This window comes from Actinopolyspora lacussalsi subsp. righensis (assembly GCF_900116555.1).
GTDB classification, from domain to species: Bacteria; Actinomycetota; Actinomycetes; order Mycobacteriales; family Pseudonocardiaceae; genus Actinopolyspora; species Actinopolyspora lacussalsi.
Genome location: NZ_FPAT01000004.1, coordinates 56,135 through 113,805 on the forward strand (window position 1 = coordinate 56,135; position 57,671 = coordinate 113,805).

Here is a 57,671-nt window from a genome sequence, read left to right on the forward strand (position 1 = left end):
CGTTCTCGTCGAACCGGATGTAGGAACCGTCCGGACGACGCTTTTCCTTCTTCTGGCGGACGATTACCGCCTTGACCACATCACCACGCTTGACACCGGCGGCGGGAATGGCTTCCTTGACGGTAGCCACCACCACGTCGCCGATACCCGCGTAGCGCCGACCGGAACCACCGAGCACCCTGATCGTGAGGATCTCCTTGGCCCCGGTGTTGTCGGCGACTCGCAGTCGCGACTCCTGCTGGATCACCTTTACTCCTGACCCTAAGTTTCCGCACACGCTGTGCGGAGACACTTTGGCACGCCCGATTTCCGACCCGGCATGCGCGGTCACAACAACCCGCGGGGGGCTTGCCGCCGCCCCCCGCGGATGGCGTTACTTGGCCTTTTCCTGGATCTCGACCAACCGCCAGCGCTTCGAGGCCGACAGCGGACGAGTCTCCATCAGCGACACCCGGTCGCCGATGCCCGCCTCGTTGTTCTCGTCATGCGCCTTGACCTTGGTGGTCTTGCGCATGATCTTGCCGTAGAGCGGGTGCTTCTTACGGTCCTCGAGGGCCACGACCACCGTCTTGTCCATCTTGTCCGAGACGACGTAGCCCTCACGGGTCTTGCGCTGGTTGCGCTGCTGCTCTTGCGTGACTGTTTCGCTCATGCCGCGCCCTCCTCGGCGCCCTCGGGAGACACTGAGAGGCCCAGCTCACGTTCACGCATGATCGTGTAGATCCGAGCGATGTCCCGACGAACGACGCGCAACCTTCGGTTGTTCTGCAATTGCCCGGTAGCCATCTGGAACCGAAGGTTGAACAGCTCCTCCTTCGATTCACGCAGCCGGGAGACGAGCTCCTCGTCGTTGAGTTCCCGGAGCTCGGTAGCGGTGACACCAGCCGCCATCAGAAGTCACCACCCTCGCGGGACACGATCTTGCACTTCATCGGAAGCTTGTGGACCGCGCGCCTCAGTGCCTCGTAAGCGATCTTTTCGTTCGGGTAGTTCAGCTCGAAAACCACCCGGCCCGGCTTGACGTTGGCGATCCAGTACTCCGGCGAACCCTTACCGGAACCCATGCGGGTCTCGGCCGGCTTCTTGGTCAGCGGGCGGTCCGGGAAGATGTTGATCCACACCTTGCCGCCACGCTTGACGTGCCTGGTAATCGCGATACGGGCCGACTCGATCTGCCGGTTGGTCACGTAGGCGTGTTCCAGCGCCTGGATGCCGTACTCGCCGAAGTTGATCCGGGTGCCGCCCTTGGCGAAGCCCTTACGCTTCGGCGCGTGGCTCTTGCGCCACCTGACCTTGCGTGGGACGAGCACTTGTCAGTCCTCCGTCTTCTCATCAGCGTGCGGCTCGCTGACAGCCGGAGCGTTCGCGGCGGCGGCGTCCGTCGCCGTCTGCTCCTGCTGCGGGCTCTCCGCGGAGCCACCGGACTTACCGCCCTTGGCTGCGGCACGGCCGCCCTCGGTGCCCACGTTCGTGGTGCCGGAGGCACCCGAACGACGACGGCCGCCACGCTCGGAACGGCCGCCACGGCCGCCCTCGCGACCGCCACCACCGCCGCCGCCCTCGCCGCGCGGCGGGCGCACCTCGGACTCCTGCTGCTTCTGCTTCAGGCCGCCGATGAGCTCGCCCTTGTAGATCCAGACCTTCACACCGATCCGGCCGAAGGTCGTACGAGCCTCGAAGAACCCGTAGTCCATGTCCGCACGCAGCGTGTGCAGCGGCACCTGGCCCTCACGGTAGAACTCCGAGCGGGACATCTCGGCGCCGCCGAGCCTGCCACTGCACTGCACCCGGATTCCCTTGACCTGGGAGGAGCGCATGGCCGACTGGATGCCCTTGCGCATGGCCCTGCGGAAGGACACCCGGTTCGACAGCTGCTCGGCGATCCCCTGGGCGACCAGCTGAGCGTCGGCCTCGGAGTTCTTGACCTCGAGGATGTTGAGCTGAACCTGCTTACCGGTCAGCTTCTCCAGCGAACCGCGGATGCGGTCCGCCTCGGCACCCCGCCGACCGATGACGATTCCCGGCCGTGCGGTGTGAATGTCCACCCTCACCCGCTCGCGAGTGCGCTCGATCTCCACCTTGGAGATCCCGGCGCGCTCCATCCCGCGGGAGAGATGACGGCGGATCTTGACGTCCTCCGCGACGTACTCCGCGTATTGCTTGTCGGCGTACCAGCGCGACTTCCAGTCCGTGGTGATGCCGAGCCGGAAGCCGTGCGGGTTGATTTTCTGACCCACTACCGGGCACTCCCCTTCTGGCTGCGCTTACGAGACTTGCCCTGGCCCTTCGGCTGGCGCGACTCGACCTCGACCGTGATGTGGCTGGTCCGCTTGCGGATCCGGAAGGCCCGGCCCTGAGCACGCGGGCGGAACCGCTTCAGCGTCGGTCCCTCGTCCACATACGCGCGGTGTACCCACAGCGTGCTCGGATCGAGCGCGTTGTTGTTCTCCGCGTTGGCCATCGCACTGGCGAGCACCTTCGACACCTGACCGCTGGCGGTCTGCGGCGCGAACTTGAGCACGTCCAGGGCTTCGCTGGCGCTTCGACCCCTGATGAGATCGACCACGCGCCGCGCCTTCATGGGCGACACGCGGACGAAGCGGGCCCGCGCCACTGCACGCGGATTCTCAACCGCGGCACTGTCGTCGGTACGGGCATTCATCCTGCTACCCCTTTGCCCCGGGTCGTCGAATCCGTGCGACGACCCGGCTCGTTCGTGTCACAAACCCGCTCAGCGGCGGCGAGACTTGCGGTCATCCTTGACGTGACCCTTGAAAGTGCGGGTCGGGGCGAACTCGCCGAGCTTGTGCCCGACCATGTTCTCGCTGATGAACACCGGCACGTGCTTGCGGCCGTCGTGCACCGCAATCGTGTGCCCCACCATGTCCGGGATGACCGTGGACCGGCGCGACCAGGTCTTGATCACCGTCTTCTTGTTGGACTCGTTCAGGGTGTCCACCTTCTTGAGCAGGTGGTCGTCCACGAACGGGCCCTTCTTCAGGCTACGTGGCATCGGTCGTTACCTCCCTGCTCAGCGCCGCTTCTTCTTGCCGGTGCGACGGCGCCGAACGATGAGCTTGTCACTGGGTTTGCTGCGGCGGCTACGACCCTCGGGCTTACCCTTCGGGTTGACCGGGTGACGACCACCGGAGGTGCGTCCCTCACCACCGCCGTGCGGGTGGTCGATCGGGTTCATGACGACACCGCGGACGGTCGGGCGCTTGCCCTTCCAGCGGTTACGCCCCGCCTTGCCCCAGTTGATGTTGGAGTGCTCGGAGTTACCGACCTCGCCAACAGTGGCCCGGCAGCGGACATCGACGTTGCGGATCTCGCCCGAAGGCATCCGCAACTGGGCGTAAGGCCCTTCCTTGGCCACCAGCTGAACCCTGGTGCCCGCCGAACGAGCGATCTTCGCCCCACCACCGGGACGCAGCTCGATGGCGTGGATCACCGTACCGGTGGGGATGTTGCGCATCGGCAGGTTGTTGCCCGGCTTGATGTCGGCCCGCGGCCCGCTCTCCACCATGTGGCCCTGCTGGACCTTGTTCGGGGCGATGATGTAACGCTTCTCGCCGTCCCGGTAGTGCAGCAGCGCGATGCGCGCGCTCCGGTTGGGGTCGTACTCGATGTGCGCGACCTTGGCCGGCACACCGTCCTTGTCGTTGCGGCGGAAGTCGATCACGCGGTAAGCACGCTTGTGACCGCCACCCTGGTGCCGAGTGGTGATCCGGCCGTGCCCGTTCCGGCCGCCCTTGCCGTGCAGCGGACGGACCAGCGACTTCTCCGGGTGGGATCGGGTGATCTCGGAGAAATCGGCCACGCTCGAACCGCGACGGCCCGCCGTCGTCGGCTTGTACTTGCGAATGCCCATCTCTATCGCAGTCCTCAGTCTCCTTCGGTCGGTTGCGAACGCCCGCTTCAGGCGGCCGAACCGCCGAAGATCTCAATCGGCTTGCTATCGGGGGACAGCGTCACGATCGCCCGCTTGGTGTCCTTGCGTTTGCCGAAACCGGTGCGGGTCCGCTTGCGCTTGCCCTGGCGGTTGATCGTGTTGACACTCTTGACCTGCACGCCGAAGATCTTCTCGACCGCGATCTTGATCTCGGTCTTGTTGGAGGTCGGGCGCACCAGGAACGTGTACTGGTTCTCCGAGATCAGGCCGTAGCTCTTCTCGGAGATCACCGGCGCGATGATGATGTCTCGCGGATCGGGGATCACTGGTCTGCCTCCTCAGCCTGACTCGAAGTCGCGTCGGAAGTGACCGCGGTCTTGGCCGAACGACCCGGAGACCGTTCCGCGACGAAACGCTCGAAGGCTTCCTTGCTGAACACGACGTCGTCGTTGACCAGAACGTCGTAGGTGTTCAGCTGACCGGGGTCGATGATGTGCACGTGGGGGAGGTTGCGCAGGCTCAGCCACGCGTTCTCCTCGGTGCGGTTGAGCACCACCAGCACGCGCCGGGCGTCGGTGACGTTGCGCAGCGCGGCCTTGGCCTCCTTGGTGGAGGGCTTGTCACCGGTCGTCACCTGGTTGATGACGTGCAGCTGCTCGGAACGCGCCCGGTCGGAGAGGGCACCGCGCAGGGCGGCGGCCTTCATCTTCTTGGGCGTGCGCTGCGAGTAGTCGCGCGGGGTCGGGCCGTGCACCGTGCCACCGCCGACGAACTGCGGGGCGCGGATCGAACCCTGCCGGGCGTTACCGGTCCCCTTCTGGCGGTACGGCTTCTTGCTACCGCCGGAGACCTCGCCGCGGGTCTTGACCGAGTGCGTGCCCTGCCGGGCCGCCGCGAGCTGGGCGGTCACGACCTGGTGCATCAGCGGCACGTTCGCCTGCGCGTCGAACAGCTCCGCGGGCAGATCGACCTGCCCGTCGGTCTTGCCTTCCGGGGTACGGACGTCGAGCTTCGCGGCCATCACGCACCACCCTTCGTAGAGCTCTTGACCAGCACGAGGCCACCGTTCGGGCCGGGAATGGCACCCTTGATCAGCAGCAGCCCGGACTCGTCGTCGACCCGGTGAACCTTGAGGTTCTGGGTGGTCACGCGGTTGCCGCCCATACGGCCGGGCATCTTCTTGCCCTTGAACACCCTGGCGGGGTAAGCGCAACCACCGATCGAGCCCGGCTTGCGGTGCACGGCCTGGGTACCGTGACTCATCGGCTGCCTGCCGAAGTTGTACCGCTTGATCGTGCCCGCGAAGCCCTTGCCCTTGCTGGTGCCGACCACGTCGACCTGGGCACCCGACTCGAACACGTCGGCCTGCAGTTCCTGGCCGAGTTCGTAGTCGTTGGCGTCCGAGGTGCGCAGCTCGACCAGGTGACGACGCGGCGTCACTCCGGCACGGGCGAACTGGCCACCACGTGGCTTGCTCACCTTGCGCGGATCGATGGCGCCGAACGCCAGCTGCACGGCCTGGTAGCCGTCGTTCTCGTTGGTACGGATCTGGGTCACCAGGTTGGGCCCGGCCTGCACGACCGTCACCGGGACAACCCGGTTGTTGTCGTCGAAGACCTGGGTCATCCCGAGCTTGGTGCCCAGAATCCCCTTCATCTGCCTTTCAGACATGGGTCTCGTTCTCTCCGCCGCCTGTCACTGAAACGAATGCGCGTCGACCGCTCACTGAATATTCACATCGACACTGGCCGGCAGGTCGATGCGCATGAGCGCATCCACCGTCTTGGGTGTCGGCTCGACGATGTCGATGAGTCGCTTGTGCGTCCGCATCTCGAAGTGCTCCCGCGAGTCCTTGTACTTGTGCGGGGAGCGGATGACGCAGTAGACGTTCTTCTCGGTAGGCAGCGGCACCGGCCCGACGACCGAAGCGCCGGTGCGCGTCACGGTCTCGACGATCTTGCGCGCGGACGCGTCGATCGCCTCGTGGTCGTAGGCCTTGAGCCGGATGCGGATCTTCTGTCCCGCCATAGTGGCTTGCCGTTCCTCTAGTCTCGTGCCGCTAGTACCTAGCGCGGTGCGCAGACCCGGCGCCGACGTCGCGGCGACCCGGCGGCCACGTGCTGAAGCGCACGTACCTGCCCGATCTCGCGAACGCGACACCACGGTTTCGCAGCCCGCCCCTGTTCAGGTGTCTGGGTGCCCGGTACACGCGGTCGGGCGTGTCGCCCGCGCGACGCAACCGGTCCCATCGATCCACGCCGATGAGATGGATCCGCAGGGATCCGTACACCTCGGGTTGCCACCTAATCGGCCCCGGCCGGAACGTCTGTCCGGCGGCACCCGCGCAACCGGAACGCCGCCCCGCGAAGGAAATTCACGGCAACGGCGTGCCCACGTCGAAGCGGCCGAACCGATCACGAACCGTGATTCACACGGGTCAGGAAGTTCGGCCGCCTCAACAGGCAACCCGTTCAGGGTGACACACCGAGTGCGTCGCCCCTGAATCGGGGTGGGTTCCGGGTCCGGTCACCACCGGGTCCGGAACCCTGCCATTACTTGGTGACCTTGATGACGCGACCCGCGCCGACGGTACGGCCGCCCTCACGGATCGCGAAGCGCAGTCCTTCCTCCATGGCGATGGGCTGGATGAGCTGCACCGACATCTCCGTGTTGTCACCGGGCATGACCATCTCGGTGCCCTCGGGAAGGGTCACCACACCGGTCACGTCGGTGGTACGGAAGTAGAACTGCGGACGGTAGTTGTTGAAGAACGGCGTGTGCCTGCCGCCCTCGTCCTTGGACAGGATGTAGACCTGCGCCTCGAACTCGGTGTGCGGGGTGGTGGTGCCGGGCTTGATGACAACCATGCCCCGCTCGACGTCCTCACGCTTGACACCACGCAGCAGCAGACCGACGTTGTCGCCGGCCTCACCGCTGTCGAGCAGCTTGCGGAACATCTCGACACCGGTGACGGTCGTGCTGATCGGCTTCTCCTTGATGCCGACCATCTCGACGTTCTCGTTCACCTTGATGACACCGCGCTCGACACGGCCGGTGACCACGGTCCCGCGACCGGTGATGGAGAAGACGTCCTCCACCGGCATCAGGAACGGCTGGTCGGTGGCACGCTGCGGGTCCGGAACGCTGGAGTCCACCGCGTTGAGCAGCTCCATGATCTTCTGGCCCCACTCGGCGTCGCCCTCCAGGGCCTTCAGCGCCGAGACACGGACGATCGGTACGTCGTCGCCCGGGAAGTCCTGCTCGCTGAGGAGCTCACGGACCTCCATCTCGACCAGGTCCATGATCTCCTCGTCGTCGACCATGTCGGCCTTGTTCAGCGCGACGAGGATGTAGGGGACGCCGACCTGCTTCGCCAGCAGCACGTGCTCGCGGGTCTGCGGCATCGGGCCGTCGGTGGCGGCCACGACCAGGATCGCACCGTCCATCTGGGCGGCACCGGTGATCATGTTCTTCACGTAGTCCGCGTGGCCCGGAGCGTCCACGTGGGCGTAGTGCCGCGCCTCGGTCTGGTACTCGACGTGCGCGATCTGAATCGTGATCCCGCGGTCCTTCTCCTCCGGCGCCTTGTCGATGTCCTCGAAAGGCGTGTAGGGGTTCAGGTCCGGGTGGTTGTCGTGCAGGACCTTGGTGATAGCCGCGGTCAGTGTGGTTTTGCCGTGGTCAACGTGACCGATGGTCCCGATGTTGACGTGCGGCTTGTCCCTCTCGAACTTCGCCTTCGCCACTGGAATGTCCTCCTGGACTCGTCATCAATTTCCGCCCCGCCACGGGCTCGGGTCACGCGCCCTCTCGCGTGGGAGCCAGCTCCGGGCGGAATCCTGTCGGGTTGTGCCATCGGCCCGTTGTCCCGAGCGCGGAAACGGGCCGATGTCGGGCCACAGCGGAGTTACTCCCCCGTGGCCTTCGCGATGATCTCCTTGGCCACGTTCGCCGGAACCTCGCCGTAGGAGTCGAACACCATCGAGTAGTTCGCGCGACCCTGCGTCTTGGAACGCAGATCGCCCACGTACCCGAACATTTCGGACAGCGGCACCAGCGCCTTGACAACGCGGGAACCGCCACGCTCCTCCATGGCCTGAACGTGACCACGGCGGGAGTTGAGGTCGCCGATGACTTCACCCATGTATTCCTCGGGTGTCGTCGTCTCGACCGCCATCAACGGTTCGAGCAGCGCGGGACTGGCCTTGGAGCAGGCCTCCTTCATCGCCATCGAACCGGCGACCTTGAACGCCATTTCCGACGAGTCCACCTCGTGGTACTGGCCGTCCACCAAGGTCATCTTGACACCGACCATCGGATAGCCCGCCAGCACACCGACCTGCATGGCGTCCTGCGCGCCCTCGTCCACCGACGGAATGTACTCGCGGGGGATACGCCCACCGGTGATCTGGTTGTCGAACTCGTAGGTCGCGCTCTCCGAGCTCTGCTCGATCGGATCCAGGTTGACGACCACACGCGCGAACTGACCGGAACCACCGGTCTGCTTCTTGTGCGTGAACTCGTGCTTCTGGACCGACTTGCGGATCGTCTCGCGATAGGCGACCTGCGGCTTGCCGATGTTGGCCTCGACCTTGAAGTCGGTCTTCATCCGGTTGACCAGGACCTCGAGGTGGAGCTCACCCATGCCCTTGACGATGGTCTGCCCGGTCTCCTCGTCGAACTTGACCTGGAAGGTCGGGTCCTCTTCGGCGAGTTTCTGGATCGAGGTGGACAGCTTCTCCTGATCGGCCTTGGTCTTGGGCTCGATCGCGACCTCGATGACCGGGTCGGGGAAGCTCATCGACTCCAGAACGATCTGGTTCTGCGGGTCGCACAGGGTGTCACCGGTGCTGGTGTCCTTCAGCCCGACGACCGCGTAGATGTGCCCGGCCTGTCCCTCCTCGACCGGGTTCTCCTTGTTGGAGTGCATCTGGAACAGCTTGCCGATGCGCTCCTTGCGGTCCCGGATGGAGTTCATCACCTGGGCACCCTGCTCGATCTTGCCCGAGTAGACCCGGACGTAGGTGAGCTTGCCGTAGAACGGGTGCACGGCCACCTTGAACGCCAGGGCCGAGAAGGGCTCCTCGGTGCTGGCCTGCCGCTCGGCGGCGTCGCCGGAGCCCGGCAGCACGCCCTGCACCGCGGGAATGTCCAGCGGCGAGGGGAGGTACTCCACGACCGCGTCCAGCATCGGCTGCACGCCCTTGTTCTTGAAGGCGGTCCCGCACAGCACGGGGAAGGCCTCCTGGCTCAGCGTGAGCGCACGGATGCCCTGCTTGATCTGCTCGACGGTCAGTTCCTCACCGCCGAAGTAGGCCTCCATGAGCTCTTCACTGGACTCGGCGACCGACTCGAGCAGCTCGTTGCGGTACTCGTTGGCGGTCTCGACCAGATCGGCCGGGATGTCCTCGAGCTCGTACTGCGCGCCCTTGGCCACGTCACCACGCCAGGTCAGCGCCTTCATGCTGACCAGGTCGACAACACCCTCGAAGTCGGACTCGCTGCCGATGGGCAGTTGCAGCACCAGCGGCTTGGCGTTGAGTCGTTCCCGGATGGTGCCGAGGGTGAAGTAGAAGTCGGCGCCCATCTTGTCCATCTTGTTGACGAAACAGATGCGCGGGACGCCGTACTTGTCCGCCTGGCGCCACACCTGCTCGGACTGGGGCTCGACCCCCTCCTTGCCGTCGAACACGGCGACGGCGCCGTCGAGCACGCGCAGCGAACGCTCCACCTCGGCGGTGAAGTCGACGTGCCCGGGGGTGTCGATGAGGTTGATCTGATGTTCCTGCCAGAACGTCGTGGTGGCAGCCGAGGTAATCGTGATACCCCGCTTCTGCTCCTCCGACATCCAATCCATCGTCGCGGCGCCGTCGTGTACCTCACCGAGCTTGTAGTTGATCCCGGTGTAGTACAGAACCCGTTCGGTCGTGGTGGTCTTGCCCGCGTCGATGTGGGCCATGATGCCGATGTTGCGGACCTTGGTCAGGTCGGTCAGCACGTCGCGTGCCACGAGTTAGTCCCCGTTCCTACAGCAAGCCTGAAGCCGTCGAATCGGTGAGCCGAGGCGGGCAATACAGCCGTGCCCGGCCTCACCACCGGTAATGCGCGAAAGCCTTGTTGGATTCCGCCATCTTGTGCGTGTCCTCGCGCTTCTTGACACTCGCACCGAGACCGTTGCTGGCATCGAGCAGCTCGTTGGTCAGGCGCTCGGTCATCGTCTTCTCACGACGCTGCCGGGAGAAACGAACCACCCAGCGCAGGGCCAGCGTGGTGGAGCGGCCGGCGCGCACCTCGACCGGGACCTGATAGGTCGCGCCACCGACACGGCGGCTGCGTACCTCCAGCGAGGGCTTGATGTTGTCCAGTGCGCGCTTGAGCGTCACGATCGGGTCGGTGCCGGTCTTCTCGCGGCACCCCTCGAGCGCGGAGTAGACGATGCGCTCGGCGAGCGAGCGCTTGCCGTCCACCAGGACCTTGTTCACCAGCTGAGTGACCAGCGGCGAGCTGTACACGGGATCGGCGTTCAGCTGCCGCTTCGGTGCAGGACCCTTCCGGGGCATCAGCTCTTCTCCTTCTTCGCTCCGTACCGGCTGCGAGCCTGCTTACGATTCTTCACGCCCTGCGTGTCGAGCGAACCGCGAATGATCTTGTAGCGGACACCTGGGAGGTCCTTCACACGGCCACCGCGGACGAGCACGATCGAGTGCTCCTGCAGGTTGTGCCCCTCGCCGGGGATGTAGGCCGTGATCTCGACGCCGCTGGTGAGCTTGACACGAGCGACCTTGCGCAGTGACGAGTTCGGCTTCTTCGGAGTCGTGGTGTACACGCGGGTGCACACACCACGGCGCTGCGGGCTTCCCTTGAGCGCCGCGGTCGTCACCTTCGCGGCCTTGTCGTGGCGGCCCTTTCGGACCAGCTGCTGGATGGTGGGCATGGACCGGCTTTCTTCTCGAGCGTTCGCGTCTTGGTGGTACTCGTTAACAGCAGCGCTCGTTCGAGCACCGTTCGCACCCCTGGCGCCGAGCACCGCGTACGTAGGTCTCTGTGTACTTGGGCCTCTCCCGCGCCCTCACCCGCGACACGAGGTCGGGCGTGTCGCCCGTTCCTCAGCCGTTCGGCGGGGCGGCGTCCCAGCGGGCAGTGCCCCGGTGGGCCGTCAGGAGAGTTCCGCACCATCCACGGGCGCTCCCCCGCCGACCACGCGGGCGGTTCTCGCGCACGGACATGCGGAGTGACCCGAGGGGTTTCGGGTCCAAGTCATAAAGATACCTGCCCCGTTTGCAGAGGGTCAAAACGGGGGTGCGCGCCCGACTCGCCAACGTCCGCATCCGACTTTACTGCGGAAGACAAGAGATCGCGAGCACCTGGCCACCAGGCTCCCGCACTGTGGATACCCGAGCACGCCCCCGGGCCGCCCCACCCGCTGTTATCCAGTGTCCCCGCTGTTATCCAGCGTCGCGCTCCCGCGAGGAAGGCCCGACGTCGCGCGGGTCGGCTACCCGATGTCGGCTACCCGCGGCGAGAGCCGGCGGGAGGTCCGGCCGAGCGAGTGGCACTACAACCCGGCCGGAAAACCTCGATCAGGAATCGTCCAGCACATCGAGCTGCCCGGAGCTGACGCTGTTGATCCGTCGAGGAGCCGGTTTGGGATGATGCGACTGCTCGCCGCCCGCTCCCTGATCACCGCGCCCCGCTCGCGGACGCGGTTCCGCGTCGTCGGAACCGACCGCCCGCCCCTCGGACTCCGGCTGAAGCTCGGGACCGGAGTCGACGCTCCGGCCGGGCCCGCCCTCCGGAGCCGCGCCGGCCCTCCGGGGAGCAGCCACGGCGGATTCGGAGTCACCGTTGTCCGGGACCGTACCGTCGCGAGCGACCGCGGCGGGACGGCCGGGGACGTCGGGGCCGTCGGTGGCCTCGGAGTACCCGGGGCCGTCGATGTGCCCGGGGCCGTCGATGTGCCCGGCCGCGGCGGGGCGAGCGGAGACATCAGGGTGACCGACCTCGTCGGGCACGGTCGGAATCACGTGAGTTCGCCGAACATCATCCGATTCGGGGAAGGAATCGACGGTTTCCCCACCTTCCGGAGCGTTCGAGCCGAACGCGGCGGCATCGAAACCCACTTCCGGCTCGCCGGGTTCGGTCCATCCGGTGCTCCCACCGGAACCGGTTCCGGGGCTCGACGCCCGTCCGGCTTCGAACCACGAGTCCGAGGGCTCGGTCGGAACCGAGGTGTCGAAGGCGACGCCTTCATCACTTCCCGTCGCGGCGGGCGTCTCGGAACGCTCCGCGGCGAGCTCGGGCTCCTCGGAAACCCGGCGCTCCGCGTTGTCGACGTCCGGTCGATCGTGCTTCTCCGGGGAACCGAGCGCGTCGGTGTGGACCGCGCGAGCCTCCGGGGAGGCCACGGCGCCGGACTCCGGCTCCCGCGCGGCTGGCGTCGCGGGCTCGTCGAACGCCCGCTCCGTGCCGGGAAGCGGCGAACTCCCGTCGCGCCGCCCCGCTTCCGGTGCGGGAGGTTCCCCGGACGCTTCCGGCTCCGCGAGCGACCCGGGTGACTCCTCGCTCGAAGAGCGTTGCCCGGGGCGAGCCGAGCCCACCTCGCCCTCCCCGACGATCCGGGAGGGATACCTGCGACGCCACTCGCCGTCCGAGGCGGGAGAACTCGCATCGGAGTTCTCCTCCGGCCGCAGTCGAGCGTCGAAGGCCGCGACGCAGTCCATCGCCATCCGCTGCACGACCTCACGGAGTTCGAGCTCGGCCAGCCAATCCATCGGCAACGCCCCCACACCCAGCAACGCGCCGACGATGGAGCCGCAGACCGCTCCGCTCGCACTGCTGTTACCCGAGTGGCGAACCGCGACGCGCAGCGCACCACGCACGTCCTCCGACGCCAACGTCGCGCACACGGCTATGGCGAGCACCTCCGCCGCGCTCCGGCCACCGCCCAACCGCCGCGCGAGCCGTTCGGGATCCGGCGTGCCCTCGGCGGCGACATCCACCGCGGTGGCGAGCGCCGCACTGGTGTCCTCGTGACCCTGCCAGGTCTCCAGTACCTGCAGCGCCAGCCAGACCCCCTCGTCGAGCCCCTTGCCCAGTACAGCCTGCTGCACGATCACAGCGAACGCCCCCGCGGGCAGATAACCGCTCGGATGCCCGTGGGTCAGTGAGGCCAGCCGCACCCCGACCTCGAAGACCTCGACGGGCTCGGCGGACCAGAAGGCCGCCGGGGTGGCACGTACGAGCGCGCCACAACCGGTGGAGTTGTCCACGGGAGCCGTCTGCTCACCGTGCGCGGAACGCTCACCGAACGCCTCCAGCTCGCTGTACACGGCGGAACCGGGCGAACGCACGGCGAACAGCTCGGGCACCTCGACCAGCCAACCGTCCGGCTCCGGGTGATCGTCGGCCAGGCCACCGAGCGCCCACCGCCAGGAAACGCCCTGGCTGTACAACCAGCGCTGGGCCGCGAGCCGCGACTCCGGCAGCGGGTCCACGGCATCCGGTGAGTCCGAGTGCCCGGTGCAGGCACGAATCAGCCCCTCGGCGCTGAACAGCACGGTCTGTGTGGCCGCGGTCACCGATCCGGGTCTCCCGGCGTACTCCGGAAGCGCGACGGGACCCCCCGCACCGTGACGATCGGCGATTTCCTCGGCGCTCAGCGGGGTGACACCCGCCCCCAGGGCATCTCCCAACGCTCCGCCCAGCAGACACCCCAGGATTCGTTCGGTCAGTGAGTGGGGGGCCGCATCGGCGTCCTCGGTGATCGCGTGCCCTCCCCCGACATGCGGGCCACTCGGCTGCGCCTCGGTGGTGGAGGCACCACCCGACGCGTGGTGGGTGGACTCGATCGACGGGTCGTCCCGCTCCACCGGGGGCTCGGCCGAGTACTCGGCAGGCTCGGTGGAGTACTCGACAAGGTGCTCAGCGGAGTGCTCGGCAGGCCCAGTGGAGTGCTCGGCAGGGGGGTCGGGAGCGTATTCGGCGGGTTGTTCACCGGGACCGCCCCCGGCCTCCTGGCCGAGATCGTCGTCCACCTCGCCACGAGCGGCTGTTGTCGCGTCGGCGTCCCCCGTGGTCGGTTCGGGCCACGGGTGATCGGTCTCCGCTTCGGCGACGGGGGCGGATTCCCCAGGGGTCTCTCGGTCTACAGGGGTCTCTCGGTCTACAGGGACCTCTCGCTCGGCGGAAGGTCGTCGAACGCTCTCGTCCACGCCGGAACCGGCCCGAGCGGGAGCGGGCGGTGTCACGAACGACCCATCGCTGGGCTCGGAGACATCCGGGGTGCCTTCCCGGTCCGTCGCCACCTCCTCGTCCACCGATCCCGCCGTGGACTGCCGAACCGATCGTTCGGCTTCCGGTGGCCACGGCACGTCCGGGGACGAGTCGAGCACCGAGGACAGCTCCGGTGAAGCCGTCTCGGTGGGCGGAGCTCCGGTGGTCCTGCTGCCCGGTAACGGCGGCAGCTGGTCGACACCGGGCAACCGGATCCGCGGCGCGGCCGATGTTTCGGTGTCCTCCGGCGCGAGGAACGGATCCGCACGTTCGCCGCTCCCGGCACCGGATTCGTCGGGAGAGACGGTCTCGCCGTGCGAGGTGTCCGGCGCGGCGGGGTGCTCTTCCCCCGAAGGAGCGAGATACCCCCGTGCCAGCGGGTCGGTCGAGTCGGCGACTCCCTCGTCCACGCTGGGAACGGGCGTGCTCTCCGGACGGTCGATGTCGGCGATGTCTCCCACCGGCCCGGGGCCACCGTTGCCCGCGCCCGCCCCGGGGGGCTCCTGCCACGGGGACTCGGAAACCTGCTCGGAACTCGCGGTCGCCCCGGCCCCCGGGAGGTGCTCGGAGTCCGGAGGATGTTCGGGGGCAGGGGGATGTTCGGGGCTACCGCGCAACACGATCCGGTCGGTTCCCGGATCGGTTCCCCGCACGGGCGGCCGAGCCGTGGCGCTCTCCACGGTGGGGGCGCCGGCGTCGTTCTCGGCCTCGGCGTACGGCTCGGGACCCACGGGCGGTTCGGGAGGCGGCTGGTGCTCCTTCCCGATCGCGGGCAGCACCTGGGTGGGAGGGGCGGCCGCGTCCACCGTCCAGGCGGTGGAGTCCAGGCCGCGTGCCCGCTCGGCGCTGTCGTCGACGTAGCGCTGCGCCCACTTCGGAGCGGGTGGTGGCGGGGCGAACGCCTCCGCCGCGTCGGTGGACAGGGTGTTGACGATCTCGCGGATCTCCAGCTCGGCCGCCCACCGTTCGGGAATGGCCGCCGCACCGTGTATCGCCCCGGCCAGCTGGCCGGCCAGCGCCCCGGCGATGCTGCTGTCCGCGGAGTGGTTGACCGCGGCGGTGACCGCGTCCGCGAACGTGGCCGCCGAGGCCACCGAGGCGAAGGCGATCCCCAGCTCCCCCAGCCCGTTGGACGGGCAGAACTCGATGTCCAGCACACGCGGATCGACCGGTCCGCCCTGGCGAGCGGTGAACACGGCCGCGTGCAACGTCCGCAGCACACCGGCGGGCGGCACGCCCTGCTCCAGCTGCGAACGGTGAAGCTCCCAGGAGCGCACCGCGTCCCACAGCGGGATGCCGTTGATGAGCGCGCCGAGCACGTCCGAGTGCAACGCGCAGGCGGCGCGGGTCTCGTAGTGCGAGGTCAGCAGCCACGGAACCCGCGAGGCCACCGCGTTGACGGTCCGGGCCTCGCCACTCCAGACCATCACCGGAGCGGTCCACACCAGACAGTCCGCGAAGGGCTGTTCCTCGGGTGGGACGGCCGAGGGCTGCCCGGGGGTGAGCTGTTCGGCCGGTATCCGGTCGGTCAACGCCGACAGCGTGCGAAGCGCGGGACCACCGGCATTCCGGGTGGAGAAAAGCTCCGACCTGCCGAGCAACCAACCCGTGGGTTCGGGGTGACTGCGCCAGTAGCCGGACATGGCGTACGGCCAGGGCACTCCCTGGGTGTACAACCAGGCCAGGTGGTTGGCACGGATCACCGGAAGCGGATCCTGCTCCCCCGTGGCACGGGCGCGCAGCAGGGCGTCCATGGTGAACACCGTCAGTTGGGTCAGATCCGTGACACCACCGCGGTTACCGAACACGGGCAGGTTGTCCACGACACCGCGCGGGCCGAGCCACTGCCGGATGGCTGACGAACTCCAACCACGCACCCCCGCACCCAGCGCGTCACCGACCGCTCCGCCGAGCAACGCGCCGCGCAGTCGGTCCGACCAGCTCAACTGCCGGACCGCACCGGGTTGGCCGCCGGCCTGGGCGGGCCTGGACTGCCTGTCGGTCATCGGGGGACTACTCCTGCTCGGTTCGGTCTTGCCGGGCCGCGAATCCGGAAACGCTCGACGTGGCCGATAACGACGGCGTCCGGACACTCGCCGGGTGTCCGATTCCGACAGTCGCACGATCACGTCGAGCGGCTCCAGGAAGTTCACCCGTTCCCGCGTTCCACCGCGAACGACCCGATGACGAACGACCCGGACCGATCGGTTCGCGGCCGGAGGGATCCGAAGTACCGGGGAATCCGGATCACCGCCACGACCGAAAGAGTACCAACCGGGCCGGAACCCGATCCCACGATGAACCGATCAGTCCGCCCCCTCGGCCCGACTCCGCCGCGGCGGCTGCGCGCGCGAGGTTATCGCCAGCCGGTTCCAGCTGTTGATCCCCGTGGCGGCCCAGGTCAACACGGCCGCCTCCGCCTCGGAGAAAGTCTCGCGCACCCGCTGCCACACCTCGTCGTCGACGTGGCTCTCACTCACGAGGGTGACCGCCTCGGCCAGTTCCAGCGCCGCGCGCTCCCGCTCGGAGTAGAGCTCCACCTCCCGCCAGGCGGGCAGCACGTCGAGCCGTTGTTGGGAGATGCCGAGCTCGCGCGAGTCCGACAGGTGCATGTCCAGGCAGAACGCGCAGCCGTTGAGCTGCGAGGCCCGGATCTTGACCAGTTCGTAGATCTCCTTCTCCACGCCGGTTCGTTTCAACTCCTCCTGGATCGACTGCTCCAGGTTCCGCATCGCCCGGTAGACCTCCGGGGTGGCTTCGGCGAGGTTCATGCGTTGTTCGGTCATGGTGCGAATCTATGCACTCGCGGGGCGCGGATATGGTCCAGTTCGATGCGTGACGACAGGTCCAGTTCGGATCGCTCCGGGACGGGTGGCATCGACCTCCACCTGGACCCGCGGGCGAGAGTGGGCAGCGGCGAGCTGGCGGCCTCACTGCGAACCGCGATCCGCGAGGACAGGCTCCCGCCGGGAAGCAGAGTTCCCTCCACCCGGGACCTGGCCGACGACCTCGGAGTGTCCCGGGGCACCGTCACCCGCGCCTACGAACTGCTCGTGGCCGAGGGGTTGCTCCTCACCCGACAGGGGGCCTCGACCGTCGTCGCCGACACCGAGCCCCCGATCCGCAGGCACGCCAGGGAGTCACCGGTCCGGCGACCCACCGACCTCCACTGGGACCTGCGCCCGGGGAAACCGGACCTGAGCATGTTCCCCCGTTCCGACTGGCTGGCCGCCCAGCGACGCGCGCTCCGCCACGTGCCCGCGGCTGAGCTCGACTACGGCCACCCGGCCGGCCATCCGCTGCTGCGGGAGGCGTTGGCCGAATACCTGGGGAGAGTTCGGGGAGTTCGCACCTCACCGGAACGGATCGCCGTGTTCGGCGGTTACGGCGAGGCCCTACGGGTCCTCGCGGAGGTGCTGCTGCGGCGCGGGACGCCTTCGGTGGACTTCGAGGACCCGTCGCTGCCGAAGTTGCGCGATATCGCGGGCGAGGCGGGTCTGCGGGTGAACGGGGTCCCGCTGGACGAGTCAGGCTTCGATCCGCGTGGTTCGCACAGCCCCGTCCTCGTGGTGACACCGGCACACCAGTACCCGCTGGGCGTGACCATGTCCGCGGCACGACGCGCCGAACTGAGCAGGCTCGCGCGAACCGAGGACAGGCTGGTCGTCGAGGACGACTACGACGGTGAGTTCCGGTTCGACCGCGAACCGGTCGGGGCGCTGCAGCGGTGGGCACCGGAACAGGTGATCTACGCCGGAACGGCGAGCAAAACCCTGGCGCCCGGACTTCGGCTCGCCTGGCTGGCGCTGCCGGAGCGACTGGTGGAGCCGGTGCGCGAACGCAAGGCCGACGGCGACCGAACACCCCCGGTGACGGAACAACTCACCCTCGCCGAGATGCTGCGCTCCGGAAGCTACGATCAACATGTGCGGCGCTGCCGGGCCGGTTACGAGCGACGGCGACGGCGGATCGTGGCCGCGCTCACCGAATCCGAGGTGCGCCACGAGCTGTATCCCGCGGGGATAGCGGCAGGCCTGCACCTGACGCTGCGACTGGCTCCGGAAGGGCTTTCCGAACAACGGGTGCTGCGACGACTGCGTCGGCACTCCGTGGCGGTGGAAGGTCTCGCCGAACACTGGATGGACGACCGGCGGCGACAGGAGGGTCTGGTGATCGGTTACGCCGCTCCGCCGGGACACGCGTTCGGGCCGGCGCTGCGAACGTTGTTACGTGTTCTGTCGGAGAGTTGAACCGGAAGTTCGAGGGCACGACGACGGAGCCGGGGCGTTGGTCATCAGGGCCGCTTCCCGCCGTGACTACGGCAGCACCGCACGAAGCAGTATCGAACAGGCGTTCTATCCTGACCTTTTTCGCTGGTGTGACCGAGAGAGGAAACGTGAACGAACAACAAGACGTGGCCACCGAGCAGCCCACCGCCGAGCAGAGCGCTCCGGAGCGGGAACAGCCCACCACCGAGCAGAACGTCACCGCCCAGGGCGTCACTGAGCAGGGTGATACGGAGCAGGGTGATACGGAGCGGGGAACCGAGAACGCCGAGGCGAGCAACGGCAACGCGGAGCAGGGCACCCAGAAAAAGGCCAAGGGGCGCAAGCAGACCGGTGCGCGCAAGACACGTCAGGTGGAACTGACGCTGACGGTCAGTGGAACCGCCGAGGGCGAGTGGCAGGCCGATCTGACGCACGCGGGCAAGAAGATCGTGCAGGGACTCCCGATCGCCGCCTCCGCCGTTTCCAAGGCGGCCGGTGAACTGCACGACGACATCTCGGAAGCGATCGAGTCGGTGCTTTCCGAGGCCCGCCAGCAGCACGAGGCCAGGCTGGCCGAGTTGGAGGCGGAACTGCAGCGGGTGCGCAAGACGCTGGAGGACCTGGAGAGCTGACCTCCGCTGACCGGTGAAGTACTTCCGGTCGGCCTGCCGGAATCCGCACTCGGCGGAACCTCCGGTGCGGCTCTCGCTCCGGGGAGGCCCGACATCGGGTAGCGACCTACACAACGTCGGGCCTTCCTCGCGAGAGCCGCACCGGAGAACCCGCGGTCGGTACCGCTGCGAGGGTGGTTGGAGTTCGGCCTGCGGGGTCGGGGCTCGGACCACGGGCGTGGTGGGAGTCTGGCCCGCGAGGGTGGTCGGAGCTGGTCACCCCGTCGAAGAGTCCGGGCGATTACGCGGGAAATCGACGGATCGAACGACGCCGACCAGTTACGGCTACGCGGCCCGCACCGCCGCGGGTTCTCACGGGTCGTCTCGCGAGGACAGCCTCGACGTGGCGTAGTAACTACTCGATGTCGAGGATCCCGCAGCGAGACGGCCCATGAGGTTCCGCCACCGGCACCGGCACGCGAACCGCCCCCGAAGCTTCACAACAAAAAGCTCCCTGCTCGGAGGAGACGAGCAGGGAGCCTGGCGACCACGACGGTGCGCCGAACACTTCCCGGTTCGGCGCACCGTTTCGCGTCAGCGGTAGTCGCGACCGAAGTCGAAGTCGTCCAGCGGAACCGCAGCACCGGTACCCGGACCGAACACGTCCGGTGCGTAGTAGCCGTCGTCGTAGGACGGGATCGCGTAGGCCGCGGCCCGTGCCTCCTCGGTCGGCTGCACCTGGATGTTGCGGTACTTGTTGATACCGGTACCGGCCGGGATCAACTTACCGATGATGACGTTCTCCTTCAGGCCGATCAGCTTGTCGCTGGCGCCCTCGATCGCGGCGTTGGTCAGGATCCTGGTGGTCTCCTGGAAGGAGGCCGCCGACAGCCACGACTCGGTCGCCAGCGATGCCTTGGTGATACCCATCAGCACCGGACGGCCGGAAGCGGGGTCGCCGCCCTCGGAGACCACGCGGCGGTTCTCCGACTCGAACTGCGCACGCTCGACCGGCGAACCGGGCAGGAACTCGGTGGCGCCGGAGTCGATGATGATCACACGCCGCAGCATCTGCCGGACGATGACCTCCACGTGCTTGTCGTGGATGCCCACGCCCTGCGAGCGGTAGACCTCCTGCACCTCGCGGACCAGGTGCAGCTGTGCCTCCCGCGGGCCGAGCACGCGCAGGATCTCGTGCGGATCGACCGCACCCTCCATGAGCCGCTGCCCGACCTCGACGTGATCACCGTCCTCGAGCTGGCGCTCCGTGCCACCCACGTTGAGCACCGCGAGCCGCTGCCGCTTGGACAGTTTGTCGTAGGTGATGTCCTCACCGCCGTCGTCCGGGGTGAGCGTCATCTTCCAGTAGCGGTCGTTGTCCTCCAGCTTGACCCGTCCGGAGGCATCGGCGATCGGCGCCTTGCCCTTGGGCAGCCTGGCCTCGAACAGCTCCTGCACACGCGGCAGACCGGCCGTGATGTCGTCACCGCCGACACCGCCCTGGTGGAAGGTACGCATGGTCAGCTGCGTACCAGGCTCACCGATGGACTGGGCGGCCACGATGCCGACCGCCTCGCCGACGTCGACGAGCTTGCCGGTGGCCATGGACCGGCCGTAGCAGTAGGAGCAGACTCCCGAACCGGACTCGCAGGTCAGCACGCTGCGGACCCGCACGGTGCTCACACCGGCCGAGATCAGTGTCTCGATGGCGGGATCACCCAGGTCCGAGCCCCTGGTGAGCAGGATGTTGCCGTCGGAGTCGGTGACGTCCTCGGCGGTCATCCGGGCGTAGACGCTGGTCTCGACGTGCTGCTCGCGGACCAGCTTGCCGTCCGGCGTGGTCTCGCCGATCGGCATCCGGATACCGCGGTCGGTGCCGCAGTCGTTCTCGCGCACGATCACGTCCTGCGAGACGTCGACCAGACGACGGGTCAGGTAACCCGAGTCGGCGGTACGCAGCGCGGTGTCGGCCAGACCCTTACGGGCACCGTGGTTGGAGATGAAGTACTCCAGCACCGACAGGCCCTCTCGGAAGTTGGTCTTGATCGGGCGCGGGATGTACTCACCCTTGGGGTTGGAGACCAGTCCACGCATACCGGCGAGCTGCACCACCTGGGACATGTTCCCGGCGGCACCGGACTTCACGATCATGCTGATCGAGTTGTCGTCCGGGAAGTTGTTCTCCATCGCCTCGGAGACGTCGTCCTTGGCCGCGTTCCAGACCTTGACCAGCTCGGCGTTGCGCTCGACGTGGGAGAGCGCACCGCGCCGGTAGCGCTTCTCCACCTGGTCCGCCTTCTCCTCGTAGGAGTCGAGGATCTCCTTCTTGTTCGGCGGCACGATCACATCGGAGATAGCGGTGGTGACACCGGACCTGGTGGCCCAGTAGAAGCCCGCGTCCTTGAGCTTGTCCAGCGTCTGGGCGACCGAGACCATCGGGTAGCGCTCGGCGAGATCGTTGACGATCGCGCCCTGGGCCTTCTTCGGCAGCAGCCGGTTCACGAACGGGTAGTCGGCCGGCAGCAGCTCGTTGAACATCACACGGCCGAGGGTGGTTCGCAGCGTCAGCGAGCTGCCGGGTTCCCAGTCCTCGGGCGTGTCCTCCTTGGCCGGGACGATGTCGTTCATCCGGATCCTGACCATCGCCTGCAGGTCGAGCGATCCCCGGTCGTGGGCCATCAACGCCTCGTCGTACGAGGAGAAGGCGTGCCCCTCACCGGTGGCACCGTCGACCTGGCGGGTCAGGTAGTACAGCCCGGTGACCATGTCCAGTCGCGGCATGGCCAGCGGACGTCCCGAAGCGGGCGAGAGGATGTTGTTGCTGGACAGCATCAGCACCCTGGCCTCGGCCTGGGCCTCGGCGGACAGTGGCAGGTGAACCGCCATCTGGTCACCGTCGAAGTCGGCGTTGAAAGCCTCGCAGACCAAGGGGTGCAGCTGCACCGCCTTGCCCTCCACGAGCTGCGGTTCGAACGCCTGGATACCCAGCCGGTGCAGCGTGGGCGCACGGTTGAGCAGCACCGGGTGCTCGGAGATGACCTCCTCGAGCACGTCCCAGACCTGCGGGCGCTGCCGCTCGACCATCCGCTTGGCGGACTTGATGTTCTGCGCGTGGTTGAGGTCGACCAGCCGCTTCATGACGAACGGCTTGAACAGCTCGACCGCCATCTCCTTCGGCAGGCCACACTGGTGCAGCTTCAGCTGCGGACCGACGATGATCACCGAACGGCCGGAGTAGTCCACGCGCTTACCGAGCAGGTTCTGCCGGAAACGGCCCTGCTTACCCTTGAGCAGGTCGGACAGCGACTTCAGCGGCCGGTTGCCCGGACCGCTGACCGGACGGCCGCGCCTGCCGTTGTCGAACAGCGCGTCCACCGACTCCTGCAGCATCCGCTTCTCGTTGTTGATGATGATCTCGGGGGCGCCGAGGTCGATCAGACGCTTGAGGCGGTTGTTGCGGTTGATGACCCTGCGGTAGAGGTCGTTGAGGTCGGAGGTCGCGAAGCGGCCACCGTCGAGCTGCACCATGGGGCGCAGGTCCGGCGGAATCACCGGGATCGCGCCGAGCACCATGCCCTGCGGGCTGTTCTTGGTCGTCTGGAACGCGGCGACGACCTTCAGCCGCTTGAGGGCACGCAGCTTCTTCTGCCCCTTGCCGTTGCGGATGACCTCACGCAGTCCCTCCGCCTCGGCGTCGATGTCGAAGTTGGCGAGCAGGGCCTCGATCGACTCGGCGCCCATGCCGCCGGTGAAGTACTCGCCGTAGCGGTCGTAAAGCTCGCGGTACAGCGACTCGTCCGAGATCAGCTGACGAGGCTCCAGCTTGGTGAAGGTCTCCCAGATCTCGTCGAGCTTGTCGATCTCCTTCTGCGCCCGCTCGCGGAGCTGGCGCATCTCGCGCTCGCCGCTCTCCTTGACCCTGCGGCGGACATCGCTCTTGGCGCCCTCGGTCTCGAGCTCGGCGAGATCCGACTCGAGCTTCTGCGCCCGCGCCTCCAGGTCGGAGTCACGCTGGTCGGCGATGTTCTTGCGTTCGACGCCGATCTCGCTCTCCAGCGTCGGCATGTCGTTGTGCCGCATCTCGGTGTTGACCGAGGTGATCACGTACGACGCGAAGTAGATGATCTTCTCGAGATCCTTCGGAGCCAGGTCGAGCAGGTAACCGAGCCTGCTCGGCACGCCCTTGAAGTACCAGATGTGCGTGACAGCGGCGGCGAGCTCGATGTGGCCCATCCGCTCACGCCGCACCTTGGCACGAGTGACCTCGACACCGCAGCGCTCGCAGATGATGCCCTTGAACCGGACTCGCTTGTACTTGCCGCAGTAGCACTCCCAGTCCCGGGTGGGCCCGAAGATCTTCTCGCAGAACAGGCCGTCTTTTTCCGGCTTCAGGGTGCGGTAGTTGATGGTCTCGGGTTTTTTGACCTCGCCGTACGACCACTGGCGGATCTCGTCGGCGGTCGCCAGTCCGATACGGAGTTCGTCGAAGAAGTTGACGTCAAGCACGTCGGATCTTCTCCCTTTGTTGGGTGTGTGCCGGGTGGACGTGGGGCCGGTTCGCGGCGGCCACGGCGGGCTGCCGCGAACCGGCGACGAGGTCAGTTGACGACGTCGTCGACCGAGGGGGCCTCGTTCTTGGACAGGTTGATGCCGAGGTTGGCCGCCGCGCGTTCGAGGTCCTCGTCGTCACCGTCCCGCATCTCGATGGCGGCACCGTCGCTGGAGAGCACCTCGACGTTCAGGCACAGCGACTGCAACTCCTTGAGCAGCACCTTGAACGACTCCGGAATACCCGGTTCTGGGATGTTCTCACCCTTGACGACCGCTTCGTAGACCTTGACGCGACCGAGCACGTCGTCGGACTTGATCGTCAGCAGTTCCTGCAGCGTGTAGGCGGCACCGTAGGCCTGCATCGCCCAGCACTCCATCTCACCGAAGCGCTGGCCACCGAACTGGGCCTTACCGCCCAGCGGCTGCTGGGTGATCATCGAGTACGGCCCGGTCGACCGTGCGTGGATCTTGTCATCCACCAGGTGCAGCAGCTTGAGGATGTACATGTAGCCGACCGCCACGCGGTGCGGGTACGGCTCCCCGCTGCGCCCGTCGATCAGCATCGCCTTGCCGTCGCCGTCCACGACGCGCTCCCCGTCGCGGTTCGGCCTCGTCGACGACAGCAGACCGGTGATCTCCTCCTCGCGAGCACCGTCGAAGACCGGGCTGGCGGTCTTGGTACCCGGCTCGACGTCGTAGAGCTCCTCGGGGATCTTCTTCGCCCAGTCCGGATCCCCGTCGATCGACCACCCCTGCGAGGCGATCCAGCCGAGATGGGTCTCCAGGACCTGCCCGATGTTCATACGCCGCGGCACACCGTGGGTGTTGAGGATGATGTCCATCGGGGTGCCGTCCTTGGTGAACGGCATGTCCTCGATCGGCAGGATCTTGCCGATAACACCCTTGTTGCCGTGCCTACCGGCGAGCTTGTCACCGTCCTGGATCTTGCTCTTCTGGGCCACGTAGACCCGGACGAGCTCGTTGACCCCGGGCGGCAGCTCGTCGTCCTCCTCGCGGTTGAACACGCGGACGCCGATGACCTTGCCGGTCTCACCGTGCGGCACCTTCAGCGAGGTGTCCCTGACCTCCCTGGCCTTCTCCCCGAAGATCGCGCGGAGCAGCCGCTCCTCCGGGGTCAGCTCGGTCTCACCCTTGGGAGTGACCTTGCCGACGAGGATGTCGCCGCCCTGCACCTCGGCACCGATGCGGACGATGCCGCGCTCGTCGAGGTCGGAGAGCACGTCCTCGGAGACGTTCGGGATGTCCCTGGTGATCTCCTCGGAGCCCAGCTTGGTGTCGCGGGCGTCGACCTCGTGCTCCTCGATGTGGATCGAGGTGAGCACGTCGTCCTGCACCAGCCGCTGGGAGAGGATGATCGCGTCCTCGTAGTTGTGCCCCTCCCACGGCATGATGCCGACGAGCAGGTTCTTGCCCAGCGCCATCTCGCCGTCCTCGGTCGAGGGACCGTCGGCGATGACCTGCCCTGCCTCGACCCGGTCGCCCTCGTTGACGATGGGCTTCTGGTTGATGCAGGTCCCGTGGTTGGACCGGGCGAATTTCTGCAACCGGTAGGTACGCCGGTTGCCGTCGTCGTCCATGATCGTGAGGTAGTCGGCGCACAGGTCCTCGACGACACCCGCCTTCTCCGCGGTGATGACGTTGCCCGCGTCGACGGCGGCACGGAGCTCCATGCCGGTACCGACGAGCGGGGACTCGCTGCGCAGCAGCGGAACCGCCTGCCGCTGCATGTTGGCACCCATCAGGGCGCGGTTGGCGTCGTCGTGCTCCAGGAACGGCAGCATCGCCGTGGCCGCCGAGACCATCTGACGCGGCGAGACGTCCATGTACTCGATCTCGGTGGGGGCGAGCAGCTCGACCTCGCCGCCCTTGCGCCTACCGAGCACACGGTCCTCGAGGAAGTTGCCGTCGTCGTCGATCGGCGTATTGGCCTGCGCCTTGGTGTAGCGGTCCTCCTCGTCGGCGGTGAGGTAGTCCACCTGGTCGGTGACCACACCGTCGACCACCTTGCGGTAGGGCGTCTCGATGAACCCGAACGGATTGACCCGGCCGAAGGTGGCCAGCGAACCGATCAGACCGATGTTCGGCCCTTCCGGCGTCTCGATCGGGCACATCCGGCCGTAGTGCGAAGGGTGGACGTCACGAACCTCGACGCCCGCACGCTCCCTGGAGAGACCACCCGGCCCCAGTGCCGAGAGCCTGCGCTTGTGCGTCAGGCCGGCCAGGGGGTTGGTCTGGTCCATGAACTGGGAGAGCTGCGAGGTGCCGAAGAACTCCTTGATCGCGGCGACGACCGGGCGAATGTTGATCAGTGTCTGCGGTGTGATCGCCTCGACGTCCTGGGTCGTCATGCGCTCGCGGACGACGCGTTCCATCCGGGAGAGGCCGACCCGCACCTGGTTCTGGATCAGCTCGCCCACGGTGCGCAGCCTGCGGTTACCGAAGTGATCGATGTCGTCGAGCTCGACCGGGACGTCGTTGTCCTCGGAGCCCATCGAGTTCTCGCCCGCGTGCAGCCGGACCAGGTACTCGATGGTGGTGGCGATGTCGTCGTGCGTGAGCACGCCCGAGGTGAACGGCAGGTCGATGCCGAGCTTCTTGTTGACCTTGTAGCGGCCGACGCGGGCGAGGTCGTAACGCTTCTCCTTGAAGAAGAGGTTCTCCAGCAGCGTCTGCGCGCTCTCCTTCGTCGGCGGCTCGCCGGGGCGCAGTTTGCGGTAGATGTCCAGCAGGGCCTCGTCCTGGCCCGAGGTGTGGTCCTTCTCCAGGGTCGACAGCATCGTCTCGGAGAAGCCGAACCGCTCGCGGATACCCTCGGCGGTCCATCCCAGCGCCTTGAGCAGGACGGTGACCGGCTGCCTGCGCTTGCGGTCGATCCGCACACCGACGGTGTCGCGCTTGTCGACGTCGAACTCCAGCCAGGCACCCCTGCTCGGGATGATCTTCGCGCTGTAGACGTCCTTGTCGGTCGACTTGTCGACGGTCTGGTCGAAGTAAACGCCGGGCGACCGGACCAGCTGCGAGACCACGACACGCTCGGTGCCGTTGATGATGAAGGTGCCCTTGTCGCTCATCACGGGGAAGTCCCCCATGAAGACGGTCTGGCTCTTGATCTCGCCCGTCGTCTGGTTTATGAACTCCGCCGTGACGAACAGCGGAGCCGCGTAGGTCATGTCCTTGTCCTTGCACTCCTCGATGGAGGCCTTGACCTCATCGAACCGCGGGTCGGAAAAGGACAGCGACATGGAGCCCGAGAAGTCCTCGATCGGGGAGATCTCGTTGAGGACCTCTCCCAGACCACCAACGGGCATTTCCTCGCCGGCATCGACCCGGCGCTGGAACCAGGCCTCGTCACCGACGAGCCATTCGAAGGATTGGACCTGCAGATCGAGCAGGTCTGGTACTTCCAGCGGCTCACGGATCTTCTCGAATGAGACCCGCCTGGGGGCCCCAGGGATCCCCCTCGTGAAGTTGGAAGCTGCAGAGACCTTGGTCGCGCGGGAGACTGCCAAGATGCGTCCTTCCGGGACTCTGAACTGGCTGCAACCGCTTCCGGAGCGTTGGGTGTAAGTGTCCGGATAGCACGGCTGTCAAGGGTGCAATGGCGCCCGCAATCCGGAAAACCCCAGCGCAGGGGTCCATTACTGAGTCCTCAGGCCAGGGAACGGAGAATGCGGGCAGCGCAACGTAGCAGTCTAGCGCGCGTGTCGCCCGCTGTCGAGAGGGGGCCAGTACTGGCCGCCCCGATGATCACCGCATCACCCGCTGGTTCATCTCCTGCGTCGTCCGCTCCGGCGTCTGCCGGGAACAAGCGTGACCTCCCGGAGGCCGTGAGTCAAGAGCTCCACACCGCATCACTCTCCCGACGGAAAACAGGATCACTCGATGTGGTTAGGAACCACTCCGTGCGCTGCTGCTGTCACGGTACGCCGCGATCGGAGTCACATCGTCCGCGCCTCCACCTTTCGACGAGTGGCGACCACGAGGCCCACTCGGGACGCGCGCTCGGGACGCGCGAGGTGTCCGCCGCCCTACCGGACCCGCCTCCCGACGGCGCTCGAACACCGGAAAAACGTTGCGTATTCCCACAGTGCGGACAATCGACGCGAATTTTTGACCGATACCCCGGCGAAGCCGCACGGGACGCTCGTATCGTCTGCAGCGAGCAGCGGGCATGGCACGATCGAGATGTGACCGTGCGGAATCATGATCCTACTCTATGGACGCTGCCGGCCTCCAGGAGCCGGCCCCGGTTTCGCACCGGCGGTGACACGGGAGAACAGGATGGACAACAAGGTGAACCAGCAGGACCGAACCCCCCGGGACGACCGGACCGAACGTCCGACGCCGGAACAGGGGGCGAGCGGCACCGGAAACAGCTGGTTCACCAACGAGGCGGACGAGCCCCCATCATCCGAGCAGCCGGGACAGCGAGAACCGGAGCAGCGAGAGCCGCGGCAGCAACAGCCACAACAGCAGCAGGGCACGGCCGCCCCCCATCCGGCAGCCGCTCATTCGACAGCCACCCATTCGGCAGCCGCTCGTGCCGCCGCCCCCCGTTCGACGGAGCAGGACGCCGAACAGCGATACGCGGACGCGCTCGCCGCGCTCAACCGGATGATGAGCACCTTCGACTTCAAGGAACTGTCCTGGGTCACCGAGGTGCTGCGCGCCACGGCCGGAGCACTGCCGGAGCAGGACCCCTCTCGTCCCGGGGTACTCAACAATCTGGGAAGCGCCGCCCAGCTCGCGCACCTCGCCTCCGGTGATCTCGCGCACCTGGAGGACGCGGTGACCTATTACCGCTCCGCCGCGGAGGCGGCGAGCAGCGACGATCCGGACGTGGTCCTCTACCTGAGCAACCTGGCACTGGCACTGACCGACTGCGCCGGCCGCAAGGGCTCGGCCGAGCAGGCCGTCGAGGCGGTCGACGTCGCCCGGCTCGGGGTCGAGCGCACCGGCACGGCCGGGGCGGGGGGCACGGACTCCGACTCGGCGGACCTGCCGCGCCATCGGGACACCGCGCTGATCAGGTTGGGAAACGCGCTGAAACTGCACGCCAGGCTCGCGGCCGACAACGACTCGGACGACGAGTCGATCGAGGTCTTCCAGGCCGCGCTGCGGGAGTCGAGCGGCCAGGACGGTGCGCAACGTCCCGAGGGCCCGGACCTGATGATCAGCCTCGGCTCGGCACTGCTGCGCAGACACGAGCGAACCACCGATCCGAACGACCTCGACGAGGGGATCAAGTACCTGCGCACCGGCGTGGGGATGCTCCCGGACGGACAGCACCGCCGTTGGATGCTGCTGCGGTTCGCGGAGGCGCTGCGATTGCGCTACCGCCAGCGGGGGGACCTGACCGATCTGCAATCGGCGATCAACGAGCTGTTCGGGGTGCTCGACGACCTGGAGTCGGGCAACCCGGTGCTGGGCAAACTGATCTGGAACCTCACCTCGGCGACGGTGGAGCACCTGGACAGCAGCGGCGAGTCCGGCAATCTCTACCGCGCGTTGAAAACGATCAGCCCGGTGATGCGCAACCTGGCCACCGACGATCCGAACCGGGCCGTGGCGCTGGCGAGCTACGGAGCGCTGGCCCGCAGGCACTACATGCACGCGGGCAACACCGCGGCGCTGGACACCGCCGTGGCCGCGGGTGAGGCGGCGCTGGATGCCGAGACCACGGCGCCCAAGCGCTGCGCGGTCCTCAACTCGCTGGCCTCCACACTGATCACGCGGTTCGAGCGGGCGGGCCAGCAGTCCGACCTGGATCGCGCCCACGCCGCCGCCAGTGAGGCGCTGCAGGACTCCGAACAGCGCACCGCGCCGCAGTACACCGCCTACGCGCAGCTGGGTGTGGTGTCCACGCACCAGCACCGGCTGAACTCGCGCAACGACGAGTTGGAAACGGCGATCGAGATGTTCGACAGGGCGCTGATCGCCATGCCGGACTCGGCACCGGAACGCGTCACGGTCGCCACCCATCTCGGCCGCGCGCTGCAGACCCTGCACCGCCGCACCGGCAGGCGGAAGCTGTACCGGTGGGCTCGCAGAACGCTGACCGAGGCGGCCACACTGCCGACCGGCCCGGCCGATCAGCGCCTCAAGGCCGCCAACCTGTGCGGCAGGCTCGCGGCGCAGGCGCACCGCTGGTCCGAGGCACTCGAATCGTTCACGCTGGCCGTCGAGCTGCTTCCGCTGGTCACACAGGGCAAGCGCGCGGTGGCGACCCCGACGGTGCAGCGCCGCTGGGCCCATGTGACCGCCGACGCGGCGGCCTGCGCGATCGAGGTGGGCAAACCGGAGCGGGCCGTGGAGCTGCTGGAGCACGGGCGTGCGGCGCTGCTTTCCGAGCTGATGCCCGCGGGCAGCGAGCTCGGGCAACTCAACCTGACCCATCCGGATCTGGCCACCGACGCGGTGCGGCTGCGCAGGCTGCTGGACCGCCACCCCGAGGAGCCGATCCTCGGCGGGGTGGACGTCATCGACGACGTGCGGCGCAGGCGCTGGCTGGCGGACACCTGGGACGAGTTGCTCGACGAGATCCGGAACGAGTCCGGCGGTGATCGGATGCGGCCGTGGTCCTTCGACACCCTGGCAACGGCCGCCGACGAGGGCGCGGTCGTGCTGATCAACCTGAGCGAGTTCCGTTCGGACGCGGTGATCGTCTTCGGTGGTCGTGCCCTGGTGGTCCGGCTGCCCGGTGTGACACCGGAGCTGGCCGAGGAGCACGCTGCCTCCGCGCTGAACGCGGCGCAGCAGGCACAGCGCACGGCCGACACCGAACGCACCCTCGGTATGACGCTGGACTGGCTGTGGCAGCACGTCACACGCCCGGTGCTGGAGCGGATGGGATACACCCGCACACCGCCCCAGGGAGCGCGGTGGCCCAGGCTGTGGTGGAGCACGCAGGGTGCCGCGGCCTTCCTCCCGCTGCACGCGGCGACCTCGACCGGCGGGGACAGCGCGTTGGACCGCGTGGTGTCCTCGCACACGCCGGGACTGCGCGTGCTGCTGACTACCAAGCGGCGGCGGGAGCGGACCGGTGCCGACACGGCGCTGATCGCGGGCCCCTCCGACGAGCGGACTCCCGACCAACCGGGCAGGATCCCGGCACGGCACTGGTCCTCGGCGACCGCCATGTCGGAGCGCGACCACACCGCCGACGACGTGTTCGCCGCGTTCGGGCACCACCAGCTGATCCACGTCTGCGAACCGAGCACGCAGCACGCCGCCCAACCCGCCGCCGGACTGGTGCTGGACCGGGAGGACCGCGCCAGGTCGCTGAACCTGCTCGACATCGGGCAGCGGGACTTCGGGGACGCGAAGTTCCTCTGCCTGGCCAGGTGCAGGACGAAGGACGCCCCGTCGGCGGCGGCGCTGACGATGGCGGGGGCGTTCGCCTTCATCGGATTCGCGCACGTGATCAGCACGCTGTGGGCGATGCACCGGGGTCCGGCGGAGGACGTGCTGGCGGCGCTGTACGCGGAGCTGGCGCGCGACGGCGAGTTCCGGGCCGAGTTCTCCGCGGGAGTGCTGCACGCGACCACGCGCCGACTGCGGCGGCGCTACCCGGAGGCACCGACGCTGTGGGCCGGTTACACCCACGTGGGGGTCTGAACATCGGTTCGGCGGAGCGGTCGGCGGCGTCGATTTCTCGCGAGATCGCCGTGCAGGTAGGGCCGCGCACGTGGCTGCCGCGCACGCGAGTACCGGGAGTGCGCCCCACCGCCGCCCGGCAGTGGTGAGGTGTGCCGGCCGAGCGGCCCCGGTCGACCCCGTAACGGGTACCGCCACGGGAAGACCGCACCTACGGGTGCGGCCGAGGCCGTGTAGCAATACGACGGCTCAGGAACGCTTCTACACGTTTCCTGAACGGTGTCAGAGCTGGGTCGTTCAGAGCTGGGTCATGCTGCTGATCTTCCACTGGTCACCGCGTTTCACCGCGATGACGTTGAGCTGTGCCGGGTAGACACCGCCTTCACCGCTCTCGGTGCGGGTGGCGTTCTGGTTGACGAACAGCAGCACCTCGGCGCGTCCGTCCCGCAACATCGTCACCCCGGAGTCGGCGACGGTGGTGGTCAGCACCATCTTCTGTTCGGGGGCCTGCTCGCGCACCGTTCGGAACATCTTGTCGTACTGCTCGACCGAATCGCCGACCAGAACGTTGCCAGCCGCCTGCTCGGTTTTGTCCATATTGGAGTAGTCGAAGGAGAAGATCTTCTCCACGGCCTTGCCGACCTGGCCCTTCACCTCGCTGGTCGCCGACTCGTCCACCAGGGCCCGGTTGGCTGCCGCGCCCCCGTGCCGCAGCGTGTGAGCGGAGTACTGGAACCAGCAGGCCAGCCCGGCGAATCCCACGGTCAGCGCCAGCAGCACGGCCGTGAGCACCTTCCGGTTGCTCCGCGCCGAACCGCTCCCGGCGGTCGCGCCGGAACCACGGTCCGAGCCGTCCGGGTCGGTGTCGCCCGAGTCCGAGCCCTCGGAGTCCGAGCTCTCGGGGGTCGAACCGTCCGAATCAGAACTACCCGAGTCAGGACCGTCCGAATCAGGGCCGTCCGAGAGGTCCTCCCCCTCGTGTCCGGGGAGCGACTCGTGTCGCCGTTCGGCCGTGTCGTCGGTCGCGACCGAGGCAGCCACCGATCCGGTCTCCGACGCGGTGTTCGTTCCCTCCTCCTCGGGTAAGCCCCCGCTCTCCTCGGGTAACTCCGTGCTCCTCTCCGGCGCGCCGCCCCCGGCGGAGGTCATCGATGGCGCGGACTCGACCGGAGCCGCACCGCCCGCACCGGTGGCGGTGGGCTCGTCCACCGAAACCTCGCCGGACGAGTCGACTGGCGAATCACCGGAGGAATCGGCGGGCGAGTCGGCGGCGACATCACCGGTGACCTCGGGGTTTCGGGCGTCGCCACCGGTCGCGGCACGGTTGCGCGCACCGGCCACGCGCGGCTTGCGCACGGCGGAACCGCCTCGGCCGCGGCCGGTGGGACGGCGAGAGTTGCTCACGGGTGTTCTCCTTGCACGAAAACTGCGTTACCGGCCGGTCTCGTGGCGGCCGTGACGGATCGATGTCGAGCGGTCCCGAGCGACACCGCTCACCCCGCGCTCGGGGTCATCCGGTTCAGCTTCCACTGCCCGTCGGTCCTGGTGAGTTCGGCCCTGACCCGCCAACGGCTGGTGGTCGGCTTGCCACCGTCCTCGGTCTTGGTGATCTTGTAACTGGCGATCAGCCGGGCCTTGCCCTGCCGCGTGTTCAACTCGGTCAGGGCCGAGGCCAGGATCTCGGCCTCGGTGACCGACTTGGCCTTGGTCACCTGCTCGACACGCTGCTCCCGGCTGCCCTCGAGCACCTCACGCAGCGGCCCGGTGGTCCCGTCGATCGCGCGCCGCATGTCCTGCTTCACCCTGCGGTGGTCGATCGAGTTGAAATTGATCACCGCCTGTTTTCCGACACGCGACACGCGATCCCGGGTGACCGCCAGCTCCACGTCGGAGTCGTTGGCCGCGAGCGCCCAGGAAACCCCGAATCCACCCGCCGAGAGCACGCTCGCGACGAGCAGCACCACCGCCACCGGCACCATCCGCCAGCGGCGGGGCCGCAGCAGTGCCGAGACCGCCGATCTCATAAGAGTCCCTTCCCGAACGAGTGCGGAACCGGCGCGGTGTCCCGATCGCCGACCGGGGCACCGCGCCCATCCGCTGTTTCGCACCGTCGCTGTTTCGCGCTGTCGCTCCGGTGTCGTCGTCAGTTACCAGGCGCGTTGTGAGATCCGCGTACAGCGGTGGGGCTTCCCTCCGGAACATCGCAACGCGCGTCGGTGTTCAGCGGTACCGCGCCGAGCTCGTTGCCCGCGCGGCGCTCGGTGCTCTCGTACACGCAGGGCACCGGGTCGAAGATGTTGAGCGCCAGCCCGAAGTGCGCGGAGCCGTCCCCGGGAGCGACGGTGAAACCACCGGCGCTGACCGCCGGGTAGGTCACGAACAGCTGCTCCAACCCGGCGCTGTTGTCCGAGAGCGCCCTGGCGGTGGGGATACCGTTGGCCAACAGCGAGGAGAGCGCGGGACCGGTGGTGCGCAGCACCCCGCTGACCTGCTGGGCGGCTTCCGGTGCGCGGTCCAGCACCGCACGGATGTCGCCGTCGGACTTCTCCAGCTGTCGCGACACCAGCCGCAGGTCCTCGCTGAACGACCTGATGGCCGAGGACTGGTCGTTCTGCGTCTCCAGCACCGTGGCCGCGTCGGAGAGCAGCCGCTTGGTCTGGGGCAGGTGGCGCTGCGCCTCGGCGGTGAACTCGTCCGTGGTGTCCAGGATGCGTTGCAGGTTCCCGCCGTTTCCCTCGAAAGCGGTTCCCAGCTCGTCGACGACGGTGCGCAACGAGTCCTCGGGCACCGACTCGACGAAGGAGTCCAGATCGGTGAGCAGCTCCTCGACGGGCAGCGGGGTCTCGGTGTTCCGTTCGCGGATCACCGAGCCGTCGTGCAGGTAGGGGCCGTCGGAGTTCTTCGGCAGCAGGTCCACGTACTGCTCACCGACCACCGAGCGGTTCGCCACGACCGCCCGCACGTCGGTGGGGATCCGCGGCGCGGCGGGCTCGATGTCCAGCGGAACCCGCACGCCCTCCGGGGTGAGTTCGAGTTCGCCGACCCGCCCTACCTGCACTCCCCGGTAGGTGACCTCGGCGTTGGGGAAGATTCCGCCGGAGTCGGCCAGCTGGACGGTCACCACGTAACCGCGCGGTCCGAACAGCCGATCCAGTCCCGCGTACCTGGCTCCGGCGTAGCTGACCCCGACCAGCGCCACGACGAGGAAGGCCGCGATCTGCACACGTACCTTGCGGGTGAGCATCAGTCACCTCCGAACAGGAAGTCGAGGAAACCGCCGTCGTCCTCTCCCGAGGAGTCGTCCCGCTCGGTGGAGGGTTCCGTGGGTTCGGGCGAATCGGCCGTGCTCGGCTGTCCGCCCTGCCCGCTGCCCTGTTCGGCGGACCCCGAGGACCGGTCCGAGGATCCGGAGGAGCCCGAGGCCAGCGGCAGCGGCATGTCGGGAAGCTGGGAGCCGCTCGATTCGCCGGGCAGATCGAGCAGCGGTTGTCTGCTGCGTCCGAGGTTCTCCGCGATACGCGAGATGTTGAGGTCGACGTCCATGTACAGATTGGTGTAGTCGCCCTTGATCCCCTCCACGGCGGCGTCGGTGAAGGGGTAGGTGAACAGGATCTGCAACGACTTCGGCAGGTCCGAACCGGCAGCGGCGAGGTTGCGCAGCACCGGTTGCAGCTCGCGCAGGTTGTGCAGGATGTCCTGCCTGGTCTTGTCGATCACGTCGGTGGCGACGCCGGAGAGCTTGTCCAGCGACTCCAGCATGGTCACCAGTTGCTGCCGCTGCCGGTTCAGCACCTTCAGGCCGGGTTCGAGGTCCCGCAGGGCGGACTCGATGTTGCCGCGCTGTTCGCGAAGCGTGGCGCTGAGCCGGTTGACGCTGTCCAGCGCGGCGGTGATGTCGTCCTTGCTCTCGTCCAGCTCGCCGACCAGCTGGTCCATGTTGGACAGCAGGTCGCGGACCTGGGACTCACGACCGTCCAGGGCCTTGTTGAGTTCCTCGGCGATGTTCTGGATCTGGGCGATACCACCGCCGTTGAGCAGCATGGAGAGCGCGCCGAGCACTTCCTCGACCTCGGGGCCGCGCCCGGTCCGCCCGTTGGGGATCACGTCCCCCTCGCCGAGTTCGCCCTTCGGCTCCTCGGATTCCGGCGGTTGGTACAGCTCCACGTACTTCTCGCCCAGCAGGCTGGACTGTTCGATCTTGGCGAGCGCGTTGCCCGGCAGGTCCACCTTGTCGTGGACGGTCATGGTCACCTCGGCCCGCCAGGAGTCCGCGAGGAGTTCGACGTCCGAGACCCGGCCGACCGGCACGTCGTTGACCCGGACACCGGCGTTGGGCACCAGATCGGTGACGTCGTCGAACCGCGCCTTGACGGTGTAGGGGTCGTCCCCCACGTCGGCCCCGCCGGGCAGTGGCAGGCTGTGCACCCCGTTGAAGTCGCCGAGTCCGCAGCCGCTGGTGACCAGCAGGGTGGTCAGCAGCGCCAGCGAGACCCGACGCAGCGGCCGGAACCGCGCGGTGGTGGTTCGAGTGGTGGCGGTCCGAGTGATGGCGGTCCGAGCGTCAGCGGGGTCGGACGGTGTGTGCGGCGTGGACATCACTGTCCTTTCGATCCGGACCCTTGCGAGCCCTGGAAGAGCTCGTCGCTGCTGCGGCGCAGCGGCAGCGGCAGGTCTGGCTTGCCGCCCTGCTGCAGCTTGGCGATGGTCTCCGTCGGGTCGAGCAGTTCACCGCCGTCGCCCAGGAAGGAGCTCACCGACTCGCAGCCGTCGCGCAGCCCCGACGGCACGTTCGTCAGCGAGCCCTGCTGGCTCTCCGGCCTGATCTGCTTGAACAGCTTGCACAGCAGCACCAGCGGGGGCTGCCGCAGCTCATTGAGATTGGCCCTGGTGTCCAGCGTCCCGGAAGCGGCGTTGTAGGAGTTCTGCAGGTTGCCCAGCGCCAGGGGCGCGTCGGTCAGCGTCTCGCGCAGCGCCTTGTTCTGCTCGGCCAGCACCTCGGCGACCGAGTTGAGCTGCTCGACGTTGCTGCGCAGCTTCTCGCGGTTGTCCCGCACGAACTTCTCGATCTTGTCCAGCGCCAGGGCGAGTTCGGACAGCGCCGTGTCGAGGTCGTCGCGCTGCGAGGCGAGCAGCTGGTTGATGTCGCGCATCTGGCTGTTGAAGTCGCGGACCTGCTCGTCGTTCTCGGCGAGGTTGGAGGTGATGCGCTGCAACTGGTCCACTGTGGAGAACAGGTCCTCGCTGCTGCCGGACAGCGTGCTGCCCGCCTCGCCGAGGTCGCGCAGGGTGCGGGAGATCAGCTCCCCGTTGCCCTCCAGGGTTTCCGCGCTGGTGCGCAGCAGCCTGCTCAGTTCGCCGTTGGAGTTGGCGCCCTCCGGCCCGAGCGCGGTGGAGAGTTCGTTGAGACTCCGGTAGACCTCGTCGATCTCCACCGGCGTCACGGTGCGCTCGTTGGGGATGGTCGCCCCGGCGGCCAGCTTCGGACCGCCGTCGTAGACCGGGGTCAGCTGCACGAACCTGCCGCTGACCACACTGGGCGAGATCACCGCCGCTCCCGCGTCGGCGGGAACCTCCAGCGAGCGGCGCACGCTCAGCTCCACCCGGACCCGGTTCGGTTGCGGTGTCACGGTGTCGATGCTTCCCACCTGGACACCGAGCACACGCACCTCACCGCCCTCGTAGAGGCCGACGGCGTTGTCGAAGTAGGCGACGATGCGGCGCTGGTCCACACCGTAGAACACCCACCACACGGTCGCGGTGACCAGCAGCGCGAGCACGCTTCCCAGCGCCAGCGTCCTGGTCAGGGGAGGTTTGCCGAGTCGGTTCATGGCAGGCAGCCCTCCTGGTTGATCGGGCCGACCGCGGGTGGCAACAGCCCGCAGAGGTAGACGTCGAACCAGCGGCCGTTGCCGAGCACGTTGGAGAACAGCCGGGTGAACGGCGCCATGCGCTCGATGCTCTTGCCGAGGTTCTCCTGGTTGCGCTGCAGCAGCTCGGTCACCTCGTCCAGCTGCCGCAGCGCGGGCCCCAGCTGCGCCGAGTTCTCCTCGACCAGGCCGGTGATCTGGCGGGACAGCTTCGTGACCCCGTCCAGCAGTGACTTGATCGCGTCCCTGCGCTGCCGCAGTTCCGCGAGCAGCCGGTTGCCGTCCCGCAGCAGTTTCTCGATCTCGGTGTTGCGCTCGGCGACGGTGGTGGCCACCTTGTTCGTCTTGTCCAGCAGCTCCTTGAGCTGGCGGTCCCGCTCGGAGATGGTGTTGGACAGTCGGGACAGCCCCTGCAACGTGCCGCGCATCTCCTCCGAGGTTCCGGAGAGGGTGTTCGACAGGGTGCGGAAGCTCTTGGCCAGCTGCGTGGTGTCGACCTTGTCGACGGTCTCGGACAGCTGGCTGAAGGTCTCGATGACGTCGTAGGGCGACATGGTGCGCCGCAGCGGGATGGGGTCGGAAGTGGACTGGCGGTTCTCACCCTTGGTGTCGAGGGCGAGGTACTTCTTGCCGAGCAGGGTTCCCACCTTGATCGCGGCCACGGTGCCGTCGCCCACCCAGGCGTCCCGCACGTCGAAGGTGACCTTGACGTGGGCGTTGTCCAGCTCCACACCGGTGACCGATCCGACCTTCACCCCGGCCACGCGCACGGTGTCGCCCTCGGTGAGGCCGCCCGCCTCGCTGAAGTTGGCGGTGTAGGTGGTGCCGGAGACGAACGGCAGGCTCTTGTAGTTCATCGCCAGCAGGAATCCCAGTGCCAGCACCAGCAGTCCGGCGATGCCGATCTTGATCGGGTCGCGTTTCCGGAAGGACTTCATGGGCGACACCTCGGCTGGGTAACCGGCATCAGCGGCAGCGGTATGTCGGTCTCCCCCACACCGACCGTGCCGGAGACCTCGCAGACGTAGAAGTTGAACCAGGAGCCGTAGCTCGCGGTCCTGCTGATGGTGTTGAGCTTTTCGGGCATGTCGCGCAGGAAGTCGCGCACGTCCGTCTTGTTCTCGTTGAGGTTGGCCGAGACCTCGCGGAGCCCGGCGATGTCCTGCTGCAGCGGTGGTCTCGCCTGCTCGACCAACCCGGCGGTGGTGTTGGTCAGCTCGTCCATCGCGGTGATGGCGCCGCCCACGGAACCGCGGTCGGAGGACAGGCCGGAGACGAACTCCTGCAGCTGGGACACCAGCCCGGAAAGCTGGTCACGACGGTCGTTGACCGTGGTCAGCACCTTGTTGAGGTTGTCGATGACCTGGCCGATGACCTTGTCCTTCTCGGCGATGGTCTTGGTCAGCGAGGCGGTGTGGGTAAGCAGGCTCTTCACGGTGCCCGCCTCGCCCTGCAGCACCTGGATGATCTCGAAGGAGAGCTTGTTGACCTGCTTCGGTGACAGCGCCTGGAACAGCGGCTGGAAACCACCGAGCAGCGCGTTGAGGTCCAGCGGTGGCTGGGTGCGTTCCAGCGGGATGGTCGAGCCCGCCGACAGGTAGTCGTCCACCTCACCCGCGCCCTGCCGCAGTGACACGTAGCGCTCCCCGATCAGGTTGCGCCACTTCACCGCGGCACGGGTCGACTTCGGCAGTCGCTGTTCGGAGACGGTGAAGTTCACTTCGGCCGTACCGTGGTCGACCAGCCCGATGCTTTCCACCTGGCCGACCTTCACCCCGGAGACGCGCACGTCGTCACCGGCTTTCAGCCCGGTGACGTCGGTGAACAGCGCGGTGTAGGACTTCGAGTCGCGCAGCCCCTGGTTGGCGATGGTCAGGATCAGCGCTCCGGTGGCGAGCACGGTGACCAGCACGAAGATCGTGAACTTGACCAGCGGGCCGGTGATGGAACGTCCGCTCATTCGTAGCTCACCTCGCTTCCGCGCAGCAGCGGCCCCACGAGCAGCGAACTCCATCCGGGAACCCGCTCGGGGGAAACGTTCATCGTCGGGGCGAGCACGGTGGAGACGAACTCGCGTTCGGCCGGGGAGTTCACCAGTTCGCTGCCGGTGGTGGCCGACTGCGGCGAGGTGCTCGCCGCCGAATCGTCGCCCCCGCTGCCCGAGGAATCGTCGCCCCCTCCGCCCGAGGAATCGCCGCCCGGGGAATCACTCGCCGGGGAGTCGGCCCCCTCACCGCCGGGCAGGTAGTCCTCGATGCCCGAGGGCGGGTTGAGACCGCCGTTGGAGGTCTTGGCCGGCGGTGGCTTGTAGGAGCCGTCCTTGACGGGGCCGTCCGGCGGGTACTGCGGGAAGGGAGTGGGCGCGTTCTCGAAGTTGTAGCAGCGGGGACCGCGCTTGTCCCGAAAGGCCGGCTCGTCCCTGCCCGGGACGTACTTGCCCCGGTCGGAGGTGATCTCCAACGTGATGTGCAGCCCCGGTTCGTCGGTGCCCTTGCCGAAGGCCCGGTCGATGCGGGGGATGAACTCGGCCATGTCGTCGAGGAAGCACCGGTACTCCGGCGCGTACTTGGCCAGCACGTCCATCGTGGGCCGTGCCGAGGAGTTGAGCCGGATCAGGTTGTCGCGGTTCTCGGCCAGGAACCCGCGCAGATCGTCGGAGGTCCTGGTGGTCTGCCGGGTCAGCACGCGCAGCTGCTCGCGTTGTTCCACCAGCGTCCTGGACGTGGTGGTCAGGTTGTCCAGCGCGTTGAGCGCGTCCGGTGCCGCCTGTTCGTATGTGCGGGCGAAACCGACGACCTCGCGGAGGTTGCGCTTGAGGTCGGGAACCGACGGGTTGATCCCCTCCAGGTAGGTGTTCAACCGCGTGAGGGTGCGGCCGATGTCCTCGCCGCGCCCGTCCAGCGCGGTGCTCAGCGCGTTGAGGGTGGCCGACAGCTCGGAGGGTTGAACCGCGCGCAGCACCTCCAGCGTGTCGGAGAGCACGTTCTGCAGTTCCACCGAGGTCTCGGTGCGGTCCTGGGTGATCACGTCCCCTTCGGACAGATGCGTGCCCGCGGGCCGATCGGGGATCCGCAACGAGACGTAGCGGGAACCGAACAGCGACTTCGGCAGCAGCCGGGCGGTGACGTTGGACGGGATGCTGCCGACCTTGTCCGGCTCCAGGGCGAGCCGCAACGTCGCGCCGTCACCCGCCGCACTCACCTCGCGCACCTTGCCGACCAGCATCCCGCGCACCTTCACGTCGGAGCGGGGGCGCAGCTGGTTTCCGGCGGACGCGGCGCGCAGCTGCACCTCGACCACGGGTTTGAAGGCCTTCTGGTATATCGCCACGGTCAGGCTGACGAACAGCACCATGCTCATCAGCAGCGCCAGGCCCATCAGGCGCCGCTTGACCGGTCCGGGTCCGCGCCTGCTCATCCGGCGATCCGAACCGTGGTCGTCGAGCCCCAGATCGCGAGGCTGAGCAGCAGGTCGAGCACCGCCGTTGACACGATCGCGGTACGCACGGCGCGGCCGACGGCGATTCCCACCCCGGCGGGACCGCCGCTGGCGCGGTAACCGAAGTAGCAGTGCGTCATGATCACCACCACGCTGAATACGAGCACTTTGCCGAAGGACCACAGCACGTCCTGCGGCGGAAGGAACAGGTTGAAGTACTTGTCGTAGGTACCGGGTGGCTGGCCGTAGACGAAGATCGTGACCGCGCGGGAGGCGAGGTAGGAGGTCAGCAGCCCCAGCACGTACAGCGGGATCACCGCCACGAAACCGGCGGTCACCCGCGTGCTGACCAGGTAGGGGAGGCTGGGTATGCCCATCACCTCCAGCGCGTCGATCTCGTCGGAGATGCGCATGGCGCCGAGTTGGGCGGTGAATCCGGAGCCGACGGTGGCCGACAGCGCCAGCCCGGCGACCAGCGGCGCGATCTCACGAGTGTTGAAGTAGGCCGAGACGAAGCCGGAGAACGCCGCGGTGCCGAGCTGGTTCAGCGCGGCGTAGCCCTGCAGCCCGACCACGACACCGGTGAACATGGTCAGGCCGATCATCACGCCGACCGTGCCGCCGATCACCGCGAGCGCGCCGCTGCCGAAGCTGACCTCGGCCAGCAGCCGCAGGACTTCCCTGGAGTAGCGAACGATCGCCTTGGGCAACCACACCAGCACCCGCAGGTAGAACGACATCTGGTCGCCCAGGCCGTCCAGGGTCCGGAGTGGACGCCGCGCCACTTCGAGCGCGCGCCGGGAGATAGTGGTCATTCCCTCACAACCTCTGTGCCGGGAAGATCTGCAGGTAGAGCAGCGTGACGATGAAGTTCACGGCGAACAGCAGCAGGAACGTCACGACCACCGACTGGTTGACGGCCTCGCCGACCCCCTTCGGTCCCGGTGGCGGGTTGAGACCGCGGTGGGCGGCCACCACGCCCGCGATGAAACCGAAGATCAGTGCCTTGAACTCGCCCACCCAGATGTCGGACAGCCGCGCCAGCGAGCCGAAACTCGCCATGTAGGCGCCGGGCGTGCCGCCCTGCATGATCACGTTGAAGAAGTAGCCGCCGAGCACGCCGACCACGCTGACCATGCCGTTGAGCAGCACCGCCACCAGCATCGCCGAGAGCACCCTGGGCACGACCAGCCGCTGCACCGGCGAGACACCGAGCACCTCCATCGCGTCGATCTCGTCGCGGATCTTGCGGGAACCGAGGTCGGCGCAGATAGCCGAACCGCCCGCACCCGAGATGAGCAGCGCGGTGACGATGGGGCTGGCCTGCTGGATGATGGCCAGCACGCTCGCGGCGCCGGTGAAGGCCTGCGCGCCGAGCTGCTGGGTCAGCGAGCCGAGCTGCAGCGCGATCACGGCGCCGAACGGGATCGCCACCAGCGCGGTGGGCATGATCGTGACACCGGCGATGAACCAGCACTGCTGGATGAACTCGCGCAGCTGGAACGGGCGCCTGGGCATCAGGCGGATCACATCGAGGCCGAGCGCGAACAACCTGCCGGTCTCGCGCAGTGCCCCGGTGCCCGGAATCTTGGTTCGGGTCGGAGCGCTCACCGCTCACCCCGCTTACGCCAGAAGCGGCGGCGTTTGCGTCCGCCGGAGGCGGCGGGCTCGGCCGAACCGACCGGCTGCGGCTGCTCCGGGGGTTGTTGTTCCGGAGCCCGCTGTTCGGGGGCGCGCTGTTCCGGTGCACGGCGCGGATGCGGCGTGGGCCGGGGCTGCGGCGAACCGGAGCTCGACGGGACCTGCTCGGCGGACGGAGGGACGTCCTGCCGCGGGGTCTCCTGCCGCGGGGCCTCCTGCTGGAAGGCGTCCGTGTTCGGGGTGTCCGTCCCCTCGTGGGGAAGTCGCGCCACCCGCTCGGTGGGGAGTTCTCCCGCGAATCCGGCCTCGTCGGAGAGCCGCACCGTGTCTCCGCTGTCGGCGCTCCACCGCTCGGCACCGAGGTCGACCGGGCCGGTGGGAGCGTCCCCGGCCAGGCCGTAGCGGGCGCGTTCGGACTCGGAGAGGCTGTTGATCACGGCCTGCCGCGCCCCCGGTTCGAGCGAGTCGAGATCGGCCATGACCCGGTCCTGCCTGCGCCGCACCGCGACCCGCTCGGGAACTCCCGGCGAGATGCCCAGCTGCGGAATGATCTCGGGAACGCCCTGGTCCTCGCCGAGTTCGGCGAGTTCCGCGGCGGTCTGCCCGGAGTCCTTCTCCTCGCTCATCCCGATGGGACCGGCCCTGCGGCCGTTGAGGAACTGCTCCACGGCGGGCTCGGTGGAGGTCAGCAGCAGCTCCCTCGGCCCGAACATGGCGAGGTGGCGGCGGTAGAGCATCCCGATGTTGTCCGGGACGGTGCGGGCGGTGTTGATGTCGTGGGTGACGATCAGGAACGTCGCGTCGGTCTGCGCGTTGAGATCGACGATCAGCTGGTTGAGGTAGGCCGTGCGCACCGGGTCGAGCCCGGAGTCCGGCTCGTCGAACAGGATGATCTCCGGTTCGAGCACCAGGGCGCGGGCCAGTCCGGCGCGTTTCTTCATGCCGCCGGAGATCTCGCCCGGCAGCTTCTCCTCGGAGCCGACGAGACCGACCATCTCCATCTTCTCGCCCACGATGCGACGGACCTCGGTCTCGCCTTTCTTCGTGTGCTCCCGCAGCGGGAAGGCGATGTTGTCGTACAGGTTCATCGAGCCGAACAACGCGCCGTCCTGGAACAGCACGCCGAAGAGCTTGCGCACCTCGTAGAGCTGGCTCTCCGAGCAGTCGCAGACGTCCACCCCGTTGATGACGACCTTGCCGTGCTCCGGGTTGAGCAGACCGACCAGGGCCTTCAGAAACACCGACTTGCCGGTCCCGGAGGGACCCAGCAGCACGCTGATCTCGCCGGTGGGCAGCGTCAGCGTGACGTCGGACCAGATGTTCTGCGACCCGAAGGACTTGGAAAGTCCCTCGACGGCCACTTCGACACCCATCCGCACCTCCACGTCGCTCATCGGCACCCACGCCGGCATCGGCCCGGGTAGCGGGTCAGGTGGGGAACCTGACAGCTGTGACACGCTTAACGAGCGTTGAACGCGTCACACCGGTCAACGAGCCCGGTGCGGCTGGGTTACTCCGGAGTCGCGAACGGATTTCGGCAGATGGGAAGCGGTGGGGCTGTGACTCAGGCCGTGGGCTCCGCTTGCGGTTCGGCAAGGAGTCATCGGACCCGGTGGTTCGGCCGCACACCTCGACTCCCACGGGAGCGCGGGAACAAAAACCGCTCGACAGTCACAGCGAAAAAGTGACCGTCGAGCGGTTTTCACGAAAGATTTCAGCTCACGGTCTCAGGGGGACTGGGAGCCGGAACACAAACATTGTGACAGAAATCGCCGTGCCAGAGAGCATCGTCCTCGATGAACTGCTGTCCGTCGGAGAGCGAGACGAATACCCTTCCGTCGTCGCCGCGGCGGAACGTGATGATGTCGTCCCTGCCGTCGCCGTTGAAGTCACCGACGGCGGGAAGTTCACCGTCCGGCGCGAAGTAGTCGTGCCACCTGCTCCCGAAATTGAACGTGTCACCAGCGGAGAGCGCCACGTATGCTCCGCCTTCGGCATCGTTCATGAAGGTGACGATGTCGTCCTTGCCGTCACCGTTGAAGTCACCGACGGTCGGCCGCTCACCCTCCAACGAGAAGTAGTCGTGCCATTTCTGGTTGTCCTCGGTGAATCCACTTCCCGTGGAAAGGGAGACAAAGACGTCCTCGGGGTTGGTCGAATCACCCTGCAGAAATGTCACGAGGTCGTCCTTGCCGTCACCGTTGAAGTCGCCAACGGCGGGCCGCTCACCCTTCGGGGCGAAGTAACCGTGCCACACACCGTCCGATTCGAAACTGCTTCCGTTCGAAAGTCTGACGGTGGCACCACCGGAAGACTGGCCGTGGAACCGTACGATGTCGTCCTTGCCGTCACCGTTGAAGTCACCGACCCTGACACTGTCGAGAGCGCTGAGGGTTCCCCACGATTCGAAGCTCTCGAAGCCCGAACCGTTCGACAGTGCCACGTAGGTATGGGGAATCGGAACGTCGTCCGAGTTCGGAGTCGTCAGCGTTATCAGCAGATCGGATCGTCCGTCACCGTTGAAGTCACCGCTCATCCTGTCCTCGGCCTTGCCGATGAGTTCGGACGTGTTCTTGGTAGCACCTCCGAACGTACTTCCGTTCGAGTCCGAGGTGTAGACGTCCGTGGCGCCACCGGTGGTGAAGGCGGCGATGTCCTCGTAGCCGTCACCGTTGAAGTCGGTGCCGGCCTCGGTGGTCACGGTGGCCTGGACAGTGTTGGAGGCGGCGCCGTCCCCGGTGGGATAGACGGGCACCACGCGGTAGTGCCAGGTCTGTCCGGCCCGGAGCGCTTCGTGCCGGAAAGAGGTTCCGGTCACGGTGCCCAGCAGGTTGTCCTGCCGCAGCGGCACCTCTGCGGCGGTGGCCCCGTAAACCCGGTACTCAGCGGCACCCGCGTCCGCCCAGCTGACCTCGTTCACGTGCTTGCTGCCCGGCTGCGCCGAAAGCCCCAGGGTCTTGGAAGTCAGCCATCCGGTGATGTTGTCGGTGCGGGCGATGGTCGCCCCGCGCTCGGTGGTGTCCTCACCGAAGCAACCGTGCTGCCACGAGGCGCTGTTGAGCCCGACCAGCTGGACTGTCTCGTTGACCAGCCGCAGCACCGGACCACCGGCGTCGCCCTTGCAGATGCTGGACTGCTCGGTCGTGCCCAGCACGGTGGCCGACCCGCTCGACACCGACTGCACGTCGAACGTGCCGGTGTGCGCGGTGTTCGGCGTCCAATCGGTCGCGGTACGACCGTAACCGGCCGACCGCAACGTCTCCCCACTACTGGCGCCCTCGGTCGTCAACGGCGCCGGAGTGATCCCCGAAATCGCGCTGCCCAGCTTGGCCAGCACCAGATTCCGGTCGGTGCGCGGCACCAACTCCGTCACATCGGCGACCTGACCACCGTCGGTGGACAGATCCGCACGACCCACCGTGGCCGTGGTCGCCGTGTTCGGCGGTCCGGCAGGAACCGTGCCCGGCTGCGACGCATCCTGCGCGAAGCAGGATGCCGCCGTGGCCACCCACCGCGGCGCCACCAGCGCACCGGAGCAGGAGCGATCGCTGCCCACATCCACCTTGGCCAGGAACTCGTAACTGCCCTGCGGCACCTGCTGACCACCGCTGAGCGCGTGAGCAGGCAACCCGGCCAACACCGTCGCGGCCACCGTGGCCACACCGACGGCCAAACCACGTCTCGATCTAGAACTCGACAAAACCATTCCCTTTTCGCTACTCATCACGATGCGCGCAGTTCCAGCAATGTGGCCGGACCGCTTTCGGTATTCTCGCCCTCACCGACCGGTGTGAAGGAGTTCTCGGCCACATCGACCACCTCGGTCTGTCCCTCCACCGTCACGGTGGCCTCGACCGCGTGGTCATCCCCCTTGAGCGTGTAAACCTCGGGTATCTCCACTTTCAGATACCCGGTATTACCGATGACGCGGTAACACGATGTTTCGGTATTGCGACTGTAGACCTCGATCAGCTCGTCCGAGGCAGCGCAGTCGGCCAGCACGATGTTCCCGTCACCCTCGATGAGCTTGATCCCGCGCTGCTGTTCGATGCGGTCCGCACCCGGGTAGGAGTAATCCTCCACGATCGGCGGTGGTGATCCAGCGGCCACTGACTCGGTGGCGATGTCGTTCCCGGTCACAGCTACCGCCACCCCCGTCGACAGCGCGACTAATCCGGACACGCCGAGCACGGCGAGTCGAACTGTATTACGCACAATTCTCCTTTTTTCGGAATACACAAAATAATCGATTTCCCAGATGAAACGCGGGTCAACTTAGCAAAAAAACAAAAAGATAAACAGCGTTTCCGGTAAAGTATAGCGATCATCACACCCCGAGAAAGAGCATTGACAACACCTGTCAAATGAATTCTCGGACGCCGCAGGTGGATAATCCTTGTGGATCACCTTGATTTGAGCGAGGATCTTGCTGAGCCTCGTTCGGTATTAACCCGATCAGGGCATGATTTCGATACTGCATTTGGAGCAATACGAGCATGGGGACCCCCAAGCATCGCGAAGTGGACGGAATCGCTCCACCACGCACATCACGCGGTCGAAGACGAGCACTCACCGCGATCTTCCTGGCCACGTCGGTGGTGAGCGGCATGGTTGGTTCGGCGAGCATCGCCACCGCCGAAGCGGCCGAGGTAACCCCGGCAGATCGCCAGGAGGTGTTGGAACTCTGGAGAAACGGCGGTCCGGACACCAAGGACGACGCGGCAGCCGCACTGGCGGGGACCGATGCGGACCTCCGTGAGTTTCTCAACACCGGCAAGGACATCGCGGCCGAGAACGACCTGCGTATCAGTGTCCTGCGAATGATGTCGTCCGGCGGGCGCGGCATGAAGCTGGCCGGGAACGACGTACTCGAGGACGGCAGCGTCGCGGCACTCGAAGAGTTCGTCCAAGAGGGTTGGAAAAAGCCCTACGAGGACGACCTGCGGGTGCGTGTGGTGCAGATGAAGGCTTCCGGTGGCCCCGGCGTCAAGGAAGCCGCCGAAGCCGCGCTGCAAAAAGGCACGGTAGAAGCGCTGGAGGTATTCCTAACCAGCGGTTGGAGGAAACCTTACGAGGACGACCTCCGAGTAAGGGTGGTTCAGAAACTTTCCACTGGCGGAACGCACGTACAGGAAGCGGCCAACGCTGCTTTGGACGACGGGAGCGTAGACGCGCTCAAGAGGTTCCTGAACAACGGGTTGGAAGTGGCTCGGGCCCGGGACCAAGAGAAGGCCACTGTCACCGAGCTGGTGGAACGGGCCGAAGCCGCCCGAAAGCGAGCCGAAGAGCAAACATCGGCTGCCCAGGAAGCCACCGACCGGGCACTCAAGGCAGCCGGTGAGGCCAAACAAGCAGCGCAGCGCGCGAAAGCCGAAACCGAAGCCGCCCAGAACGACGCGGAGCGGGCGAGTTCGGCAGCGGGTCGTGCGGCAACAGCGGCAGACCAAGCCGCTTCGGCAGCTCGGACCGCGATCGACGCGGCCGCAGCGGCTGACCGAGCGGCGAGAAGAGCGGCCAACGCCGCCACTCGCGCCGCCAACGCATCCAGCATGGCCGGACAAGCCGCTTCACGTGCTTACTCTGCGGCATCCGCGGCCGCCACGGATGCCAGCAAGGCAGCGGAAGCACGTCAGGCAGCGGAACAAGCACGAGGGGCTGCGAAAAGTGCTGACAAGGCGGCCGCCGCCGCCAAGGCAGCCGGGAACGCGGTAAAACAGGTCGCGGAGGCCGCACGTTCGGCCGCCAGCGCTGCTCAGAACGCGGCAGCCGCCGGTGCGGCCGCCGACGCAGCCGGTCGCTATGCCAACGTCTCCGAGTATCAGGCGCAGCGGGCCAGAGAAGCAGGCGCACGAGCTCAACAGCAGGCAGACCGAGCCACTCAGGCAGCGAACGCTGCCACCGCGCTGGCCGACCGTGCCTCCACAGCCGCGGACGAAGCGGCAGCGGCCGCCACTTCGGCTGCCGAGCACGCTCGTGCCGCGGCAACGGCAGCGGAGGACGCGGCCGCTCACGCGGGCGAGGCGGAAAACGCCGCACAGCAGGCCACACAACACGCCAACGCGGCCATCGACGCGGCCAACACCGCCATGGACGCGGCCAAGCAGGCCCAGAACGTCGTCCAGCTGGCCCGCGATGCCGAAACGGAACGTATCCGAGTCGAAAAACAGGGAGCCATAGCCGAAGCGAAGACAGCCGCGGCTTCTCAACAGAAGGAACAATCCAGCGCTGAGTGGGAGGAATCCGAAAAAAGCCGCGTCTCCGATGAGACCCGGAAACTGCTCAACGCGGCTGAGGCTCAGGACGCGGATCCAGCCACAGTGGTCAACAAGGGCCGGCAGGCCGCTGTGAACCTGATTACCACCGGTGGCCCCTGGACCAAGCGAGCCGCACAACACGCGCTGACCGGTACTGACGCCGACGTGCGGCAATGGGTGAACCAAGGCAGAGAGGTGGCGGCGAAGCAGGACGACTGGGAACGCGTCAACTACCTCGCGGATGCAGCGGAGCCGAAAGCACTTCGTGAGGCCGCGAAAAACGTTCTCGACGGATCGCATGCCGAGCTCGAAGAGTTCTTGAAGACCCAGACTTATCCGGGTGAAGAGGACGACGACAGGTTGCGCGCCACGCAGATCCTGGCCGGCGCTACCGGCCCAGCGGTGAAGGAAGCCGCCAACGCTGCCCTCGACGGCACTCACGCCGATGTCAAGGAGTTCCTGGAAACCGGCCAATACGATGCCCGCGAGCACGACAATCGCATCAACGTGCTACGCATCATGGACAGCGGTGGGCGACGTCTGGAGCTCGCCGGTCAAGCCGCCCTGCAGGGGCCACCGGTTTTCCTGAAGAATTACTTGAACGTGGCCCAGCATCTCGCCAAAAAACGCGATGCGAAGGCGACGGCACACGCGGCCGAGATGCAACGTTTGGTGAAACGAGGCATGGAGGCAGCGGCTGCGGCGCAGCGAAAGGCGTACGAGGCAGCGGAAGCAGCCGCGACCGCTCGTGATGCCGCTGACGAGGCGGCAGGATACGCACAGCAGGCGAGTGACTCCGCGAGTCAGGCAGCCGATTACGCGGCTCAAGCCGAGCAGTCCGCGCAGGATGCGCGGAATTCGGCTGAACGTGCGCAGTCCAGTGCACAAACAGCACAGAACGCGGCGGCGAGCGCACGAGAGGACGCGCGAAGTGCCGCTACTTCGGTCGCTGTCGCGACTCAAGCGGCGCAGGAGGCCCGTAGCTACTCCAACAGTGCCTACGGAGCCGCTTCCCGGGCACGCGAATCGGCATACCAGGCCGACCTCGATGCCGAGGCGGCGGCGGACGCTGCTATGGAAGCGCTGCGCACGGCAACGGCCAAGCAGCGTGAAGAAGAACGTCAAATACGGCAGGCCATCAAAAACGGGGAGGCACAACAAGGAATTCCCGCGAAGAAGTTCGAGAATTCTACCGTTCTCGCCAAGGTAAACGGGAAGTGCTACCTGAACGGTGTCGAGCTCCCCGAAAAAATCGGCACGGGAGGATGCCTCTCGCTCGCGCACGACCTGGACATCTGGGTCGGAAGCCGTAAGATCATCTGGGGAATACTCGAGCAAAACCCCGAAGAAGCCCCACAAAGACTCCTGCTTTCCTACTGCGTAGAACACGAGGAGGCCTGCGGATCCGAGCTGATCGGAAAGTTGATCAACAGGATCGGCTTGAAGCCTTCTGTAGCACCCAAGGAAATGGGACTCGGCATATCCCGCCTGATCAGGCCAGGACTGCGACTACTAGGATTACAGCTCAGGAGCAAACCTCAAAACGTATCACGTACACCTTCACGCTTCAGGGACAGCAATCTACCGAACTTCAGAAATGGAAATCTCCTATTCAGGCACTTCATGAAACACGTCAGAAATATTGACATAAAAAGAGGCGGAAAGCTGGTAATTAAAGATCCAGGCGGCGCGGACATGGAGGAACTGAAGTCGCTGGCGAGGTACCACGAAGAAGCGCAGAAACTACTCGCAGAAACCCCGCCCGAGGGAGTGCTCGACGGGACAAGAGCTGCCGATGGAGCAACTGTTAGATTCGACCCCGAAACCAACTACTTCGGCTCCAAAAAAGACGGAATAATAAAAACATTTTTCAAGCCGGATGACGGTATAGATTACTGGAACGACATCAAACTGAAATGAATCGAAAAAATGAATTTGAAGAGCGATTCCAGGAAGCACTGACGGAACAAGGCTACATCAGGACAAGAACCACCGAAGAGCACCTGGAGAGGTGGAACTACTTCATATCCGAGTGCGAGGAGGGCTATGACGACAACGTGGACGAGTACGACTTCGACCTACAACCCAGGAAAGCGCTCGAAATAGCTCTTCAAGATCCGGTACTCAATACGAAGGAGGAAATCAAGAGTCTGCGCGAACAAGTCTTCGAAGCCGACAAGCGACTCCGCGACATTCTCTGCGACAAACCGATTCGCGACCCGGATATCAATCCGTGGTGGATGTGTTACGTACCTCGGTTCGGCTGTCGTGAGTTCGTGGAGGATGTCTACGATGTATACGGCTTGAGCATCCAAACCGTGGACTGACTACATAGAACTGCTGGACAGCAGTGGCTCCCGGGAGTACGAGGCCGTACTCCCGGGAGCCACTTTCTGAAGAGACCTGATCCTCGTCCCGGAGCGAACTGTGCCGACCGGGAGACGCCACCTGAACAACCAGTCTTTTCACCCGCCGGACAAGGTCGTGCGGAAACACGATGGACCTTTCGATGCCACACAACCGAATCGTTTTGCCGAGACGCCTCGTAGCTCGGGCAACTGAGCCTACGGACCCGATCGAGCGAGTCGAGTTCGGCGTCGACGCTTTTGTCGACCGATCTCCGCCTTCGAGAAAACTTCTGGATTAGGTTTCTTTATCGCTGAGATTCTCTCGCATACGCGACGAACACCCCGGACCAGGGAATGGGACGATGCGCGAAGAGAACACCCTCGAGACACGATTTCGTGCGGCGCAGCTCGAAGCGGGGTACTGGAGAGCCGGAAGCACCGACGAGGAGCTGGGCAACTGGGAGGATCTGGTCGCACAGTGCGCGGAGGGCTACGACGACATCACGGACGAGTACGACTTCGACCTGCAGTCCAGGGAATCGCTCGAACTCGCGCTGAACGATCCGGTGCTCAACGAGCACGAGGAGATCGAAGCTCTCCGCGCGCGGGTGTACGAGATCGATGCCGGACTCCGCGCGATTTCGCACGACCAACAGGTGAGGGATCCGGCGAAACACCCGTGGTGGGAGTGCTACGTACCGAGATACGGCACCCGCGAGTTCGCTAAGGATGTCTACCGGCGGTACCGCATCAACATCAGCACTGTGGACTGACGAACCACGATCCGGGCGACAGCGCGCCCGGGAACAGCCCAGCGCGACTCATTCCCCGGAAAGGGGTCACGAACTCGGACCGCGCCTCACAGCTCGGGCAGCGGGTCCTGCGGGACCTGGTCGGGCGAGCCGAGTTCGGCGTCGGCGGCGTTGACCACCGGCACGTACTCGTCGTCCACCTCGTAGTGCACCCCGTTGAACGTGAACCAGGCCGCCGCGTTGGTGTCCACCGGCCCCAGCCGGACACCGCGCGGGCTCTTGGCGAGCACGCCCTTCGGCTTGCTCCGGTTGAAGATGCCGGTCGACAGCACCGTGATCGACTGCTGACTGACCACCACGACGACGCCGGGCGAGATGCTGCCCAGGATCTCGGCGGGAAAGACGTAGCGGATCCGCTCACCGGTCTCCAGAAACCGCTGAATACGCTCCCGGCACTTCGACGAGATCGGCATACCCGGCATATTAACCGGGTTCGTTACCCAGTGTCGACGATCGACATGCCCTACGTGGCCGATTCCGGCGGCCACCGTCGGCATTGACCGCCGCCCGCTGCCGCGTGTTTCCACGAGACGAGCGACGAACTCAGCCCTGCACGCTGCCCGGCCCTTCCACAAGGTGATCGTCTCGCGCCGCTCGGCGCAGCGCCGACTCGACGATGGCGCGCAGCCGAGGGCTGTGCGCGCCGGGCCAGTAGATCCCGCCGCAGGCCACACACCTGGCGAACTCGTCGTAGCACCTGCGGGTACCGGGTTCCAGCCTCGCCGCTATCTCGGCTTTCGGCACTTCCACCAACTGCCCGTTGCAGGAGACGCATCTGGTCCAGGGCCGCGGTGTCGGTTCGAACCGGGCGAGGACCTCGGTCTGCTGCCGGGCCGGATCGGAAGCGTAGACGTAGGCCCCCTCCGGCAGCGCACGGCGGCGCAGCAAACCGCGGTCCCTGGTCAACAGCACCCTTCGCTGCCGCGCGGCCCGCTCCAGCAGCTCCTCGTCGGTGGCGTCGTTGCGATAGGCGGTGTCGATCCCCAGCAGCCGCATCCGGCGCGCCAGCTTGCCGAGGTGCACATCCAGCACGAAGCGATTTCTGATTCGCTCCGGGTAGCGCACGGGTGCGACGTCCACGACACCGCCGTCGGACGGCCGATCCCCGGTCTCGGCGGGCACCCCGTCCAACAGCAGCTCACCGACCTCGGTCAGCGGCACCCCCGTGGACTGGACCAGATGCCCCAGTACGGCGGTGCCGTCGTGCGGAACCCGAACCGGACCCCCTCGGTGGCGGGCTCCGACGAAGCCCAGCAGTTCCCGCGCGGGTCGGACGAGCACCGCGTGGCCACCCGTTCGACCGCGCGAGGGATCCGCTGTCGAAGTCCCGGTCATGGCTTCCCACTTCGATCCAGAACACGAGTAGGGGGCGGGCTCACGCCGCCACGGAACCCGCCCCCGCCACCGCACCGCCGTTCGCGCGGTGGGTCCGACGCCGCGCTCAACGACTCATCGCGGCCTCGTGGTCGCCCGTTCTCGGTTGCGGGGGACGCGGCGCACGCCACTGGGCGGCGGCCGGCTCACGCTCCGCACCGGACTCGAACACCGGCCTGCTGCCGTAGGTGAAGCGGCCCGCCAGGCCGAGCACCTCCAACGGCCGGTCCACCGCCCGGACACCGGTGACCAGGGACAGGCGTTTTCCGGTGATATGCGCTCGCAGATCCAGCTGCGCCAGCACCTTGATCGCCTCGACCCCGAGGAAGGTCACACCGGTCAGATCCAGCACCACCACCGGTGCCGAGGACTCCAACCGATGCTGGACGAGTTCCGCGAAGCGGGGAACCGTCACCATGTCCAGCTCGCCGGACACGTTGACGACCATCACACCGCGCCGCGGTCGCTCCGTACTCATCCGGAAGGCGACGTTCTCGTTGCTCTCCTCGACAGCACGCACGTATTCCGCGACGGAGTCGGTACCCCGAACCGATGATTCAGTCATATGATCCACCTTTTGGTTTCCCAAGGTGGCGCAGAGCCGACGTCTCGCTCTTGATCCGAAAATTGCGCCACGACGCATCGCATTCGGCGAATACGACCGTCAGAGTCCCTTTCGCATGACCCGACGTCACCGCCGACTGTAGCCAGCCCCGACAGGGGACGCCAAGAGAAACAGCTCACAGCACAAAACGAGAAAACCGACGTGCACACATAGCGTCATGCCTGTTCAGGAGGTTGATCATCGTTCGGACCGGCCCCGGGAATCCCGCCCCACGAACCGAACACCGAGCGTGTTCGGGCAGTACTCGGCTCTCAGGAATTCTTCAGCCGGGACTCAGTGAAATCCTCGGATTCTTATTACTTTCCGTTCAAAGCGAAACCACTCGGAAGGGGACTAAAGACCCTGGTGAGAACACACTGTGCATGCTCGCGCCGGGAAACTCCCGAGAAGTATTCGTGCTCGATCCGAGTGCTCGTCTCACGGACCCCCGGACCACAAGCAGGGTCGGTCGGACGAACGGGGTCAGGACGAGAACGGGGCGGCCGCCCGAAGGCGACCGCCCCGTGAGGTACCGGCTGGATCACTTGAGGGTGATCTTGGCGCCGACCTCCTCGAGCTTGCCCTTGACCTCGTTGGCACGCTCCTTGTCGACCTTCTCGACGACCGGCTTCGGAGCGTTCTCGACCATCTCCTTGGCCTCCTTGAGGCCAAGGCCGGAGACGATCTCGCGGACCGCCTTGATGACCTTGATCTTCTCGTCACCGGCGTCGTCGAGCATGACGTCGAACTCGTCCTGCTCTTCCTCCTCCTCGGCCGGGGCGGCACCCGCGGCCGGGGCGGCGACGGCGGCCGGGGCGGCGGCCGTGACGTCGAAGGTGTCCTCGAACTGCTTGACGAACTCGGAGAGCTCCAGCAGGGTCATTTCCTTGAAGACGTCCAGCAGCTCTTCGTTGCTCATCTTGGCCATGATGATGTTCCTTTCGGATCAGCAGCGCCTGCGCGCGGCGCACGGGTGGTGTTCGCGGGAGAACCGGGCCGACCGCCGAGAACGGCGGTGACGGCTCACTCCTCCTTCTTGCCCTTCAGAGCCTCTGTCATGCGCGCGACCTGCGAAGCGGGCGCGGCGAACAGGGCCGCCGTCTCGTTGAGCTTCGCCTTCATCGCACCGGCCAGCTTGCCCAGCGTGACCTCGCGCGAATCCAGATCGGCGATGCGCTCGACCTCACCGGCCGAGATCGGGCGGCCGTCCATGTAGCCGCCCTTGATCTCCAGGGCCTTGTGGTCCTTGGCGAAGTCGCGCAGCGTCTTCGCCGCGTCCACCGGCTCACCCCTGATGAAGGTGAGCGCGGTCGGACCCTGGATGAGATCGTCGATGCCCTCGACGCCCGCCTCTTGGGTGGCGCGCCGGACCAGCGTGTTCTTCGCGACGCGGTAGGTCGCGTCCTCACCGAGGTTGCGGCGCAGCTGCTTGAGCTGGGCCGTGGTCAGTCCGCGGTACTCGGTCACGACGGTCGCGGTCGCGTTGCTGAAGTTCTCCGAGAGCTCATTGACCGCGTCAACCTTTTCGGGCCTCGCCATGTCGCCTCCTCTCTAGTGCCTCGCGACTGTGTGCCGGTCGCCAAGTGCCCTGAGACGACAAAAACGCCCCGGCGCATTCGGCACGGGGCGTGGAAGAACATCCACCGCGCGACAGTGATCTCGCGCTGCTGGGCCTCGTCCTCCTGCGCGGGTCGCCCGTCTCTACGGGACCTTCGTTCTCCACCGGGGGAACCGGGCGGTGCCGGGAACCTCACCGAGGGAAAAGACCAGCGGTCTCTGGTGGAACCTGTTCCAGCGTACGCCACGGATCCCTCGGTCCGGCAGCCACCCCCGACCCGCCGCCCGGGGAAGACTTGCGCCACCCGGCATCATGATTACCGTGGTCGATCACCGTGAGCCCTCCGAGCGCCCCCCGCGACACCCGCCGGAACGAACCGACGGGGCGAACGACGCGGAGCCGATCGACGCCGAGGTGGTCGACGAGCACCCGTCCGAGCGCGCTCCGGCGCGACCGAGCGAGACCTTCGGGACGACCGAGACTTTCGGGGCCAGCGGGACCCTCGGAGCCGGCGGGATCGGCGACGCGGCCGGAACGGGCGGGGAGTCGGGCAACGCCGGAACCACCCGGTCCGGCGAGGAGGACGCCCACCGCGAGTACCAGCAGTTCCTGGAGTTCCAACGGTTCCGGGAGATGCGGCGGCAGTACGGCGACACACCGCCGGTGCCGGACCCCACGGCCACCGGCGGCGGCAAGCGCCCCTGGTACCGCCGTGCGCTGCGGCTGCTGCGGTTCAAGTTCGTGCGACGACTGCTGTACCTGCTGGTGCTGCTGCTGGTGCTGATGTACCTGTACAACAGCATGTTCGGCGGTGGTGGACAGGCGTCGAACGGCTCCTCGCCGGGGGGCGAGGAGAGCAGGTCGGCGATGCTGCAACGCTCCCCGACCGCCGCGGTCCGAACGGTCTACGACGAACTCGCCAACCGACCGGACACCGTCTGCCTGCTGTTCGACGGTGACGCGAGACGCGCGTTCGCGGACGTACACGACGCCGCGAACTGCCGAGCCGCGGCGCGGCGGCTCAACGAACGGGTGACCGAGCGGCTCGACTACAAGAACCCGGAAATCGACCGGAACGCGGTGCGGGAGTTCGAGTCGGAAACGGGCGGGAGCTGGGCCCGGCTCTCCTCCTGCGACCTGGGCGTGAGCGGCGGGCCCCGGCTCGGCGTGTTCCGGTTGCGGCAGGAGTCCTCCGGCGGCTGGCGGATCGACGGTTACCAGGCCGCGAACTGCGGGGCGTGAGGCCGCGCGGAAGGCGTCGCGGAAAGGGCGAGGTCGACCTGTTCGTGGGCAACGCCGGGATCTCTTTAGGATAACGACACGTCGCGACTTGCCGGGCGACGCGAAGTGTTCCTTCCATGAGCAGCCCAGTATTCCCTCAGCAGCCCAGTATCCCCCAATCAGCGGCGCAGCCGCCGCAGGAGTCCCCGCCCGATGAACCGAACCGAGCAAGGCGACGATCCCGACCCCGCGACCCCCGATTCCGGAGGATCCACGGAACGGGGCGGGAACGTTCCCGACCACGAAGGGCCCAGGCGAGCCGGCCGTTTACGCGGGTGGTTCGCGCGACGTGATCCCGCCTGGATGATCGGGGCGCTGTCGCTGCTGCTGTCGGCGTTGTTCGTGCTCGTCAACCTGTCCTACAACGAGTGGCACTTCATCCCGCCGCTGGACGACTCCTACATCCACCTGCAGTACGCGGAGCAGTTCGCCGAGGGCCACTTCCTGCGGTACAACACCGGGGACCCGGTCAGCACGGGGGCGAGCAGCCTGCTGTACATGCTGGTTCTCGGCGGGCTGTACACGCTCGGATTCCAGGGCGCGGCGCTGCTCCCGGCCGCGATGGGGCTCGGCGCGCTGTGCATGGCGCTGACGGCGGTGTGCGTGTACCGGATCGGCCACGCGCTGGTCGACCGACGGGTGGGCATCTGGGCTGGTCTGCTCGTGGCGACGAACGGGGTGCTGCTGTGGGGCTCGGTCAGCGGGATGGAGATCGGGCTCGTGGCGCTGCTGGTCTCGGGAACGGTGCTCTCCTACACCGTCGAGGCCCCGCGAGGCCGGTTCGTGCGGACACCGATCATCGCCTCGCTCGCGGCGCTGAGCCGCCCGGAGGCGTTCCTGTTCGTGCTGGTGCTCGGCGTGGCGATGGCCTGGACGACGCTGCGCGGGGCGCGTGCTTCCGGCTCCTCGCGCGCCGGGTCGCTCGCCCGCCTCGCCCCGCTGCTGTTACCGCTGGTGGCCTACCTCGGCCAGGTGCTGCTCTACGTGATCACCACCGGGCACACCTCGGCGAACGGGATGCGGGCGAAATCGCTGCTGTACGAGCCGATCTTCTACCCGATGGGTTTCCTCGACGAGGCGCTGAAGCAGTTCCACCTGCTGCTGCGCACGTTCAACGGGCTCAACAGCTTCGACTTCGTGTTCCCCGGAACGCTGCTGCTGGCCGTGGCGGGCACGATCGCGCTGCTGGTGCGGAAAACGCGGTGGACCCCGCTGGTGTGGGCGCTGGCGATCGGATACCTGCTCGTGCTGCTGGCGATATCGACGCTGCACGCCGCCACCAT

45 protein-coding genes and 1 pseudogene (2 of these 46 running past the window's edge) are annotated in these 57,671 nt (G+C 66.9%); 8 read left to right on the forward strand and 38 right to left on the reverse strand.

Translation table 11 applies throughout. The features are described 5' to 3' along the window. From rplN to BM394_RS08725, 18 genes are all read right to left on the reverse strand, one after another. Positions 1–247 carry the 5' portion of a 50S ribosomal protein L14 gene (rplN, locus tag BM394_RS08640; protein ID WP_092626220.1) on the reverse strand. The gene continues 122 nt to the left of window position 1, outside the view, so 247 of the gene's 369 nt are visible here — the first part of the coding sequence; it begins with the start codon at positions 245–247; the stop codon falls past the left edge of the window. A gap of 126 nt (positions 248–373) precedes the next feature. After that, positions 374–652: a 30S ribosomal protein S17 gene (gene rpsQ, locus BM394_RS08645; protein WP_092976508.1), complete on the reverse strand. Its 279-nt coding sequence runs from the start codon at positions 650–652 to the stop codon at positions 374–376. Further along, a complete protein-coding gene (rpmC, locus tag BM394_RS08650) occupies positions 649–891 on the reverse strand; it encodes a 50S ribosomal protein L29 (protein WP_017976800.1) in 243 nt (80 codons plus the stop codon). The genes rpsQ and rpmC overlap by 4 nt, the downstream gene beginning before the upstream one ends. Then, positions 891–1,310, reverse strand: a complete 420-nt coding sequence (gene rplP / locus BM394_RS08655) for a 50S ribosomal protein L16 (protein ID WP_019852823.1) — start codon at positions 1,308–1,310, stop codon at positions 891–893. The genes rpmC and rplP overlap by 1 nt, the downstream gene beginning before the upstream one ends. Before the next feature lie 3 nt (positions 1,311–1,313). Continuing rightward, complete coding sequence (gene rpsC, locus BM394_RS08660; RefSeq protein ID WP_092925850.1) at positions 1,314–2,237, reverse strand: 30S ribosomal protein S3; 924 nt, start codon at positions 2,235–2,237, stop codon at positions 1,314–1,316. Beyond that, complete coding sequence (gene rplV, locus BM394_RS08665; protein WP_170837289.1) at positions 2,237–2,662, reverse strand: 50S ribosomal protein L22; 426 nt, start codon at positions 2,660–2,662, stop codon at positions 2,237–2,239. Before rplV ends, rpsC begins: the two co-directional genes overlap by 1 nt. Before the next feature lie 69 nt (positions 2,663–2,731). Next, on the reverse strand, positions 2,732–3,013 hold the full coding sequence (rpsS, locus tag BM394_RS08670) for a 30S ribosomal protein S19 (protein WP_092925852.1): 282 nt from the start codon (positions 3,011–3,013) through the stop codon (positions 2,732–2,734). Between the two features lie 18 nt (positions 3,014–3,031). After that, positions 3,032–3,871 carry a 50S ribosomal protein L2 gene (gene rplB, locus BM394_RS08675; RefSeq protein ID WP_092626226.1) on the reverse strand — a complete coding sequence of 280 codons (840 nt, stop codon included), beginning with the start codon at positions 3,869–3,871 and terminating at the stop codon, positions 3,032–3,034. 47 nt (positions 3,872–3,918) lie between these two features. Continuing rightward, positions 3,919–4,218 carry a 50S ribosomal protein L23 gene (gene rplW / locus BM394_RS08680; RefSeq protein WP_043570394.1) on the reverse strand — a complete coding sequence of 100 codons (300 nt, stop codon included), beginning with the start codon at positions 4,216–4,218 and terminating at the stop codon, positions 3,919–3,921. Further along, positions 4,215–4,913 carry a 50S ribosomal protein L4 gene (gene rplD, locus BM394_RS08685; protein ID WP_092925854.1) on the reverse strand — a complete coding sequence of 233 codons (699 nt, stop codon included), beginning with the start codon at positions 4,911–4,913 and terminating at the stop codon, positions 4,215–4,217. Before rplD ends, rplW begins: the two co-directional genes overlap by 4 nt. Next, positions 4,913–5,563: a 50S ribosomal protein L3 gene (rplC, locus tag BM394_RS08690; RefSeq protein WP_092976511.1), complete on the reverse strand. Its 651-nt coding sequence runs from the start codon at positions 5,561–5,563 to the stop codon at positions 4,913–4,915. The genes rplD and rplC overlap by 1 nt, the downstream gene beginning before the upstream one ends. Before the next feature lie 51 nt (positions 5,564–5,614). After that, on the reverse strand, positions 5,615–5,920 hold the full coding sequence (gene rpsJ / locus BM394_RS08695; RefSeq protein ID WP_017976809.1) for a 30S ribosomal protein S10: 306 nt from the start codon (positions 5,918–5,920) through the stop codon (positions 5,615–5,617). A 524-nt stretch (positions 5,921–6,444) separates the two neighbouring features. Further along, positions 6,445–7,638 (reverse strand): elongation factor Tu, encoded by a 1,194-nt coding sequence (gene tuf, locus BM394_RS08700; protein ID WP_092925856.1) that lies wholly within the window; start codon positions 7,636–7,638, stop codon positions 6,445–6,447. Positions 7,639–7,799: 161 nt separating this feature from the next. Beyond that, on the reverse strand, positions 7,800–9,902 hold the full coding sequence (fusA, locus tag BM394_RS08705; RefSeq protein WP_092925858.1) for an elongation factor G: 2,103 nt from the start codon (positions 9,900–9,902) through the stop codon (positions 7,800–7,802). A 79-nt stretch (positions 9,903–9,981) separates the two neighbouring features. Next, positions 9,982–10,452, reverse strand: coding sequence for a 30S ribosomal protein S7 (rpsG, locus tag BM394_RS08710; RefSeq protein WP_092626238.1), 471 nt, complete (start codon positions 10,450–10,452; stop codon positions 9,982–9,984). Beyond that, entirely contained in the window at positions 10,452–10,826 is a 375-nt protein-coding gene (gene rpsL / locus BM394_RS08715) for a 30S ribosomal protein S12 (RefSeq protein ID WP_043570381.1), read from the reverse strand. The genes rpsG and rpsL overlap by 1 nt, the downstream gene beginning before the upstream one ends. Positions 10,827–11,472: 646 nt before the next feature. Further along, positions 11,473–16,170, reverse strand: a complete 4,698-nt coding sequence (locus BM394_RS08720; RefSeq protein ID WP_092977192.1) for an ADP-ribosylglycohydrolase family protein — start codon at positions 16,168–16,170, stop codon at positions 11,473–11,475. Positions 16,171–16,470: 300 nt separating this feature from the next. Further along, positions 16,471–16,950: a carboxymuconolactone decarboxylase family protein gene (locus tag BM394_RS08725; protein ID WP_092976514.1), complete on the reverse strand. Its 480-nt coding sequence runs from the start codon at positions 16,948–16,950 to the stop codon at positions 16,471–16,473. Positions 16,951–16,995: 45 nt separating this feature from the next. On the opposite strand from BM394_RS08725, the gene pdxR reads away from it, so the two are divergent. Both pdxR and BM394_RS08735 read left to right on the forward strand, forming a co-directional pair. Then, the gene (pdxR, locus tag BM394_RS08730) at positions 16,996–18,414 is read left to right on the forward strand and encodes a MocR-like pyridoxine biosynthesis transcription factor PdxR (RefSeq protein WP_092976517.1); all 1,419 of its coding nucleotides are present in this window, start codon (positions 16,996–16,998) and stop codon (positions 18,412–18,414) included. A gap of 146 nt (positions 18,415–18,560) precedes the next feature. Continuing rightward, complete coding sequence (locus tag BM394_RS08735) at positions 18,561–19,064, forward strand: DUF6319 family protein (protein WP_092977193.1); 504 nt, start codon at positions 18,561–18,563, stop codon at positions 19,062–19,064. A gap of 573 nt (positions 19,065–19,637) precedes the next feature. Here BM394_RS08735 and BM394_RS08740 read toward each other — a convergent pair. Continuing rightward, positions 19,638–23,549: a DNA-directed RNA polymerase subunit beta' gene (locus tag BM394_RS08740; RefSeq protein ID WP_092976520.1), complete on the reverse strand. Its 3,912-nt coding sequence runs from the start codon at positions 23,547–23,549 to the stop codon at positions 19,638–19,640. Positions 23,550–23,641: 92 nt separating this feature from the next. Beyond that, positions 23,642–27,124: a DNA-directed RNA polymerase subunit beta gene (gene rpoB / locus BM394_RS08745; protein ID WP_092976523.1), complete on the reverse strand. Its 3,483-nt coding sequence runs from the start codon at positions 27,122–27,124 to the stop codon at positions 23,642–23,644. A gap of 772 nt (positions 27,125–27,896) precedes the next feature. Between rpoB and BM394_RS08750 the strand changes: the two genes are divergently transcribed. After that, positions 27,897–31,232 carry a CHAT domain-containing protein gene (locus tag BM394_RS08750; RefSeq protein WP_092977194.1) on the forward strand — a complete coding sequence of 1,112 codons (3,336 nt, stop codon included), beginning with the start codon at positions 27,897–27,899 and terminating at the stop codon, positions 31,230–31,232. Positions 31,233–31,508: 276 nt separating this feature from the next. Here the strand turns inward: BM394_RS08750 and BM394_RS08755 are convergent, their stop codons facing one another. The 13 genes and pseudogenes from BM394_RS08755 to BM394_RS08815 form a co-directional block, all read right to left on the reverse strand. Next, positions 31,509–32,615 carry a hypothetical protein gene (locus tag BM394_RS08755; RefSeq protein WP_092976526.1) on the reverse strand — a complete coding sequence of 369 codons (1,107 nt, stop codon included), beginning with the start codon at positions 32,613–32,615 and terminating at the stop codon, positions 31,509–31,511. A gap of 89 nt (positions 32,616–32,704) precedes the next feature. Beyond that, positions 32,705–33,235 carry a hypothetical protein gene (locus tag BM394_RS08760; protein WP_092976529.1) on the reverse strand — a complete coding sequence of 177 codons (531 nt, stop codon included), beginning with the start codon at positions 33,233–33,235 and terminating at the stop codon, positions 32,705–32,707. A gap of 119 nt (positions 33,236–33,354) precedes the next feature. Next, positions 33,355–34,455, reverse strand: a complete 1,101-nt coding sequence (locus BM394_RS08765; RefSeq protein ID WP_092976532.1) for an MlaD family protein — start codon at positions 34,453–34,455, stop codon at positions 33,355–33,357. Further along, positions 34,455–35,807 (reverse strand): MCE family protein, encoded by a 1,353-nt coding sequence (locus tag BM394_RS08770; RefSeq protein ID WP_092976535.1) that lies wholly within the window; start codon positions 35,805–35,807, stop codon positions 34,455–34,457. Before BM394_RS08770 ends, BM394_RS08765 begins: the two co-directional genes overlap by 1 nt. Further along, on the reverse strand, positions 35,807–37,039 hold the full coding sequence (locus BM394_RS08775; RefSeq protein ID WP_092976538.1) for an MCE family protein: 1,233 nt from the start codon (positions 37,037–37,039) through the stop codon (positions 35,807–35,809). Before BM394_RS08775 ends, BM394_RS08770 begins: the two co-directional genes overlap by 1 nt. Then, complete coding sequence (locus BM394_RS08780; protein WP_092976541.1) at positions 37,036–38,016, reverse strand: MCE family protein; 981 nt, start codon at positions 38,014–38,016, stop codon at positions 37,036–37,038. Before BM394_RS08780 ends, BM394_RS08775 begins: the two co-directional genes overlap by 4 nt. Continuing rightward, a complete protein-coding gene (locus BM394_RS08785; RefSeq protein WP_092976544.1) occupies positions 38,013–39,038 on the reverse strand; it encodes an MCE family protein in 1,026 nt (341 codons plus the stop codon). Before BM394_RS08785 ends, BM394_RS08780 begins: the two co-directional genes overlap by 4 nt. Then, positions 39,035–40,495 carry an MCE family protein gene (locus tag BM394_RS08790; RefSeq protein WP_092976547.1) on the reverse strand — a complete coding sequence of 487 codons (1,461 nt, stop codon included), beginning with the start codon at positions 40,493–40,495 and terminating at the stop codon, positions 39,035–39,037. The genes BM394_RS08785 and BM394_RS08790 overlap by 4 nt, the downstream gene beginning before the upstream one ends. Continuing rightward, positions 40,492–41,331 carry an MlaE family ABC transporter permease gene (locus tag BM394_RS08795; RefSeq protein WP_092626270.1) on the reverse strand — a complete coding sequence of 280 codons (840 nt, stop codon included), beginning with the start codon at positions 41,329–41,331 and terminating at the stop codon, positions 40,492–40,494. Before BM394_RS08795 ends, BM394_RS08790 begins: the two co-directional genes overlap by 4 nt. Before the next feature lie 4 nt (positions 41,332–41,335). Continuing rightward, positions 41,336–42,127 (reverse strand): MlaE family ABC transporter permease, encoded by a 792-nt coding sequence (locus tag BM394_RS08800; protein ID WP_092976550.1) that lies wholly within the window; start codon positions 42,125–42,127, stop codon positions 41,336–41,338. 287 nt (positions 42,128–42,414) lie between these two features. Next, a pseudogene (locus BM394_RS08805) lies at positions 42,415–43,530 on the reverse strand (ABC transporter ATP-binding protein); the annotation flags it as partial. Between the two features lie 341 nt (positions 43,531–43,871). Further along, a complete protein-coding gene (locus BM394_RS08810; protein ID WP_175530028.1) occupies positions 43,872–45,830 on the reverse strand; it encodes an FG-GAP-like repeat-containing protein in 1,959 nt (652 codons plus the stop codon). Between the two features lie 50 nt (positions 45,831–45,880). Next, positions 45,881–46,372: a hypothetical protein gene (locus BM394_RS08815; protein WP_139235178.1), complete on the reverse strand. Its 492-nt coding sequence runs from the start codon at positions 46,370–46,372 to the stop codon at positions 45,881–45,883. Between the two features lie 305 nt (positions 46,373–46,677). On the opposite strand from BM394_RS08815, the gene BM394_RS08820 reads away from it, so the two are divergent. The 3 genes from BM394_RS08820 to BM394_RS08830 all read left to right on the forward strand — a co-directional run bounded on the left by BM394_RS08820 (position 46,678) and on the right by BM394_RS08830 (position 51,532). Continuing rightward, positions 46,678–50,331, forward strand: coding sequence for a hypothetical protein (locus BM394_RS08820; RefSeq protein ID WP_175530029.1), 3,654 nt, complete (start codon positions 46,678–46,680; stop codon positions 50,329–50,331). Further along, complete coding sequence (locus BM394_RS08825; protein WP_092976562.1) at positions 50,328–50,738, forward strand: hypothetical protein; 411 nt, start codon at positions 50,328–50,330, stop codon at positions 50,736–50,738. The genes BM394_RS08820 and BM394_RS08825 overlap by 4 nt, the downstream gene beginning before the upstream one ends. Before the next feature lie 383 nt (positions 50,739–51,121). Continuing rightward, the gene (locus tag BM394_RS08830; RefSeq protein WP_092976565.1) at positions 51,122–51,532 is read left to right on the forward strand and encodes a hypothetical protein; all 411 of its coding nucleotides are present in this window, start codon (positions 51,122–51,124) and stop codon (positions 51,530–51,532) included. A gap of 86 nt (positions 51,533–51,618) precedes the next feature. Here BM394_RS08830 and BM394_RS08835 read toward each other — a convergent pair whose 3' ends face one another. From BM394_RS08835 to rplJ, 5 genes are all read right to left on the reverse strand, one after another. Beyond that, the gene (locus BM394_RS08835) at positions 51,619–51,984 is read right to left on the reverse strand and encodes a hypothetical protein (protein ID WP_092925896.1); all 366 of its coding nucleotides are present in this window, start codon (positions 51,982–51,984) and stop codon (positions 51,619–51,621) included. A gap of 130 nt (positions 51,985–52,114) precedes the next feature. Beyond that, positions 52,115–52,852 carry a Mut7-C ubiquitin/RNAse domain-containing protein gene (locus BM394_RS08840; RefSeq protein WP_245780063.1) on the reverse strand — a complete coding sequence of 246 codons (738 nt, stop codon included), beginning with the start codon at positions 52,850–52,852 and terminating at the stop codon, positions 52,115–52,117. A 160-nt stretch (positions 52,853–53,012) separates the two neighbouring features. Continuing rightward, on the reverse strand, positions 53,013–53,510 hold the full coding sequence (locus tag BM394_RS08845) for an STAS domain-containing protein (protein WP_092976572.1): 498 nt from the start codon (positions 53,508–53,510) through the stop codon (positions 53,013–53,015). Between the two features lie 580 nt (positions 53,511–54,090). Further along, positions 54,091–54,477, reverse strand: a complete 387-nt coding sequence (rplL, locus tag BM394_RS08850) for a 50S ribosomal protein L7/L12 (protein ID WP_092626290.1) — start codon at positions 54,475–54,477, stop codon at positions 54,091–54,093. A gap of 95 nt (positions 54,478–54,572) precedes the next feature. After that, entirely contained in the window at positions 54,573–55,088 is a 516-nt protein-coding gene (gene rplJ / locus BM394_RS08855) for a 50S ribosomal protein L10 (protein ID WP_092925902.1), read from the reverse strand. Between the two features lie 331 nt (positions 55,089–55,419). Here rplJ and BM394_RS08860 point away from each other — a divergent pair, with 331 nt between their 5' ends. Together BM394_RS08860 and BM394_RS08865 are read left to right on the forward strand one after the other, a co-directional pair. After that, positions 55,420–56,349 carry a hypothetical protein gene (locus BM394_RS08860; protein ID WP_425427650.1) on the forward strand — a complete coding sequence of 310 codons (930 nt, stop codon included), beginning with the start codon at positions 55,420–55,422 and terminating at the stop codon, positions 56,347–56,349. 192 nt (positions 56,350–56,541) lie between these two features. After that, on the forward strand, positions 56,542–57,671 hold the 5' portion of the coding sequence (locus tag BM394_RS08865) for a hypothetical protein (protein ID WP_092976575.1). The gene runs 1,105 nt beyond the window's last position; 1,130 of the gene's 2,235 nt are visible here — the first part of the coding sequence; its start codon is at positions 56,542–56,544; the stop codon falls past the right edge of the window.

What these genes read in the sequence shown, in the direction of transcription:
- rpsQ (WP_092976508.1), bottom strand. Translation starts at nt 652, where the DNA reads ATGAGCGAAACAGTCACGCAAGAGCAGCAGCGCAACCAGCGCAAGACC.
- rpmC (WP_017976800.1), bottom strand. Translation starts at nt 891, where the DNA reads ATGGCGGCTGGTGTCACCGCTACCGAGCTCCGGGAACTCAACGACGAG.
- rplV (WP_170837289.1), bottom strand. Translation starts at nt 2,662, where the DNA reads ATGAATGCCCGTACCGACGACAGTGCCGCGGTTGAGAATCCGCGTGCA.
- rpsS (WP_092925852.1), bottom strand. Translation starts at nt 3,013, where the DNA reads ATGCCACGTAGCCTGAAGAAGGGCCCGTTCGTGGACGACCACCTGCTC.
- rplB (WP_092626226.1), bottom strand. Translation starts at nt 3,871, where the DNA reads ATGGGCATTCGCAAGTACAAGCCGACGACGGCGGGCCGTCGCGGTTCG.
- rplD (WP_092925854.1), bottom strand. Translation starts at nt 4,913, where the DNA reads ATGGCCGCGAAGCTCGACGTCCGTACCCCGGAAGGCAAGACCGACGGG.
- rplC (WP_092976511.1), bottom strand. Translation starts at nt 5,563, where the DNA reads ATGTCTGAAAGGCAGATGAAGGGGATTCTGGGCACCAAGCTCGGGATG.
- rpsJ (WP_017976809.1), bottom strand. Translation starts at nt 5,920, where the DNA reads ATGGCGGGACAGAAGATCCGCATCCGGCTCAAGGCCTACGACCACGAG.
- rpsG (WP_092626238.1), bottom strand. Translation starts at nt 10,452, where the DNA reads ATGCCCCGGAAGGGTCCTGCACCGAAGCGGCAGCTGAACGCCGATCCC.
- rpsL (WP_043570381.1), bottom strand. Translation starts at nt 10,826, where the DNA reads ATGCCCACCATCCAGCAGCTGGTCCGAAAGGGCCGCCACGACAAGGCC.
- BM394_RS08720 (WP_092977192.1), bottom strand. Translation starts at nt 16,170, where the DNA reads ATGACCGACAGGCAGTCCAGGCCCGCCCAGGCCGGCGGCCAACCCGGT.
- BM394_RS08725 (WP_092976514.1), bottom strand. Translation starts at nt 16,950, where the DNA reads ATGACCGAACAACGCATGAACCTCGCCGAAGCCACCCCGGAGGTCTAC.
- pdxR (WP_092976517.1), top strand. Translation starts at nt 16,996, where the DNA reads ATGCGTGACGACAGGTCCAGTTCGGATCGCTCCGGGACGGGTGGCATC.
- BM394_RS08750 (WP_092977194.1), top strand. Translation starts at nt 27,897, where the DNA reads ATGGACAACAAGGTGAACCAGCAGGACCGAACCCCCCGGGACGACCGG.
- BM394_RS08760 (WP_092976529.1), bottom strand. Translation starts at nt 33,235, where the DNA reads ATGAGATCGGCGGTCTCGGCACTGCTGCGGCCCCGCCGCTGGCGGATG.
- BM394_RS08765 (WP_092976532.1), bottom strand. Translation starts at nt 34,455, where the DNA reads ATGCTCACCCGCAAGGTACGTGTGCAGATCGCGGCCTTCCTCGTCGTG.
- BM394_RS08770 (WP_092976535.1), bottom strand. Translation starts at nt 35,807, where the DNA reads ATGTCCACGCCGCACACACCGTCCGACCCCGCTGACGCTCGGACCGCC.
- BM394_RS08775 (WP_092976538.1), bottom strand. Translation starts at nt 37,039, where the DNA reads ATGAACCGACTCGGCAAACCTCCCCTGACCAGGACGCTGGCGCTGGGA.
- BM394_RS08780 (WP_092976541.1), bottom strand. Translation starts at nt 38,016, where the DNA reads ATGAAGTCCTTCCGGAAACGCGACCCGATCAAGATCGGCATCGCCGGA.
- BM394_RS08785 (WP_092976544.1), bottom strand. Translation starts at nt 39,038, where the DNA reads ATGAGCGGACGTTCCATCACCGGCCCGCTGGTCAAGTTCACGATCTTC.
- BM394_RS08790 (WP_092976547.1), bottom strand. Translation starts at nt 40,495, where the DNA reads ATGAGCAGGCGCGGACCCGGACCGGTCAAGCGGCGCCTGATGGGCCTG.
- BM394_RS08795 (WP_092626270.1), bottom strand. Translation starts at nt 41,331, where the DNA reads ATGACCACTATCTCCCGGCGCGCGCTCGAAGTGGCGCGGCGTCCACTC.
- BM394_RS08825 (WP_092976562.1), top strand. Translation starts at nt 50,328, where the DNA reads ATGAATCGAAAAAATGAATTTGAAGAGCGATTCCAGGAAGCACTGACG.
- BM394_RS08830 (WP_092976565.1), top strand. Translation starts at nt 51,122, where the DNA reads ATGCGCGAAGAGAACACCCTCGAGACACGATTTCGTGCGGCGCAGCTC.
- BM394_RS08835 (WP_092925896.1), bottom strand. Translation starts at nt 51,984, where the DNA reads ATGCCGATCTCGTCGAAGTGCCGGGAGCGTATTCAGCGGTTTCTGGAG.
- BM394_RS08845 (WP_092976572.1), bottom strand. Translation starts at nt 53,510, where the DNA reads ATGACTGAATCATCGGTTCGGGGTACCGACTCCGTCGCGGAATACGTG.
- rplL (WP_092626290.1), bottom strand. Translation starts at nt 54,477, where the DNA reads ATGGCCAAGATGAGCAACGAAGAGCTGCTGGACGTCTTCAAGGAAATG.
- rplJ (WP_092925902.1), bottom strand. Translation starts at nt 55,088, where the DNA reads ATGGCGAGGCCCGAAAAGGTTGACGCGGTCAATGAGCTCTCGGAGAAC.
- BM394_RS08860 (WP_425427650.1), top strand. Translation starts at nt 55,420, where the DNA reads ATGATTACCGTGGTCGATCACCGTGAGCCCTCCGAGCGCCCCCCGCGA.